The organism is Chelativorans petroleitrophicus, from assembly GCF_025398195.1.
GTDB lineage: Bacteria > Pseudomonadota > Alphaproteobacteria > Rhizobiales > Rhizobiaceae > Chelativorans > Chelativorans petroleitrophicus.
This window is the reverse complement of sequence record NZ_JAODNV010000007.1, coordinates 169376-225865: the sequence shown is the minus strand read 5'-3', so window position 1 is coordinate 225865 and position 56490 is coordinate 169376. Positions and strand designations below refer to the sequence as shown.

Below are 56490 nucleotides of genomic sequence, written 5' to 3'. Positions count from 1 at the left end.
CGGCTTCCTCCTGCGTGCGGTCGAAGCGCTGCAGCCGGGCTGCGACCATCAGCATGACATAGCAAATGATGAAGCTCGACTGGGCAAGCACGATCAGGAAGATGCCGCCGCCAACGCCGATCTGCCGCCAAAGCACGAGCGTAGCGATGCCGACAACCACGCCTGGCGTGAGCAGCGGCGAGACCATGACGGCGTACATGACACTGCGAGCGCGCGCATGAAGGCTGGTGAGCACCAGGGCGGCCGCCGTGCCAATCGGCAAGGAGACGAGGACCACGAAGAAGGCGACGACGATCGAGGTCCAGAGCGATTCCCACATGCCCCGGTCGGCCCAGAGCGCGTTGAACCACTGAAGCGTAGTGCCCTGCCAGGGCGTGATCGTGGGAAAGCGGCTGGCATTGAAGGTAGCCCCCGCCATAATGACGAGCGGCGCGAAGAGATAGATGAAGAAGGCGGCGAAGTAGAAGCCGAACAGCGCCCTCAGAATACGGTCAGCTGCGCTCATTTGGCCACATCCGTGAGGTTTACCCGCGCAAGCTTGAGCGTGACCAGCACGACCGCAAGGCAAAGCACAAGCAGCACGAGCGCATAGGCCGCGCCGCGGTTCCAGTCGCCGCCCTCGAAGAACCAGTTGTAGATGATCTCGGTGAACCAGCGGCTGCCGGGCGAGCCGAGCAGGGCCGGGGCCACATAGCTTCCCGCCGCCAGCATGAAGGTGAAGACGCATCCGGTGGCTATGCCCGCCTTCGAATGCGGGATGACGATGCGCCAGTGGGTGCGCCAGACGGAGGCGCCGAGGTCCCGCGCCGCCTCAAGCTGCGATCTGTCGAGCGATTCGATGGCGTTATAGATCGGGAAGAGCATGAACAGGATGTAGGCATAGGTCATGCCGGCGAGCACGCCGATATCGCCATACCAGCGCACCGGTTCGTCGATAATTCCGATCACCAGAAGAAGCGCGTTGAGCGGGCCGCGAAAGGCCAGCAGGATGTACCAGGCGAGCGTGCGCAGCACCTCATTGATCCAGAAGGGAATGGTGAGCGCCAGGATGACGACGGCCGCCTGGCCGGGCGTTGCCCTCTGCGCCAGCCAGAAGGCGATGGGATAGCAGACGACGAGCGTGATGAACGTCACGAGAGCGCTCGCCCAAACGGTCTTGAAGAAGATCGCGCGGTGCACGCTCTCGTTTGCGAGATAGAGGATGTTGTCGAGCGAATAAACGTCGCGCTGTCCGCCGATCTCCGCCGGCGGCAGGTTGGGCCTGAGCGCATAGTCGATCATGGTCAGATTGGGCGCCAGCACCATGCCTGCGAGCCACACCGCCACGAGGGCAAGGAAAAGGGTGCCAAGCCCCCCACCGAACCGCCGGAAGAGCTCAGCCATCGGGCAACACCACCGCATTGGCCTCGCGGAAGACGAAGGAGACGCGCGCGCCCACCGCGGGCGCCTGGTTTAATTCGGTGCTGGGGATGGAGGCGATCAGTGGCCGGCCGTCCTCCAGGCGGCCGTGGGCCAGGGCAAAAGCACCTTCAAAGTCGATACGCTCGATGGTGGCGGTGAGCTTGTTGGCGCCTTGGCCCTTGTGCTCCAGCGCCTCCGGGCGCACGTAGAGCCGGGCCGGCATGCCGGGAGCGAGATTTGCCACGGCACGCCCGCGCAACGGACCATAGGCGGTGTCGACGCTGGTGATTCCGTTCTCGACCGCCGCAATCCGGCCCTCCACCACATTCGTTTCGCCCACGAATCGAGCGACGAAGGGAGTTACGGGGTTGTCGTAAAGCTCGCGCGGCGCCCCCACCTGCTGAAGCACGCCCTCGCTCATGACCGCCACGCGGTCGGACATGGCGAGCGCCTCCGACTGGTCGTGGGTGATGTAGATGAAAGTCACGCCCGTGCGCTTCTGCAGCGCGCGCAGCTCCGCCCGCATGTGCTGGCGCAGCTTCAGGTCGAGGGCCGAAAGCGGTTCGTCCAGCAGGAGCACCTGCGGCTCCACAGCAAGAGCGCGCGCAATGGCGACGCGTTGGCGCTGGCCACCCGACAGCTCGCCGGGCATCCGGTCGCCATAGCCTTCCAGGGCGACGAGCTTCAGCAACTCCTCCGCCTTCTTGCGCCGCTCCGCTTTGGAGACGCCGCGAGCCTCAAGCCCGAAGGCGATGTTTTCCCAAACGGGCATGAGCGGGAACAGGGCGAGCGACTGGAAGATCATCGCTGTCGGCCGCCTGTCGGGCCCTAGCCCGCGCATGTCGCGCCCGCCGATCAGGATCCTGCCTTCTGTTGGCTCCAGGAAGCCTGCGATCATGCGCAGGATCGTCGTCTTGCCACAGCCGGAGGGGCCGAGAATGGAGAAAAACTCGCCGCCCTCGACCGTGAAGGAGACGTTGCTTACGGCGCGTGTCTGGCCGAAGGCCATGCCGACATTTTGCAGTTCTACCGAGTGTGACATGGCTGCCCGAAGATATGGCAGGGCGGGGTGAAATTTCCCAGAATGCTCACTACCTGCCCCCTCCCTTACGGTTTCTATAAGCTTAGCTGTTGGCTAACATATTGAAACAGCTACCTTCTCTGCAAGCCGGAAGATGGGCCGATCCGCAGTTTCGTGGACAGAACAGAAAACATTCCAAGGGCCTGGACGCATTGCCCAAGCCCTTGGGCGACAGGGCCCCGCGGTAGCGAGGCCACGGTCCCCCTTCCGAAAACGCCTCACGCCGAGAGGAAGCGGTCCTGATACTCGTTGCGCTTGGCGACGAACCAGCTCTCCTGGATCGGCCACCACCACAGCTTGTCCAGCGCATCGCCCGGATAGGCGGCGGCGAAGAAGGCCTTGGCCTCGTCCGAGATCAGGTCGGCTGCGCCCACAGCGGTGGAGTTGATCGAGGTGGCGTTGGTGTACATGGCGCCGGCCTCGGGCGTCAGGAACCAATTGATGAAGGCATAGGCCTGCTCGACGTTTTCCGCGCCGGACGGGATGGCAACGCCTTCCATCCAGGTGAGCGCGCCTTCCTTCGGCGCAATGAAGCCGACCGGCAGGCCCTCCCTGGCGAGCGCCGCGGCGGTCGAGTCCCATGTCTGGCCGATGGCGCAGCCATTGACGCGGAAGGCGCCCTGAGCCTCGTTCTCGTTGTTCCAGAACTGTGCGATGTTGGCCTTGCGGGCGATCGCCTCCTCGATGATGACGTCGTAGATCGCCGTCATGTTCTCTTCGGACTTGAAGGCCTCCACCATGGGCATCGGCAGCTTGCCCTCGGCCTCCAGCCAGAGGCCAAGGCCGACCAGGGCGGAATGCGCGCGCACGGTCGCCTTTCCAGCCATCTCGGGCTTCCAGATGTCGCCATAGGAAGCGGTGCCGTATTCGAGCGGGGCCTGGTCCTTGTCGAAGGCGATCGCCTCGGTGCCCCAGTCGGTGGGGACCTGATAGCGTTTGCCGTCGATCACCGCGCCGAGATTTTCGGAGTTCGACCAGGCGCTCGGCAGGCACTTGTCGACATCAACCTTGGATTCGTCGATCGGCTGGACGAGGCCGAACTCGACGTAGTTCGGTACGCGGTCGACGGTCGGCCAGATGATGTCGAATCCGGCGCCGTTGTTGGCGCGAAGCTGGTTCAGCAGTTCGTCATTCGTGCCATACGGGGTGAAGCTGGCCTTGATCCCCGTTGCCTTCTCGAAGGCGCTCAGCATCTCGTCATTGATGTAGCCGGCCCAGGCGAAGATGTTGACGACGCCCGACGATCCCTGCGCGTAGCTGCGCGAGATGTAAGGTGCCGCCAGCGCGAACCCCGCCGCGGATGCCGCCCCCTGAAGGAATGCACGCCTTGTGACCATTGTCATTTGCAGTTTCTCCCTGTTGCCCCTGCGCGAGTGTGCACAACGGTTAAGGGCGATATGTTACATGGAGATGACCGACGGGCAACGAAAATGCGCGTGCCGGACACGGCTCTAAATGTCGATGCAAAGTCGGTCGTTTCGGCGTCGCGGATGGGTGCTTGACGCGCCTCTCAGCCGCGCCGACCGTCGTCTTCCCGGGCTATCTCGGTCCAGCTGTCATTCTGCGCAAGCATGGCGCGCAGGTAGGCTATGTTGGCCTCGGCCTGCTCGGGAGACAGTTCCTGGCGCGCAATCTGCTCGGCCTCGGCGAACCTTCCCTGAAGCCCGACCACGAGGGCGAGGTTCTGGCGCACGCGACTGTCGGCGCCAGGTGCCGCGGCAGCCTTCGCCATGTAGATTTCCGCCGTCCTGAGATCGCCTTCCAGGAGATAGGACATGCCGAGATTCGACAGCACGGACGGCTCGTCGCGTTGAAGGTCGAGCGCGCGGCGGTAAAGCGCGCGGGCGGCTTCCGCCTGCCCGAGTTGGTCGAGGATGGCGCCCTCGGCAGAAAGCAGTCGCCAGTCGGGATATTCCGGCGTCTGTGCGCGGCGCACCGCATCGAGCGCTGGCTCCAGCTCGCCTGCCGCCGCCAGAGCCTTGCCGTAGGCTGCCAGGACTTCGCGATCCTCAGGATAATCGATCGCAAGCTTGCGCATGACCGCCAAGGACTGGTTCACGTGCCCGCTCATCTGCAGGACGCTCGCATAACGGAGCGCCACCGCCTTGTCCTTCGGATTGCGGATGTAGCGGTTACCCAGACTGCGGGCCGCCGCCGTCAGTTGCGGCATGGACATGGAGGCGATATCGGCGTTCGCGGCAGCGCCGGCGGAGACCGATCCGGTTGTGATGTTTCGGTCCCTGTGCGCGCAACCGGCGGTGGCGAGCGTCAGCGCTAAAGCCGCTGCTGCGAAAAATCTGGCGTACGCCTTGCCCCGCCCGGCTACCCTCTCAGCTTTCACCCGCCCGCTCCAGCTGCTTCACGTCCTTATTCTTCCGTAGAAGTATTCCGTTAACCCTAACGGAGTGTTAATCCGCTCTGGGTTCCGCTCCTCTGCGAAAAGGACGTTCCGATGCCGCTGACGCTTCTTGGCGAAAAAACCAACACTTCATTGCCCGTCTATCTCGTTTCAGGCGGGGCGCTGGAAGAATCAGGCGCGACTTCCGCCGCCTGCGCTTGGGCCAGGGCGAACGGCTTTACCGGTGCGGAAGGGGCGGTGCTGACCATCCCCGGCAATGAAGGGGCACTTTCCGGCGCCTTTTTCGGACTCGGTGGAGGGGAACCGTCGCCGCTCGTCTATGGCAAGCTTGCCCGTAAGCTGCCGGCTGGCGACTGGCATTTTGCCAACCCGCCAAAGGCGCCTCAGCTTTGCGTGCTCGCGTTGCTGCTCGGCGGCTATGCCTTTACGCGCTACGGCGCCAAGGCGACGCCCGACATCCGCTTCGCCGCGCCCGACGGTGCGGATGTGGAGGCAGCCCGGCGACTTGCTGAAGGGACGTTTCTTGCGCGCGATCTCATCAACACGCCGGCCAACGACATGGGGCCCGATGCGCTGGAGGAAGCCGCCCGCGCGCTTGCCGCCCGCCATGCGGCGGAAATCTCGGTCACCACTGGCGAGGCGCTGGTCGAGAACAACTTTCCAATGATTTACGCCGTCGGCCGCGCCGGTCTTGTCGCGCCGCGGCTGATCGACATGCGCTGGGGCGCGGAATCGGCGCCAAAGGTGACGCTGGTGGGTAAGGGCGTGTGCTTCGACACGGGCGGGCTGGACATCAAGCCGGCGAGTTCCATGCTTCTGATGAAGAAGGACATGGGCGGCGCGGCCAATGTGCTGGGCCTTGCATCCATGGTGATGGCGGGAAAACTGCCGGTGCGCCTGCGCGTGCTCATCCCGGCGGTGGAGAATTCCATCTCGGCTGGGGCGTTCCGCCCCGGCGACATTCTGAAAAGCCGCAAGGGGCTTACCATTGAAATCGGAAACACGGATGCGGAAGGACGGCTGGTTCTTGCCGACGCTCTCGCGCTCGCTGACGAGGAAGCGCCCGACCTCCTGATCGACATGGCCACGCTGACGGGCGCAGCCCGCGTGGCGCTGGGTCCGGATGTGCCGCCCTTCTACGCCCGCGACGAAGAACTTGCCGCCGCACTCTCCGCCGCGTCCGTGCAAACGGCGGATCCGTTGTGGCGCCTGCCGCTCTGGCGACCCTATGCGGAGAAATTGCGGTCGAAGGTGGCGGACATCAACAACGTCACCAAGGATGGTTTCGCTGGCTCCGTCACGGCGGCGCTGTTCCTTGAGCGCTTTGTCGAAAAGGCGGCCCGCTGGGCGCATTTCGACATCTTCGGCTGGTCGCCGGATGAGAAGCCCACCTGCCCGCAAGGGGGCGAGGCACAGGGAATACGGGCGATCGAGGCCGTTCTGCGGCAGCGTTATGGGGCATAAGCGTCTTGCATCTGCCACATTCGCGCCTAATGATACGGGACCGAAACGATTGCGGACGAGCGTATGCCGGTTATGCTCAGACCGAGTCAGGCGCTGCGATTGTGGCAGCAGGTGTGCCTTTACGAGGTGCGCGCCGGGATGCCCGATCTGACGGAGCGGCAGCTTGCGATCCTCCTCACCATCTATCTTGATCCACCGCCGCACACGGTGCGCGGCCTGGCCGAGAAGCTGAAGGTAACGAAGCCAGTGATTACACGCGCGCTGGACACGATGAGCGCGCTGAAACTGGTGTCCCGCCGGCGTGACGAGCGCGACCGGCGCAACGTGCTCATCCGGCGGACGGTCGAGGGCGCGCTGTTCGTGGAGCGCTTCGGCGATGTGATCGTCGAGAAAGCGCGGGAGCTTTCGCCTTAATATGCTGGACCGCCGCCTTCACGCTTACCGAAGCGACCTTGCGGACGCGCGCCTGAAAGGACGGGTCGAGGCGCAGCATTATGTGGAAGGCCGGCCGGCAATGGTTGCGGCACCCGTGGCAAACGTGCATTCCGCGCCGAGCGTCACGGTGGGCATGGACACGCAGCTCCTCCACGGCGATACGGTGCTCGTCTTTGAGAGCAAGGATGGCTGGAGCTGGATCCAGGCGGAGCGCGATGGCTATGTCGGTTACGTGGTCGATACGATGCTTGGCAGTCCCGGACCGGCGCCCACGCATGTAGTCTCCGCACCGCGCAGCTTTGTCTATCCGGAACCGGAATTGAAGACGCCGCCGATTGCGGCCTATTCGATGGGCGCGCGGATAACGGTGGTGGGCGAAGCCGAAAAGCGCAGCACGCGCTATTTTCTGCTTTCCTCAGGTGGCGCGATGATCGCAAAGCACCTGAGGCCGATTAACGAACATGCCTCCGACTTCGTTTCGGTGGCGGAACAGTTTGTGCATACGCCCTATTTATGGGGGGGGGCGAGCGGTTTCGGGATCGACTGCTCGGGCCTCGTCCAGCTTTCCCTTTTCATGGCTGGCCAGCGCGTGTCTCGCGATACCGACATGCAGGCGAAAGAAATCGGCCGGGCGATTGATCCGAGGGCGACTCTTCGGCGCGGCGATCTTGTCTTCTGGCGCGGTCATGTCGCCATCATGACGGATGGAGAAAACATCATTCACGCTAGCGGCCACGGCATGATCGTCGAGCGCGAGCCGTTGGCAGCGGCGATTCAGCGCATCGAGCCACTCTACGGTGCGCCCGTTATCTATCGCCGGCCGGACTGATCAGGAGAATTCCTTCACCGCGACCACCGCGTTAGTGCCGCCAAAGGCGAAACTGTTGCTGACGGCGGCGCGCACGGGGCGCTCACGCGCCTTATTGGGCGTCACGTCAAGATCGCATTCAGGATCGCGTTCGCGAAAGCCGATGGTGGGTGGAATGACGCCTTCTCGTACCGCGTTTACGCAGGCGATCAGTTCGATCGCGCCGGAAGCGCCCAAGCAGTGACCGTGCATCGACTTCGTGGATGAAACCGAGAGCTTTTCCGCATGAGGGCCGAAGACCTGCTTGATCGCCTCCGTCTCCAGCCGGTCGTTCGCCTTGGTGCCTGTGCCGTGGGCGTTGATGTAATCCACCGCATCGGGGGAAAGGCCCGCATCCTCAAGGCAGGCCCGCATTGCGCGGACAGGGCCTTCCAGCGTGGGTGCGACGATGTCAGCGGCGTCGGCCGAAAGCCCCACGCCTGCAAGTTCGGCCAGAATGGGCGCGCCCCGCGCCTCGGCATGCTCCAGCCGTTCCAAAACGACTATCCCCGCGCCTTCGCCGAGCACGAGCCCCTGACGGTCGGCGGAGAAGGGGCGGCAGGTGTCAGGCGCCAGAACGCGCAGTGCCTCCCAGCCTTTCAGAATACCGTAGATCAGCGGCGCGTCGGTGCCGCCGGCCAGCATCACGTCAGCACGGCCTAGGCGAAGCTGATCGACCGCCGCCGCGATGGCATGGTTTGCCGAGGCGCATGCGGAAGTGACGCCGAAGACGGGGCCGGTCAGGCCATGCACCATCGATATCTGCCCGGCGGGAGCCCCCGGCATGCAGCGCGGCACGCTGAAGATGCCGATGCGGTTTTTGCCGTCCACCAGGATGGAGCGGTAGCTTTCCTCAATGGCCTCCCAGCCGCAGACGCCCACGCCCACGACGGCGCCCATGCGATGCGCGTTTCCGGCATTGACGGAAAGCCCCGCCTGGGCCAGCGCCTCGCCCGCAGCGATAACGGCGAGCAGGCTGAAGCGGTCCATGGTGACCAACCGCTTGTGCTCGATGCCATGGTCAGGCAGGGCCTTGATCTCGGCGCCCACCCGAATCTTCACCTCGTGCAGTTCGGCATTCTCAATCGGCCCGATGCCGCAACGGCCTTCCCGCATCGCATGCCAGATGGCCTCCGCATTCGTGCCCAATGCGCATATGCCGCCCAGTCCGGTGATGACGATGCGGGATTCGGGATGCCGGCTGCTCATCGGGTCAGGATTTCGCATTCACCAGCGTTCGCACGGCTTCGACGATGTCCCGGACCTTTTCGAGATTCTCCCACGCTTGCGCCGTGTTCATCTCGATTTCAATCCCGAAATCTTCCTCCAGGTCGAAGATGATTTCCGTCAGCTCGAGGGAGTGAATGCCCAAATGCGAAAGCGGCGTGTCAAGATTGACGCTGGACGGCTCTTCGCTGTGTTCCCGTATCCTGGCAAGGATGCTTTCCCCCAAAGCATCAAGTGGCTCATGGCCGTCCACGCCCATCTGTCCTCCAGCGATTTGCTATCTTTCCATCGCCGTCGTCCGGTGCGATGAAAATGGATTCCCCCGTTCTGCAGTCATATGACCGTAATCCGGGCATTCCGGCAAGTATGTTGATGCCGCTGTGCCGAATGTGTGGCGGGCGACCGGTCAATTTGCCGATTTCGCCGCAATGGACTGGCTATTCCTCTCCGGTGCCGTTCACAAATATCGTCACGGTGTCATCCTCGGCAAATTCCACCGCGATCACGTCGCGAAGGAGGATCGAGCGCGAATCGATGGCGTGGTAGAACATGGCGCTGCCTTCGATGGACTCGCGCAAGGTTTCGATTTCCGCCTCCTGCTTGGCCATGGCCCGTTCGATGACGCCGTCTTCGTCGCCCAGGTCCGGCACGTAGACGATCTCCAGCGTGTTGAGGCTGAAGGTTTTGCGGACTTTCTCCGCGCTCTCCCGGGTGTTCTCGATGGCTGCCAGAATGCGTTCGGTCTGCGCTTTCTTGCTCGTCTGGTCGGTTTTCACGTCCGACCCGACGATGGCGTCGATCGCCCCTTCCCTGTCCAGCCCCTGCGCCAGTAGCGGATGGTAGGCGAGCGGCACAAGCAGGAAGGCGAGCACTGCCAGGACAAGCAGAGCCTTGCCGAAGGATTCGGCAAACACGTTTTCACGCGCTTCCATTAAGGGCATCACATCGTTCTCCCAGAGATTTCGCGGGCTTGAAACCGCAACGGTTGCCTCAGGCAGCGGTTCCATCGGGGCAGACGGCACCCCGCCTCGCGTCCGCATGTGGCCCGGATGCGCCGGTCCAGCAGTCGTTCGCGGGCTGCCGTCACTCCCCCAACCAGGCAGGGTAGTCGGAAACGAGCAGGCGGTAGGGCTCTTCGTCCTCCTCGATTTCCGAGAAACGGGACACCGGTTCGGCAAAGACGTTGTCGGTCAGGTCGTCGTTCACCGTCGAGACCTCCCCAATCAGAACGTCGGAGTCCTCGGCCCAGAACGCGTGCCAGACACCGGGCAGCAGCGTCACGCTCTCGCCTGGGGAAAGGCGCAGGATCCCACCCGCCTCGAAGCTGCGCAGAATGCCGTCGCATGGAACCGTGACGGGCGATTCTGGGTCAACGCTGCCGTCGGGCGCGGAGGCGTGAAGCTTGATGCACAGCGTGCCGCCGCCGCGATTGATGATGTCCTCGGCTTTCACCACGTGGCGGTGCATGGGGGAAAGCTGATCGCGGCGGGAGATCATGATCTTTTCCGCATAAAGCATACCGCGGCCCTCCTTGAGCGCTGCGGCATCGCCATTGCGCACGGTGAAGAGGAAAAGCCCCTTCGTGGCGAAATCGCCTCCGCCATAGTCGGTGATGTCCCAGCCGAGGCGGGCCTTGACGATGCCGTCGATCTCGGCGCGACGCGCCTTCATCTCCGCCGGGGTCCAGTCCGCAAACGGTGGCAGGGCATAGCCGAAGGAACGGATGAAGCCTGCTCCTTCGCGCAGAATGTCGTTGACCCTCGATCGTTTCATGACGGGTACCTCCGCGAGCGGTCTCGTCCTATACCAAGCGGGCGGGGCAGCCAACCCTGCCTTGGGCCGGCCAAATCTTTGGCGATCAGAACGCCTTGAAAGTGAGCGTCGTCAGCGAGCGCACAATGCCCGGCACATTGGCGATCTTCTCGTTCACGAATTTTCCGATGTCCACCCCGTCCTCGATATAGACCTTGAGCAGCAGGTCGTAGTCGCCGCTGGTGGAATAAAGCTCAGAGGCGATCTCGCGCTTGTAGAGCTCGTCGGCCACCTCGTAGGTCTTGCCGGGCTCGCAGCGCAACTGGACGAAAACGGGTCTCATGACATCCTTCCGAAACTCGGGTTATGCGAGAGTAGAGTCTCGATTTACTCTGTCAACAGCGTCCTCGTGAGCGGATGGTCCGCCTCTATCAGGCCGTCGACGATGTTGAAATGGTGGCGGTCCGGCTCCACGACTGCAGCCGTGCTTGCGCCGAGGCCCACCCAGATATTGGCGATCAAAGCATTCTGCCGCAGGAACTCCGATCGTTCCGCCGCTCCCACCCAGGCGATGAGCCGTGCTTTCGGCATCGGACGCAGCAGGGCTGGACTCTCCGCCAGCGCTTCCGCATCGTCGAGCCTCAGCCCCTCGTTCATCGCCGTCATCATCAGTGGGCGCAGGTCGTGGAGGCCCGAAATCGAAACCGTTCTTGCAATGCGCTCTTGGATTTCGAGAGCAAGCGGCGACGTGGCCGAGATCATGCGGGTGACGAGATGTCCACCCGCCGAATGCCCGGCGAGGAAGATGGGTCCGGCCACCCGCTCCGCCGCAAAGGCGATGGCGCGGGCCACTTCCGCCGTAATGCCGGAAATGCGGTTTTGTGGGCAAAGCGTATAGGACGGAAGTGCTACTGCGAAGCCGTGTGCCAAGGGGCCCGCGGCAAGATGCGACCAGTAGCTTTTGTCGAATTTGAGCCAATAGCCGCCATGGATGAAGACGACGAGGCCCTTGGGTGACCTTTCGGGCCGGAACAGATCGAGGCGGTTCCGCGGCCCCTCGCCATAAGCGAGATCCAGTTCCGCCCGGGATGCCTGTATCGACTCGCGGAACCGCGCGGCCTGCGCCGCCCACCGTTCAGGCCAGCTGTCGCCGCCCGGAATATAGGCGGCGTTGGTGTAGGCGTCGTCCCAGTCGGTGATCGTCCGTTCAAGCAAGGTTCCCTCCCTAAGGCTTTCTCCGTCCATAACGCCGGCGAAGTGACATGTCATCCCGCTTACGCCTAATGAGGCTTCGCGCTGAAATGGGCGAAAGAAAGTGCAAGAACAGGCTTGCGCGGAGCGCTCAATATGAAACTATTTGCCCAGCTGCGGGAACGCCTCGCAGGCCCGCATGAGAGAAACGCGACGAGACAACAGGGGGAGACATTCATGAAAGGCGTCCTTGCTGCCGGCCTTTCGGCACTCATCTTCGGCTTCGCCGGGCCGGCCATGGCCGAACCCGTCAAGATCGGCATGATCACGACGCTTTCGGGCGGGGGCGCTGGCCTCGGCGTCGACGCGCGCGACGGTTTCATGCTCGCTATCGAAGAGTCCGGAAACAACGAGGTTGAAGTCGTCATCGAGGACGATGCTCAAAAGCCGGAACTAGCGGTGCAGATCGCCGACAAGATGATCCAGAGCGATCAGGTCGATATCCTGACGGGCATCATCTGGTCGAATCTCGCCATGGCCGTCGTGCCGAACGCGGTCAACCAGGGCGTTTTCTACCTGTCGGTCAATGCCGGCCCGTCGCAGCTCGCCGGCTCGATGTGCCATGAGAACTATTTCAACGTCGCCTACCAGAACGACAATTTCCACGAGGCGATGGGCCAGTACGCCAACGACACCTTCGAGAAGACCTTCATCCTGGCGCCGAACTATCCGGCGGGCCAGGATTCGCTGACGGGCTTCAAGCGCTATTACAAGAAGGAGCTTGCAGGCGAGGTCTACACCCAGCTCGGCCAGACGGACTATGCTGCTGAGATCGCGCAGATCCGCGCCTCGGGCGCCGATTCGGTCTTCTTCTTCCTGCCCGGCGGCATGGGGATTGCTTTCACGAAGCAGTATTCCCAGTCCGGGCTCGATATTCCGCTCACCGGCCCTGCCTTCTCCTTCAGCCAGGACGTTCTGCCGGCCGTGGGCGAAGCTGCGCTCGGCGTGAAGAACTCCGCATCATGGTCTAAGGATTTGGACAACGCGGCCAACAAGGCCTTTGTCGAGGCGTTCCAAGCCAAGTACGACCGGCTGCCCTCGGTCTATGCCGCGCAAGCTTATGATACCGCCAGGCTGATCCTCTCCGCGCTTGAAAAGGCGAGCGTGAAGGACAAGGAGGCGTTCAGGGCAGCGCTCAAGGAGGCGGATTTCGACTCGGTCCGCGGCAAGTTCAGCTTCAACTCCAACAATCACCCGGTACAGGACATCTATGTGCGCGAGGTGGTGAAGGAGGGCGACGTGATCACGAACCGGATCATCGGAACGGCGTTCACGGACCACAAGGATGCCTACGCGGCGGAGTGCGGGCTGTAACCTGCTTGCGAACCACGCTGGCTGCGGCGCGCCCATACCTCTCCCTCCTGCAGGAGGGAGAGGTATGGGATTAAGGTAAAGGGCGCGGCCGCCACCCTGCACGTTTCCACCATCGCAAGTCGCCACAGGCCTCTCCTTGTCCGCCGCCCTGTTCATAGAGCAACTCCTGAACGGCCTTCAGCTCGGCTTCATGCTGTTCCTGATGGCGGCCGGGCTGACGCTCATTTTCGGCGTCATGGGCCTCATCAACCTGGCGCACGGTTCGCTCTACATGGTGGGGGCGTTCGCCTGCGCCATTGTTGCGGCGGCCACTGGCTCGTTCTGGCTGGGGCTTGCCGCTAGCCTGGCGGCGGCGGCCGCGGCCGGCGCCATCATCGAAGTTCTCGTCATCCGCCGCCTCTACGCCCGCGATCATCTCGATCAGGTGCTTGCCACCTTCGCGCTGATCCTGATTTTCTCCGAGGGTGCGCGCTGGCTGTTCGGCTCCTTTCCGCTCTATCTGGATATTCCCTCCGCCCTTGGCGGCGCGGTGCGGCTGCCGGGCGGGGCAACCTATTCGGCCTACAGGCTTGCCATCATCGGCATCGGCATCCTGGTCGCCGTCGGGCTTTGGCTTCTGGTTTCGAAGACGCGGCTCGGCATGCGCATCCGCGCTGGCGAGTCCGACCGCGAGATGGTCGCCGCCCTCGGCGTGGATATCGGCCTGCTCTACACGCTCGTCTTTGCTCTTGGCGCGGCCCTGGCCGGTCTTGCGGGCGCCATGGTCGGCGCGCTGCAGTCGGTGCAGGTGGGCATGGGCGAGCCGGTGCTCATTCTTGCCTTCGTCGTCATCGTCATCGGCGGGATCGGGTCCATCAAGGGTGCGCTCGTGGGCGCGCTGCTGGTCGGCGTAACCGATACGCTCGGCCGATTCCTGCTGCCCCGCGGCTTCGAGCTGTTCATGGGAACCTCCGATGCTGCGACCGTCGGCGCGGCCATTGCCTCCATGCTCATCTATCTCGTCATGGCGGTGGTGCTCGCCGTCAGGCCGCAGGGCCTGTTTCCGGCTAATCGGTGAGCGGCATGAGACGCGAGCAGACCGTCAACGCCTGCCTGATCCTTGCGCTTCTTGCCGCTCCCGTCTTGGCGCAGCTTGCGGGTGAGCCCTTTTTCATCACGCTCGCCACGCGCGTTACCATTCTTGCGCTAGCTGCAACGGGGCTCAACATCGCGCTCGGACTTGGCGGGCTCGTCTCCTTTGGTCATGCGGCCTTTTTCGGCATTGGCGGCTATGCGGCGGGCATTCTTGCCACGCACGCCTTTAACGGTATGCCGCTTTTCTTAGGCATTCCCGGCACGAACCAGATGCCGGTAATCTGGATCGTGGCGATGGCCGCGGCGGGCCTGCTTGCGCTGCCCATCGGGGTCATCTCGCTGCGCACCTCCGGCGTCTATTTCATCATGATCACGCTCGCATTCGCGCAGATGATCTTTTACTTCGCCATCTCCTGGCCGGCCTATGGAGGCGAAGACGGGTTGTCGATCTATGTGCGGAACGCCTTTCCCGGCATCAACACGCTGAAGCCCATGCCCTTCTTCCTCATCTGCTTCAGCCTGCTTGCGGTGGCGCTGCTCGTGTTCTCGCGCTTGCGCGATTCGCGCTTCGGCGCGGCCCTTGAAGCGGCGCGGCAAAATCCGGAGCGCCTTGCCGCCGTGGGTATTGCGCCTAATCGCATCCGGCTTGCCGCTTTTGTCATCTCGGCAATGGTGACGGCGCTCGCCGGCGCGCTCTTTTCGGATCTCAACCGCTTCGTCAGCCCCTCCATGCTCTCCTGGCAGATGTCGGGCGAGCTGATCGTCCTCATCATTCTGGGCGGGGTCGGGCGTTTGGCCGGTCCGCTCGCGGGCGCGACACTCTATGTCCTCTTCGAGTATGCCTTGGGAGGTATTACGGAGCACTGGCAGCTTTTCCTCGGGCTGATCCTGCTGGCTGTCGTGCTTTTCGCGCGCGGCGGCGTCATCGGCATGCTTGCCGGGAGAGCGAAGCATGGCTGAGCCGGTGCTGGAAATCCGTAATCTCAGCAAGAGCTTCGGTGCGCTGAAGGCGGCCGTTGGCGTCAATTTCGACCTGATGCCGGGCGAGATTCATGCGCTGATCGGGCCGAACGGAGCAGGCAAGACGACCCTGATCCATCAGATTGCCGGCACGCTCACGCCTGACGAGGGGGAGATACGCTTTCTCGGAAAGGATGTGCGCTCCTTGAGCGTTGCGGAGCGGGCACGCATGGGGCTGGGGCGCACCTTTCAGGTCTCATCGCTCGCGCAGGAATTTTCCGCGCTCCGCAATGTGATGCTGGCGGTGCAGGCAAGACAGGGCACGAGCTTCCGGTTCTTCCGCCCGGTGATGAGCGATCCCAGCCTAACCGAGCCCGCCATGGCGGCGCTTCAGCGCGTCGGGCTTCAGGACCGGGCGGATGTACCCGCCGCCGAGCTTTCCCACGGCGAGCGTCGCCGCCTTGAAATCGCCATCGCGCTTGCGCTCGAGGCCAGGGTCTTCCTGCTTGATGAGCCCATGGCCGGCATGGGGCCGGACGGCTCGCGGGAGCTGACGGCGTTCCTGGATGAACTGCGGCACCAGGCGCCGATTCTGCTCGTGGAGCATGATATGGACGCGGTTTTCGCTCTCGCGGATCGCGTTTCGGTGCTTGTTTATGGCCGCGTCATCGCAAGCGGCCCGGCGGCCGAAATCCGCCGTCATCCGGCCGTGCGAGAAGCCTATCTTGGCGAGGGGGCATAATGCTGCTCGAGCTTGACCGCGTGCAAGCATTTTACGGCCGCTCGCAGGCGCTGTTCGATGTTACGTTCCAGATGGCCAAGGGCGAGGTCGTGGCGTTGATGGGCCGCAACGGCATGGGAAAGACCACGACCATCCGCACCATCTGCAATCTGCTGCCGGCACAGGGCGGGACGATCCGCTTCGCCGGACAGGACGTGAGAAGGCTGCCGCCCTATCGCGTCGCGCGGCTCGGCGTCGGGCTGGTGCCGGAAGGCCGCCGCTGCTTCGCCAATCTGACGGTGGAAGAAAATCTGCTGGCCACCGCGCGGGCAGGACGCTGGACGCTCGCGGCGGTTCACACTCTCTTTCCCTGCCTTGCCGAGCGGCGATCGCAACTGGCCCGCACGCTCTCGGGCGGAGAGCAGCAGATGCTCGCCATCGGCCGCGCGCTGATGACCAACCCGCGTCTTCTCATATTGGACGAGGCCACGGAGGGCCTCGCGCCCGTCGTGCGGCAGGACATCTGGGCCGCCGTGCGTGCGCTCAAGGAAGAGGGCCAGTCGATCCTCATCGTCGACAAGACGCTGGGGGAGCTTCTTCCGGTTGCCGACCGTTGCGTTGTCCTTGAGAAAGGGCAAACGATGTGGCAGGGCAAACCTGCCGCGCTCGACCCGCAGACGCAGGAGCGTTTCCTGGGCGTTTGAGGATGCGGCTGCGGGGCACCAAGGGGGCGCAGGCTTTGCAAGGTGAGCGGTTCTGAAGCATAGTCCGACCATGGCCGAGAACGTTCGCAGAAAGCACGACTACGAACAGGAATTGAGGCGGGCCGGCGTGCGAATCACCCGCCCCCGGCAGGTCATCCTGCGCATCTTGTCGGAGACGGAGGACCATCCCGACGCGATGGAAATCTTCAATCGCGCTTCCGAGGTGGACGAAAGCATCTCGCTTTCCACGGTTTACCGCACCATGAAGCTTCTGGAGGAGATCGGCGCCATCCACCGTCATGAATTCGAGGGCGGCAGGGCGCGTTTCGAGCAGGCAAGCGGCGGCCACCATGACCATCTGATCGACATCGACACAGGCGATGTGATCGAATTCCATTCGACCAGGATCGAAGCCCTGCAGGACGAGATCGCGCGTTCTCTAGGCTACGATATCGTCCACCACCGGCTGGAGCTCTACGGCAGAAAACGGCGAGGCAAGCGCCAGTAGAACATTCGAGAGAGCGCGAAGGCGCGAGCAAGGTAAGGTCTCATGATAAAAGCTGATATCGGGTTGATCGGCCTTGGCGTTATGGGCGCCAATCTGGCGCTCAACATCGCGGAGAAGGGCTTCCGCGTGGCTGTTTTCAACCGCACGACCGAGCGCACGCGCGCCTTCGTGCAGGAGGCCGGCCCGCTTTCGGAGCGCATTGTTCCGTGCGAAACGCTCGAAGGCCTTACGGCCGCGATTGAGCGGCCCCGCCCCATAATCCTGATGGTGCCTGCCGGCGCCGCGGTGGACGAGCAGATTGCCACCCTCCTTCCGCTGCTCGACCGGGACGACATCATCATCGATGCCGGTAATGCGAACTTCCGTGACACGCGCCGGCGCATGGCGGAGCTCGCTGATTCAGGTCCACGCTTTATCGGCATGGGGGTTTCGGGTGGCGAGGAGGGTGCCCGCCACGGGCCGTCCATCATGGTCGGCGGCCCGGAGGAGTCCTACCGGCGCATCGCGCCCATTCTCGATGCCATTGCGGCCCGGTATGAAGGCGAGGCCTGCCAGGCCTGGCTGGGCCCGGACGGCGCGGGGCACCTAGTGAAAACCATCCACAACGGCATCGAATATGCCGACATGCAGATGATTGCCGAGATCTACGGCATCCTGCGCGACGGGCATGGGCTGCAAGCGCACGAGATCGCGCCGATCTTCACAAAGTGGAACGAAGGCCGGCTCAACTCCTACCTCATCGAGATCACAGCTGCCGTGCTCGCCGCGACGGACGGCGACACGGGCAAGCCCATGGTGGATGTCATTCTCGACCGTGCCGGGCAGAAGGGCACCGGGCGCTGGTCGGCCATCGAGGCCCAGTCCTTGGGAGTTCCGGCAACGGCAATCGAGGCCGCCGTTGCGGCGCGCAGCCTCTCGGCCATGAAGGCGGAACGTGAAGCGGCCGAAAGACGCTTCGGCGTACCGGCGCCGTCTGCCGGACCGGTGACCGAACAGGCGCTCTCCATCCTCGAGGCGGCGCTGTTCGCCGGCAAGATCGTCGCCTATGCACAGGGGTTCGCGGTCATGGCCGCCGCCTCGCGCGAGTTTGGCTGGAATCTTCCGCTTGCCACGGTAGCGCGCATCTGGCGGGCGGGCTGCATCATCCGCTCGCAGTTCCTGGGAGAGATCGCGGCTGCCTTCGAGAAGGACCCGGAGGCGGAGAACCTCTTGACGACGCCTGCCTTTGCATCGCTGATCGAAACGTCTCATCCGCATTTGCGCCGCGTGGTGGCGCGCAGCGCGGAGGCGGGCCTTCCGGTACCCTCCCTTTCCGCCGCGCTCGCCCATTTCGATACCTTCCGCCGTGCGCGGGGCACGGCCAACCTCATCCAGGCGCAGCGTGATTTCTTCGGCGCGCACGGCTTCGAGCGCATCGACCGCGAAGGAACGGGATTTCACGGCAATTGGGCGAAGGGGTGAGCCCAAAAAAAGAAGTGCCGCCGTGGCGGAGGGGAGCCACGGCGGCCTTGCATGAAATGAGCGGCAGCCCGGAGAGGGGGGTGAGGCTGCCGCCAGCTGTCCGGTACAGGCGGGGGACGAGCCTTACCGGACTCGGCGGAATATTGCCGGTAACGGATATGTCGTGCGGTAAAGTGGCTATTCAAGGGCTGTGAGGTTACACATTCGTAATATTTCCGTTACCTGCCGAGAGCGTCATGAACTGACGGCAGACTGCCGCCCGTGCCGCGCTTTGTATGGACATGCCGGAGAGGGCGCGCTACCCGTTCACGCATGAAAAATGGCGATCATCTCTTCCTCGTAGACGGTTCAGGCTACATTTTCCGGGCCTATCACGCTCTGCCCCCGCTCAACCGCAAGTCGGACGGGTTGCCTGTCAGCGCAGTGCTCGGCTTCTGCAACATGGTGTGGAAGCTACTCAAGGATGCGCGCGACACGGCCGTTGGCGTCACGCCCACCCATTTTGCCGTCATCTTCGATTATTCCTCGAAGACCTTCCGCAACGAGATATTCCCCGAATACAAGGCCAATCGTACCGAGCCGCCGGAGGATCTCATCCCGCAGTTCGGGCTCATCCGGGAAGCAACGCGCGCTTTTGACCTGCCCTGCATCGAGATGGAGGGCTATGAGGCCGATGATCTGATTGCCACCTATGCCAGGCTTGCCACCGAGGCCGGAGGCGATGCCACCATCGTCTCGTCCGACAAGGACCTGATGCAGCTCGTCCGCCCTACGGTCTCCATGTATGACCCGATGAAGGACAGGCAGATCGGAATTGCGGAAGTGATCGAGAAGTGGGGCGTGCCGCCGGAAAAGATGATCGATCTCCAGGCGCTGACCGGCGATTCAATCGACAATATTCCAGGCGTGCCGGGCATCGGTCCCAAGACGGCGGCACAGCTGCTGGAAGAGTATGGCGATCTCGACACGCTGCTTTCCCGCGCGCATGAGATCAGGCAGAACAAGCGCCGCGAGAACCTGATCGAATATGCGGAGAAGGCGCGCATCTCGCGCGAACTGGTGCGGCTCAAGGATGACGTGCCGGTGGAGCTTCCGCTCGACGCGCTGGCGCTCAATCCTCCCAACGGACCAAAGCTGATCGCCTTCCTGAAAGCGATGGAGTTTTCCTCGCTCACGCGCCGTGTGGCCGAGGCCACGGGCACGGACGCGGCAGCGATCGAACCTGCCTATGTGGAGGTGCAGAAGGGGGCGGAGGCGCACGGACCGGACCTCACCATTCCGGCTACCGGAACCGGCGAGCTCGGAGCCGAAGGCGAAGTGGCGCCGGAGCGTGCTGAGGAGACCGAGACGCCCGAGAAGCTCGCGCGCAAGCTCGCGGAGGCTGCCGTAGGGAAACAGTTCGACCGCTCGCGCTATGTCTGCATCCGCGACCTCGAAGCGCTGAACCAGTGGGTGGCCGAGGCTCGCGAAACGGGGCTGCTTGCGCTTACCGCGGAAACCACTTCGTCGGACCCGATGCAGGCAGAGCTGTGCGGCATCGCGCTCGCCACGGCGCCGGGCAGGGCAGCCTATGTGCCCCTCGCGCACAAGGATGGATCAGCAGACCTGCTGGGCGGCGGTCTGGTGGACGGCCAGCTTGCCATTGCCGACGTTCTTGGCGTTCTGCAGCCGCTTCTGCACGACTCGGCCGTACTCAAGATCGGCCAGAACCTCAAATATGCCTGGCTGCTTCTTTACCGGCACGGCATCGAGATCGCCCCTTACGACGATACGATGCTGATCTCCTATGTGCTGGAGGCCGGGAGCCAGGCGCATGGGCTCGATGCGCTTTCACAGCGCTGGCTCGGCACCACGCCGCTTTCCTACACGGAGGCGGCCAAAGGTCGTGCGAAGACGACGTTCGACATGATCGAGCTGGAGCGCGCCACCATCTATGCGGCGGAGAATGCCGACATCATCTTCCGCCTGTGGAAGGTACTAAAGCCGCAGCTTGCCGCAAGAGGGCTGGTCTCGGTCTACGAGCGGCTGGAGCGGCCGATGATCTCCGTCATCAGCCGCATGGAGCATCGCGGCATCACGGTGGACCGACAGATCCTCTCTCGCATGTCGGGCGAGTTCGCGCAGACCGCCGCGGCCATGGAGGAGGAGATCTACCGGCTTGCCGGAGAGCGTTTCACCATCGGCTCGCCGAAGCAGCTTGGAGAAATCCTCTTCGGGAAAATGGGCCTGCCGGGCGGCGCCAAGACCAAATCCGGCCAATGGTCCACCTCAGCCCAAGTGCTGGAGGAACTGGCGGCCGAGGGGCACGAGCTGCCACGCAGAATCGTGGATTGGCGGCAGGTCACCAAGCTCAAGTCCACCTACACCGATGCGCTGCCGGGCTACATCAATCCCGATACGGGCCGGGTGCACACCTCCTATGCGCTGGCCTCCACTACGACCGGGCGCCTTTCCTCCTCGGAGCCGAACCTCCAGAACATCCCAATCCGCACCGCCGAAGGCCGGAAGATACGCACGGCCTTTGTGGCAGCGCCCGGGCGGAAGCTCATTTCGGCGGACTACAGCCAGATCGAGCTTCGGGTTCTGGCCCATGTGGCGGACATCCCGCAGCTGAAGCAGGCCTTCGCTGACGGCCTGGACATTCATGCCATGACGGCATCCGAGATGTTCGGCGTACCGATCGAGGGCATGCCAGCGGAGGTGCGCCGCCGCGCCAAGGCCATCAATTTCGGCATCATCTATGGCATTTCGGCCTTCGGCCTTGCCAATCAGCTCGGCATCCCACGCGAGGAAGCAAGCGCCTACATCAAGCGCTACTTCGAGCGCTTCCCCGGCATCCGTGACTATATGGAACACACCAAGGCGTTCTGCCGCGAGCATGGCTATGTGGAGACGGTTTTCGGCAGGCGCGCCTATTATCCGGAAATCCGGTCGTCGAACCCTTCCGTGCGCGCCTTCAACGAACGGGCGGCCATCAACGCGCCCATTCAAGGCTCGGCGGCGGACATCATCCGTCGCGCGATGATCCGCATGGATGCCGCGCTTCAGGATGCGGGCCTCGGCAATGTCCAAATGCTGTTGCAGGTGCATGACGAGCTGGTCTTCGAGGCGCCGGATGAGGCCGTGGAAAGGGCGATCCCCGTTATCCGCACCGTGATGGAGGGCGCCGCCTGGCCCGCCCGCGCTCTTTCGGTGCCGCTGAAGGTGGATGCGCGCGCGGCGGATAATTGGGACGAGGCCCACTGAGCCCCGTCAGGCGCGTGCTTTTTCTTTCATTTGATCGGGCAGCCCATGATAGGGCTGTTCAGTTTGCGCCGGCAGCCGCCTTCCTGATGGCTTCCATATTGGCGCGGTAGGCCGCCTCGCCATTGCCCCTGAACACGGCGGAGCCAGCGACCAGAACATTGGCGCCCGCCTCGACCACCGCAGCAGCCGTTTCCGGTGATATGCCGCCATCCACCTCGATATGCACGGGCCTGTCGCCGATCATCGCCCGGAGGCGACGGATCTTTTCCAGCGTGGCCGGGATGAAGGCCTGGCCGCCGAAGCCGGGGTTGACGGTCATCACCAGGACGAGGTCAACCTCGCCGAGCACATGCTCGACGGCGCTTTCGGGTGTCGCGGGATTAATCGCTACCCCCGCCTTCTTGCCAAGCCGGCGTATGGTCTGCAGCGAGCGGTGCAGGTGCGGGCCCGCCTCCGCGTGAACGGTGATGAGATCGCAGCCGGCCTCCGCGAAGGCTTCGAGATAGGGATCGGCTGGGGAGATCATCAGGTGGCAGTCGAAGAACTTGTCCGTGCAATTGCGGATCGCCTTCACCACGGCAGGACCGAAAGTGATGTTGGGCACGAAGTGCCCGTCCATGATGTCGAGGTGGATCCAGTTCGCCCCGGCAGCGGCAACGGCCGTCACCTCATCGCCGAGCCGCGAAAAATCGGCAGACAGGATGGAGGGGGCAATCAGCGGTGGGCGGTCTGCCATGTCGTTTCCCGAAGTTGCTTGAAACCGCGGTCAGGAACCTTTCACGGTTGGACGTAAAGCTGCCAACCACGAAAGGCTGTTAAAACCTTTCAGCGGCAGTGTCGAGGCGCATCCACCCGTCATCCCGAAGCCGCGGAGCGGCTATCCGGGATCCAGTAGCCTCATCTCCACCGCTTGTCTGGGTCCCGGCTCTCGCTTTGCTCCGCCGGGATGACGGTAGGAAGATGGCCGGGATGGCGCGGTGGGGAGCGACCGCGTCATACTAAACCGCTGCGCTTATGCCACCATGCTCTACAGCTGCGTGACCATGCGGTGCGAAGGGGGATGAACAAGGCGTGCCAGCGTGATCGACTTGTTTCGCAGCCGTGTTATGCGCTCGCCTACGAAGACAGGCGTACCTTCCTGCAGTCCGAGAACGGCGGCTTCCTCCGCGCTGGCGGCCGCAGCGAAGAAGGTGAATTCCGCATCGGTGAACGGCTCGTGCTCCACAAGCCATTCGTTGGGGCTGACGGTCGAGAAATCCACATCCCTGACTGCGGGGACGGTGTCGAGGCTGATCCAGCGGTCCTCGAACTGGTAGGGCGAACGGTCTGCCAGGTGCAGCGAGCGCACGTGCAGAAGCCGCGCCTTCTCATCAAGCCCCAGCCGGGCGCGCACGATGTCTGGGGCCGTTGTCTCGTGGCGGCTGAGCAGCTGATACTGGTAGCTCTTGCCCTGTCGTTCGATCTCCTGCCGCACCAAGGGGATCACGAAGCGCGCTTCGCGCACCGGGTGGCGTGCGACGCGGGTGCCGGCCCGCCGCCGCCGTTCGATGAGCCCGGCGCGCGCCAGCTCCTGCAGGGCGCGGTTCACCGTCGCCCGCGCCGCGCCGAACTCACGGGCCAGAGCTTCCTCGCCCGGAATGAGGGCGCCGGGAAGCCAGCGCCGCTCGGCAATACGCCTGGCCATCTCGTCGCGGATGGTGCGGAAGGAAACTCTTTCGCTCATAGTGCTTTGGCTAACCTGTCTACACACGCCCTGTACCGGCGGGTGATGGCCTCGCGTGCAAGATGCCGTCCGCCGCGCACCATGTGCCGCCCTGCCGACCACAGATCGGTGACCGCTTCGTTGCCGCTTGCGAAGATCCAGCCGTCGAGAATCCCATCCCCCTCGGAAACGCCCGTATAGACATCCGGTTCTATCGCAACAAGATCCGCCCACTTGCCTTTCTCTAGGGATCCGCTGTCGCGCCCGAGCGCCTGCGCGCCGCCGGCCAGCGCTGCCTCATAGAGAGACCGCCCGCAGGACTGCCCTGGCTCGGCCAGCAGGGCGCGGGCATGGTGTTTGAGCCTCTGCGAATATTCGAGCTGGCGCAGCTCCTCGGCCACGGAGATACGGATGTTGGAATCCGTGCCGAAGCCGAACGTGCCGTCTGCCTGGCGGAAGGGCAGGGCGTTGAAGAAACCGTCGCCCAGATTGGCTTCAGTCACCGGGCAAAGGCCTGCCACCGCGCCGGAGCGGGCGAGTGCATCTGTCTCATGGGTGTTCATGTGCGTGCAGTGGATGAGGCACCAGCGCCGGTCCACGTCGATCTCGTCGAGCAGATATTCCACTGGGCGCGTGCCGAAGGCCTGAAGCACCTCGTCCACCTCCGGCACCTGCTCGGCAATGTGCATGTGAAACGGTGCATCCGGCCGCAGGGCCGCCACGGCACGGATCTGCTCGATGGCAGCGGCGCGCAGCGAATGCGCGGAGATCCCGAGCACGGCGTCTTTCGGCAGGCGAGAAAGGTGCTTCTCCGCCTCGTCCACAAGCTTGGCAAAATCATCCAGGTCATTGCCGAAGCGCAACTGCCCGCCCTTGAGCGGCCGCCGGTTAGCGCCGCCGTAGCGATAGAACACGGGTGCCAGCGTTAGGCCGATGCCGGTTTCCTCCGCCGCCTCGATTATGCGGGAGGAAAGCTCCGCGATGTCGGCATAGGCCTCTCCGCCCGACCGGTTGTGCAGGTAATGGAATTCCGCCACTGCACAAAAGCCTGCTTCCTGCATTTCCATGAAGGCGAAGGCCGCAATGGTCGCGACGTCTTCCGGCTCGAGCTGGTCGAGGAAGCGGTACATGACCTCGCGCCACGTCCAGAAGCTGTCATGGCCCTCCAGGCTGCGCCGCTCAGCCAGCCCGGCGAAGGCGCGCTGGAAGGTGTGGCTGTGGAGGTTGGAGACCGCCGGCAGAAGGACCGGCACCTCGATGGCGTCGCCACCAGCCTGTACATCGGGCGTGACGGAGGCAATGCGCCCGTCATCGCCGATCGTCAGACGGACATTGTGCCGCCAGCCGGCGGGTGTGAGGGCGGTGCGCGCGAAAATCTCTTGCATGGGGCGCCGGTCCTGACCTAGAAAGTTTTGTATAGACATATAAGCTAAAGTCTAAACATAAGGCAGGCAAGAGCAGCGATGAAGCGTCTCCTGTTAATTGAAGCCCGGCTGGCAACCATGGTTCCTGGTGGCGAGCCCTATGGCCTCATTGATGACGCGGCTGTCGCTGTAGAGGGCGGGCGAATCGCCTGGGCTGGTTCCCGGGCGGACATCCCGTCGGAATGGGCCGGGGCGGAACGGATGAGGCTGGGAGGCCGGCTCGTTACGCCTGCGCTGATTGACTGCCACACCCATCTCGTCTTCGGCGGAAACCGGGCGCGCGAATTCGAGATGCGCCTCAACGGCGCGACCTACGAGGAAATCGCCCGGGCTGGGGGCGGCATCGTCTCGACCGTTTCAGCCACCCGCGCCATGAGCGAGGACGAGCTTGTAGTGGCGGCGCTGCCGCATCTCGATGCGCTGATTGCCGAAGGCGTCGCTACGGTGGAGATCAAGTCCGGCTACGGGCTTTCCATCGAACATGAGCTCAAGATGCTGCGCGCCGCGCGCAGGCTTGCCGCAATGCGCAACGTGCGGGTGAAGACCTCCTATCTCGCCGCCCATGCCGTTCCCCCCGAATTCAAGGGCAGGGCGGACGCCTATATCAACGAAGTCGTCCTGCCGGGACTGGAAGCCGCCCATGCCGAAGGCCTTGCGGATGCCGTGGACGGTTTCTGCGAAGGCATCGCCTTCTCGCCGGAACAGATGGCGCGGGTGTTCGACAAGGCCCGGGCCCTTGGCCTGCCCGTCAAGCTTCACGCCGAGCAGCTTACCAGCCTCGGTGGGGCAAAGCTCGCCGCCCGTTATGGAGCCCTGTCGGCGGACCATCTGGAATACCTGGACGAGGAGGGCGTTGCGGCCATGGCGGCGGCTGGCACTGTGGCAGTGCTGCTTCCGGGGGCCTTCTACACGCTGCGCGAGACGCGTCTTCCGCCTGTGGAAAGTTTCAGGCGGGCAGGCGTACCGATCGCTGTGGCGACTGACTGCAACCCCGGAACATCGCCGCTCACCTCGCTGCTTCTGTCTCTCAACATGGCCTGCACCCTCTTCCGCCTGACGCCGGAGGAAGCGCTTGCCGGCGCCACCCGGGAGGCCGCCCGCGCCCTGGGCCTCGCCGCCGAACTGGGCACGATCGAGCCCGGCAAGCGCGCCGAGCTCGCCGTCTGGGACACCGAGCATCCCGCGGAGCTTGCCTACCGCATCGGCTTCAATCCGCTTCACCGCCTCATTGCGGGAGACGCGGCATGACGCTGGTCATCATGCCTGGCAACGTCACCATCCGGTTGCTGGAGCGCATCTGGCGCGAAGAGCTTCCGGTGCGTCTGGACCCTTCCTGCCATCCGGCAATTGAGGTTTCCGCGCGGCGCATAGCGGAGATCGCGGGCGGGGAAGCGGCGGTCTACGGCGTCAACACCGGGTTCGGCAAGCTGGCCAGCGTGCGCATCCCCGCCGCGGATGTCGCCACGCTTCAGCGCAATCTCATTCTCTCTCACTGCTGTGGCGTAGGAGAGCCGCTCGATGTCGGGATCGTGCGCCTCATCATGGTGCTGAAGCTGATGTCGCTCGGGCGTGGTGCTTCTGGCGTCCGGCTGGAGATCATTCGGCTTCTGGAGGGGATGCTCTCACGCGGCGTCATCCCCGTCATCCCCGAAAAGGGTTCGGTCGGCGCGTCGGGCGACCTTGCGCCGCTCGCCCATATGACGGCGGTGATGATCGGCGAGGGCGAGGCCTGGCATAAAGGCGAACGGCACTCTGGCCGGAGGGCCCTGGAAAGGGCCGGGCTCGAACCCGTGACGCTTCAGGCCAAGGAAGGACTGGCGCTCATCAATGGCACCCAGGTCTCCACGGCGCTGGCGCTTGCGGGGCTGTTCCGCGCCCACCGGGCGGCGCGCGCGGCGGTGATCACCGGTGCGCTGTCCACGGACGCGGCAATGGGTTCCTCCGCGCCCTTCCATCCTGAAATCCACGCATTGCGCGGCCACAGTGGCCAGATCGACACCGCGGCAGCTCTCTGGAAGCTGCTCGAAGGGTCGGAGATCCGCGAAAGTCACCGCGAGGGCGACGAGCGTGTGCAGGATCCCTACTGCATCCGCTGCCAGCCGCAGGTGGACGGTGCCTGCCTGGACTTGCTGCGCCAGGCCGCACGCACGCTCGAAATCGAGGCCAATGCAGTCACCGACAATCCGCTGGTGTTGTCCGACGGTTCGGTGGTCTCCGGCGGCAATTTCCATGCAGAGCCGGTCGCGCTCGCGGCGGACCAGATCGCGCTTGCGATCTGCGAGATCGGCTCGATCGCCCAGCGGCGCATCGCCCTGCTGGTCGATCCTGCGCTCTCCTTCGGCCTGCCGCCGTTCCTTACGCCCAGGCCGGGGCTCAACTCCGGCCTCATGATCGCGGAGGTGACCTCGGCGGCGCTGATGTCGGAGAATCGGCAGCTGGCCCATCCCGCCTCGGTCGATTCCACGCCGACCTCGGCCAATCAGGAAGATCACGTCTCGATGGCCTGCCATGGGGCGCGGCGGCTCCTTGCTATGACGGAGAACCTTTTCGACATCATCGGCATCGAGGCGCTCACCGCCGCGCAGGGCATCGACCTGCGCGCGCCCCTGAAGACCAGCCCCGAGCTGCAGAAGGCGCACGCGGCCATCCGCGCCGTGGTGCCCGCACTTGGAGAGGACCGGTTCATGGCATCCGATCTCGAGGCGGCCATCGACCTGGTGCGTTCGGGCCGGCTCAACGCCAGCGTCTCGCCAGGGATCCTTCCCGAATTGAGGAGCGAACCATGAAACCCGTGGAAGTGGTCGAGGGCACGTCGCCCATCATCCTGGGCTTTCCGCATACGGGAACCCATGTCCCGGAAGACATATGGGCGCGGCTGAACGACGAGGGGCGGCGCCTGCGCGACACCGACTGGCACATTCACCGGCTCTACAGCGGGCTCCTGGCTGGCGCGACGACCGTGCGGGCAACCTTCCATCGCTATGTGATCGATGCCAACCGCGACCCCACCGGCAAGAGCCTCTACCCCGGACAGAACACCACCGGCCTCGTGCCGCTGACGGACTTCGACAATCAGCCGATCTGGCGGGAAGAGCCGGACGAAGAGGAGATCGCGCGGCGGCTCGCCGCCTTCCACCGGCCCTATCACGAGGCCCTTGAGGCGCAGATCGAGCGCGTGAAGAAGCTGCACGGGATTGCGGTGCTGTACGACTGCCATTCCATCCGCTCGCGCTGCCCCTTCCTGTTCGAGGGCACACTGCCCGACTTCAACATCGGCACGGACGGCGGCCGCACCTGCGCCCCCGCCTTCGAGCGCGCGACGGTGGAAATCTGCGCGGCTGCCGACGGATATACCCATGTTGTCAATGGCCGTTTCCGCGGTGGCTGGACCACCCGCCACTACGGCCGTCCGCAGGAGGGCATGCACGCCATCCAGATGGAGCTTGCCCAACACACCCATCTCGAAAGCGAGAGCGAGCCGTTCGCCTACGATGAGGAGAAAGCCGAGCGCCTGCGCGTCCATCTGAGGGCAGTGCTCGAGCGGCTGGAGGAGATTGCCCTTTCCATGAAAGAGGAAACACGATGACCAATCCGCGCCACAATGTCCGCGAGGTGAGAGCGCCCCGCGGCACCCAACTCAACGCCAAGAGCTGGCTCACCGAAGCGCCGCTGCGCATGCTCATGAACAACCTCGATCCCGACGTGGCGGAGAATCCGAACGAGCTGGTGGTCTATGGCGGCATCGGGCGGGCTGCGCGCACTTGGGATGATTTCGACCGCATCGTCGCGACTCTCAAGACCCTGGAGGAGGACGAAACTCTGCTCGTCCAGTCTGGCAAGCCGGTGGGTGTGTTCCGCACGCACCCCGACGCGCCGCGCGTGCTGATCGCCAACTCGAACCTCGTGCCGCACTGGGCGACGTGGGACCATTTCAACAAGCTCGACCGCAGAGGCCTGATGATGTACGGCCAGATGACCGCGGGCTCGTGGATCTACATCGGCTCGCAGGGCATCGTGCAGGGCACCTACGAGACCTTTGTCGAGGCGGGCCGCCAGCACTACGGGGGCAACCTCCGGAACCGCTGGATCCTTACCGCGGGCCTGGGCGGCATGGGCGGCGCCCAGCCGTTGGCAGCAGTGATGGCCGGGGCGAGCTGCCTTGCCATCGAGTGCGACGAGAGCCGCATCGATTTCCGCCTGCGCACCCGTTATCTCGACGAGAAGACGACGAGCCTGGACGAGGCGCTCGCCATGATCGAGCGCTGGACGAAAGCCGGCGAGGCGAAGTCGGTCGGGCTTCTGGGCAACGCCGCCGAAATCCTGCCGGAGCTGGTTCGCCGCGGCGTGCGGCCCGACATCGTAACCGACCAGACCTCAGCGCATGACCCGATCAACGGCTATCTGCCTAAGGGATGGACGATTGCCGAGTGGAAGGGAAAGCGCGAGAGCGATCCGAAGGCGGTGGAGACAGCCGCCCGAGCCTCCATCCGCGAGCATGTGGAGGCGATGGTCGCCTTCTGGAAGAAGGGCATCCCCACGGTCGACTACGGCAACAACATCCGCCAGATCGCGAAGGAAGAGGGCTTTGAAGAGGCCTTCGCCTTCCCTGGTTTCGTGCCGGCCTACATCCGCCCGCTTTTCTGCCGCGGCGTTGGACCATTCCGCTGGGCTGCCCTTTCCGGCGATCCTGAGGACATCTATCGCACCAACGAGAAGGTGAAGGAACTGCTGCCGGACAACAAGCATCTTCACAACTGGCTCGACATGGCACGTGAGCGCATCGCCTTCCAGGGCCTGCCGGCGCGGATCTGCTGGGTGGGGCTTGGCGACCGGCACCGCCTTGGCCTCGCCTTCAATGAGATGGTGGCAAAGGGTGAGCTGAAGGCGCCAATCGTGATCGGCCGCGATCATCTCGATTCCGGCTCCGTCGCTTCGCCCAACCGCGAGACCGAGGCCATGAAGGATGGCTCGGACGCGGTTTCCGACTGGCCGCTTCTTAACGCGCTCCTCAACTGTGCCTCGGGCGCGACTTGGGTTTCGATCCATCATGGCGGCGGTGTCGGCATGGGCTTCTCGCAGCATGCAGGTATGGTGATCTGCGCCGACGGCACGGAGGCCGCCGCGCGCCGCCTCGAGCGCGTGCTGTGGAACGATCCGGCGACCGGCGTCATGCGCCACGCCGATGCCGGCTACGAGGAGGCTCTCGAATGCGCTCGCCAGCACAGGCTGAACCTCCCGGGCATTTTGACCTGATACCTGAAACCAAGAGAGGGGAGTTACCCACGTGAGCGAGATCGCAACAGCCACCCAGAGCCCCCGCGGCTTTGCGCTGTTTAGGCTGATCGCCTACAGCGCCATCGGCATTTTCATGTTCTTCGTGCCGATCACCATAGGCGGCAAGTCGACCATTCCTCTAGATCATGCCGCCACGGCGGTCACCACCTATGCCTATCCCTTGGCTGTGGTGTTCGTCTGCCTGCTCATCCTCTACGGGGCCATCGCGCCTTTCGTGAAAGGGACATGGAAGTCGAACCTGACCGAAAAAATCTTCTCATTCCTGCGGCTGCTCGGTCTCGTTCTCGCAGGCATGTACCTGGCAAAGGTCGGTCCGGCCGCTCTCTTCGAGCCGGACATTCTGCCCTTCCTTTTCGACAAGCTGGTTCTCTCCGTCGGCCTCATCGTGCCGATCGGCGCGCTCGCTCTAGCCTTCTTGATCGGCTACGGTCTGCTGGAGTTCACGGGCGTGGTCGTTCAGCCCATCATGCGTCCCGTGTGGCGCACGCCAGGCTGGTCGGCCATCGATGCGGTCGCCTCGTTTGTCGGCAGCTATTCGCTTGCCTTGCTCATCACCGATAGGGTTTTCAAGGAAGGCAAGTACACCGTCCGCGAGGCCGCGATCATTGCCACGGGCTTCTCCACAGTGTCGGCCACCTTCATGATCATCGTTGCCCGCACGCTGAACCTGATGGGCTCGTGGAACCTCTATTTCTGGACCACGCTGATAGTGACGTTCATCGTCTCGGCGATCATGGCCCGCCTCTGGCCGATTGCGCAGATGGACCATCCGGTGGATCGCGATGCGCCGCTGCCTGCCGGACGCAACCGCCTCCAGGCAGCGGTTGATGCAGGTCTCGATCAGGCGGCCGCGGCAAAGTCACTGCCAGCGATGCTGCGCGACAGCTTCATCGATGGGCTCAAGATGGCCTCCCTCATCTTGCCGAGCATCATGGCAGTCGGCCTTCTGGGGCTGCTGGCCGCCAAGTACACGCCGATTTTCGATATCCTCGGCTACCTGCTTTACCCGTTCACCTGGGTCGCGCAGCTTTCGCAGCCGATGCAGGCGGCGGGCGCTCTCGCCTCTGGCCTTGCGGAGATGTTCCTGCCTGCGATCCTACTGCAGGAAGCCTCGCTGGACGTGAGGTTTATTGCGGCGGTTGTTTCGGTCAGCCAGGTGCTGTTCCTGTCGGCCTCCATCCCCTGCGTGCTCGCCACCTCCATTCCGCTCACGATGAAGGACCTGCTTATCATCTGGTACCTGCGCACGGCGTTAAGCATTGTCATCACGGCGCCGATTGCCTGGCTTGCAGTTTCGCTCGGCTGGCTCTCCTGACAGGAACGCCAGGTTCTTCCTTCTGAGGAATGGCGGCGGGAAGGTGGCTCCTTCCCGCCGCAGATGCTTTTTGCCTCGGATGCAGGGGCATCGCATGCTCATTCATCCCCGCCGCGCTTTCGCCAGTCCCGGCCGCTTGTTATTGAGGGTTGTAAAGTTGTCACGCAAATCGCTTAATGGCTCCGGCCTGCGAGGATGAATCATGCGTTATGCAATCTACTACACGCCGGAACGGGACGATCCGCTGACAAAGGCGGCGGAGCGCTGGCTGGGCCGCAGCGCTTTCGGAGGGCAGGAGACGGGGCCGAACGCCGTTGGCTCTTTATCCGCCGCCGAAATCGCCTTCCATACGGCCGCGCCACGCCGTTACGGCTTCCATGCCACACTGAAGGCGCCGTTTCGCCTTGCCGAGGGCAGGAGCGAGGCTGAACTGGTCGCCGCGCTCGACCGTTTCGCGGCCGAGCGCGAGCCGTTCTTGGTGAAGCGTATCCGGCTGGCGCGGCTGGACGACTTCTTCGCGCTCGTGCCGGCTGAGCCCTCCCCCGAACTCGACCGGCTGGCTGCGGATGTGGTCACCGCCTTCGAGCCTTTTCGCGCGCCGCTCTCGGCGGAGGAGATTGAGCGCCGCAATCCCGACAGCCTTTCGCCGGCTCAGCTTAAAAATCTCCACAAATGGGGTTATCCTTTTGTCTTTGAGGAGTTCCGTTTCCATATGACACTAACGGGGCGAGTTCCGGCTGACGAGGCCGGGCGCATGGAGGCTGCCATCACATCCTTCTTCGAACCGTTGCTTCAGGAGCCGCTGAAGGTTTCTTCGCTGGCCCTGTTCGTAGAGCCGGAGCCGGGCGCCCCGTTCCATGTAAGGTCCATCCATGCGACGGGCGGCCGACGCGAAAGGAAGACTGCTTAAATATGCCGCACGAAACCGCTCTGAAAAATGCCCGTATCGTGCTGGCCGACGAGGTTGTTCTGGGAAGCCTCTCGATCCGGGACGGCTGCATTGCGGATGTGACGGAGGGCGTCACGCAAGGCGGGGAGGACATGGAGGGCGACTTCCTGCTCCCGGGTCTCGTCGAGCTGCATACGGACAATCTGGAACGGCATTATTCGCCGCGCCCGAGGGTGCGCTGGCATCCGGTCGCCTCCGTGCTCGCGCATGATGCGCAGGTGGCTTCCTCCGGCATCACGACCGTGTTCGACGCGCTGCGGGTGGGCCTTGATGAGGATGCCGATGTGGAGGCGCCAGAGGTACGCAATCTCGCCAATGCCATCGAGGAGAGTATGGCGAACGACCGTCTGCGCGCCGACCACTTCATCCATCTGCGCTGCGAGGTCTCGGCATCGGACTGTCTTGAGGGGTTTGCGCTGTTCGAAGACGACCCGCGCGTGAAACTTGTCTCGCTCATGGATCACTCGCCGGGACAGCGGCAGTTTACCGATCTCGAGACCTATGCCTCCTACTACAAGGTCAAGATGAAGCTGTCGGACGAGGAATTCCGGCGCTTCTGCGAGCGGCGCATGGGCGAGTCGCAGAGAAATGCAGGGCCGAACCGGCGCGCCATCGCGCAGGCTGCGCGTGCGCGCGGCATCATTCTGGCAAGCCATGACGACGCGACGCGGGAGCATGTGGCGGAGGCCGCCGCCGACGGGGTGCGCGTGGCCGAATTCCCGACAACCGCCGCGGCGGCCCGGGCCTCGAAGGAAGCCGGAATGGCCGTGCTGATGGGTGCGCCGAACGTGGTGCGCGGGGGGTCGCACTCCGGCAATGTCTCCGCCCGCACGTTGGCGCGTGCGGGTGATCTCGACATCCTGTCATCGGACTACATTCCCTTCAGCCTTCTGCAGGCCACCTTCTTTCTCGGCGAGGTCGTTGAAGGTATTTCGCTTCCGCAGGCGGTGGCGAAGGTGTCGAAGAATCCGGCGGAGGCCGTGGGCCTTACGGACCGCGGCGTGATCGAGCCGGGCCGGCGCGCCGATCTGGTGCGCGTGCGGCTGGACGGGGACATTCCGGTGGTGCGCACCGTCTGGCGCGAGGGACGGCGGGTTGCCTGATGAGCGCCTATCCGGTCGAACGCGCGGCGGATGAAGCGGGCTACCCCATAAAGCAGGGTGTGTTCGTGGCCGTGGCTGGGCCTTCCGGCAGCGGCAAAGATTCGCTGATCGCCTATGCTCGTGACCGGCTGGGGCACCTTCACAACGATATTGTGTTCGCCCGGCGTGCCATCACCCGCCCCGCTTTGCCGGGAACGGAAGAACACGACACGTTGAGCAAGGCCGATTTCGAGCGCGCGAGAGCCGCAGGCCGCTTCGCCCTTTCCTGGTGCGCCAACGGGCTTTCCTACGGTCTTCCCGCAAGCCTTGATGACGAGATGCGCGCGGGGCGCGTGGTGGTGGCGAATGTCTCGCGCGCCGTCATCCCCCAGCTAGGCGAACGCTATGCGCAGGTCGTGCCAGTGATCGTCACCGCGCCGCGCAACGTGCTTGCTCGGCGGCTGTCGAGCCGCGGCCGGGAGACGATGGAAGAAGTGCTCGCAAGGCTGGAGAGAAGCGAGGCGGGCACGGTTCCCGTGCCCGGCGCGATCGTCATCGACAATTCAGGATCGCTTGAGGAAGCGGGAAACCGCTTCTTGGAAATCCTGCGCAAAGCTGCCGCCTGGAGCGATACTTGTGATAGGGTTTGATGCGGCAGCGATTGGGCCCGTCGCGGAAATCTCATAGTCACGCACCCGGACGTGCCTTATCTGGCCCAATGCAGCCATTATTGCCGCAAGTCGACGGTTCCCATTCATTATCTATTTCTAGATAGCCATTATACTCGACAGTGATTCTCCCCGTATGGGTTCAGATCCAATAGGGTAAAGTGATGTTGCGTGCCTATTTTCTTTCGATTTCCTTCCTGTTTTCCCTCGCTTTGGCGAGTTTTCCTGCCGCTCATGCAGCCAGCTTCGATTGCGCAAATGCAAAGGAGCCGGACGAGATCGCCATCTGCAGCTCGCCGGCACTTTCCAGGCTGGATACAAAAATGGCCGCGCTCTGGTTTTCCTATGAAAAGATTCCGTTTTTGATGGGCGTCAGCGCAGAGCGTGCGGAGGAGGCCGAGGCCTTTCTCGAGCGCCGCCGTGCGTGCGGCGCGGACGAGGATTGTCTGCGCACAGCCTATCAAGAGCGTATTCGCATGCTCGAAAGGGCCATCGAGAGCTGGATGAAAGATCAGGCAAGTGCGGATGGCGCGGCGCGATCCTGGTCGCCCGCCGTGCTGCCCGAAGCCGTCCGGACGGTTGCCGAGGGTTATCGGGACGAGTGCGCGCAACTCGGCGGCACGCTTGAGGAGGGCTTTGACCAGCCGCTGGTCATGACCGGCGATCTGGATGGAGATCGTCTGCAGGACTTCGTGCTCAATCCGCAAAACATGCAGTGCAGCGCTGCCGCGACTGCTTTCTGCGGCAATGGTGGATGCGACATCCGGCTTGCCCTCTCGATCCACGACTATGCTCAGCCGGTTGAAATTCTGGGCGGAGCACCCGCACTCAAGCAGAACGAAGCTGGCACCGTCCTCGATGTCTGGGTCGATGACACGAATTGCGCGGAGATGAAGGAAGAGGGAGACGCCTGCCTTGCCCGCTATTACTGGAAAGACGACAAGCTCGCCATCTCCTACATGAGGCGCGATTACGCGGATTGATCAGGCTGGGCCGGCTGGTGGCTGCTTGCTCTCTGGCCACCACCGACCTTCACAAATCCGCTCGTCCCCGGCTAAAGGCTCTAGGTATCTTCGGGCGGGTGCACCCATGAAAGAAAGGGAAATGCAGCCCTCATGGCTTGAGACGGCGGCCGGGCGCCTGCGCCGCAATCGTGTCCTGCTTGCCGCTGCGGCTGCAAGTCTGCTGGCCGTGGACCTGTTTCTGGGCGGGCGGGGCATAGCCGCCATGCTTGCGGTTGCCTTTGTTCTTGCCGTAGCCGTCCTCCTGCCCGAACGGGAGGGCGAGGGCAAGCCGAACGCAACTGGCCGTAACGGCACGGAGCAGGCGGGCGCGCTTTCGGCTGTTGACCTCGCCGCTGTCGTGCAGGACCCGCTCTATATTTTCGACCGGACCGGCGCGGTGCTTCATGCCAACGAGGCGGCCACGCTCGCTTTCGGCCCCATCGCGCCAGGCGGGTCCCTGCAGCTCAAGTTCCGCGCGCCGGAAATACACGCTTTCATCGGCCACGTGCTCGAGGGCAAGGAGGCGCCGCCCGCCATCGACTATATCGAGCGCGTGCCGTTCGAGCGCGCCTATCGCGTCGCGGCCATGCCTATTGGCGGGGAAGGCGGCCTCTATGTCCTCCTCTTCAGGGACCAGAGCGAGGCGCGGCGGATAGACCGGATGCGCACGGATTTCATCGCCAATGCCAGCCACGAGCTGCGCACGCCGCTTGCGTCCATTGCCGGCTTCATCGAGACATTGCGCGGCCCTGCGCGCAATGACGCGAAGGCGCGCGACAATTTCCTGCAGATCATGCAAAAACAGACCGCGCGCATGGCGAGACTGATCGACGACCTGCTGTCACTGTCCCGGCTGGAGGCAAAGCCTTATGTGAGGCCGACGGAGCGGGTCGATTTGGGCCGTCTGCTGCGGGAAGTGAGCGACTCGCTTTCGCACCTCGCCACCGAGACCGGCGTCGCTATTAAACTCGATCTGCCCGAAGCGCCGCTCGAGGTGACGGGCAATCGTGACGAGTTGGTTCAGGTGTTCGCAAACCTGCTCGAGAACGCTTGCAAATATGGCAGCTCAGGCGGACGGGTAACACTCCAGGCCCGGCGCGAAAAGCCTGGCGCGGAAACGGCCGTTACCGTCACCGATTTCGGACCCGGTATCCCCCAGGAACATATTCCGCGCATCACCGAACGCTTCTACCGGGTCGATGTGGAGACCAGCCGGGCGCAAAAGGGCACCGGCCTCGGGCTTGCGATCGTCAAGCACATCCTCACTCGGCACGGCGCGCGTCTGTCCATACGTTCGAAAGTGGGCGAAGGCTCCTCTTTCACGGTGTATTTCCCGCCCGGATGAAGGAGGACGGAAGCTTTCGGCTCATTGTTGGCCCCGGGACCCGCCGGCCTATTTCTTTTTCCTGCCATGCCGGTAGCCTAATGACGTGATTGATTTGCTCGCGGGGACGTGAACCGATGCCAGGCCAGAATATCAGGCGCTCGTTCGATCAGGAGCTGCGCTCGCTCGCGAACCAGATCGGCGCGATGGGCGGCCATGCCGAGCGCATGGTGGAGCAGGCCGTGGGGGCACTGGTGAGCGGCGATACGGAACTGGCCAGGATCGTCATCGAAAACGACGCCTTCCTCGACCTCAAGGAGCGGGAGATCGGCGAAAACGCCGTCGCTATCATCGCCAAACGCCAGCCCATGGCGGGCGATCTGCGCGAGATCGTCGGCGCCATCCGCATTTCCAGCGATCTGGAGCGTGTGGGGGATCTGGCCAAGAACATCGCAAAGCGCGTGGCGGCCATTGCCGAGGTTCGCCAGCCCACGCAGCTCTTTCGCGGCATCAGCGCGCTCTCGGACCTGGCGCTCGCCCAGCTCAAGGAAGTGCTTGACGCCTATGCCTCGCGTTTGCCGGACAAGATCAGCTTCGTGCGGGACCGCGACGAGGACATCGACGCCATGTACACTTCGCTGTTCCGGGAACTTCTCACCTATATGATGGAAGACCCGCGTAACATCACCGCCTGCACGCATCTCGTCTTCTGCGCCAAGAACATCGAACGCGTCGGCGACCACGCCACCAACATCGCCGAGACGGTCTATCACATCATCACCGGCGCGACTTTGCCCGCCGAACGCCCCAAGGAAGACATGAGCCATCGGGTGACGGCGCCGGGATCGGTGCAGAAAGGCGGCTAGGCCTATTGTCCACGCCTTTGCAAATGTCTGACGAGGCGATAAACCGCGTGAGCAGCCTGCCATCCAGGCCCCGCAATCGGAGTTCCTCATGAGCGAATTCGACGTCCTGTGCATCGGCAACGCCATTGTCGACATCATTGCCCGGTGCGACGAGGCGTTCCTGCTCGACAACGGAATCATCAAGGGCGCGATGAACCTGATCGACGTGGAACGCTCTGCTCTTTTGTACGAACGCATGGGGCCGGCGGTCGAGACCTCCGGCGGCAGCGCCGGCAACACGGCGGCGGGTGTGGCGGGGCTCGGCGGCAAGGCAGCCTTTTTCGGGAAGGTGTCGGACGACGAGCTTGGCAAGGTCTACAGGCACGACATTCGCGCACAGGGCGTGACTTTCGATACGCTCCCGCTGGGCGGCAATCCGCCCACTGCCCGCTCCATGATCTTCGTTACGCCGGACGGGGAGCGCTCCATGAACACCTATCTGGGCGCCTGTCTGGAGCTTGGCCCGGAAGATGTCGAGGTGGACAAGGCAAAGGCTTCGAAGATCACCTATTTCGAGGGCTATCTGTGGGATCCGCCGCGCGCCAAGGAGGCCATCCGTCTGACGGCCCAGATCGCGCATGCGGCGGGTCGGGAGGTCTCCATGACGCTTTCCGATCCCTTCTGCGTCGACCGCTACCGCGACGAGTTCCTCGAACTGATCCGCTCGGGCACCGTGGATATCGTATTCGCGAATGAGCATGAGCTGATGTCGCTCTACCAGACCGCCTCATTCGAGGCCGCTCTGGAGGCGATCCGGCAAGATTGCAGGCTGGGCGTGGTGACGCGCTCGGAGCGGGGCTCCATAGCGATGACACGCGATGAAACGGTGCAGATTGACGCGGTGCCCGTGGAGCAGGTGGTGGACACCACCGGTGCGGGCGATCTTTACGCAGCCGGTTTTCTGTTCGGCTATACGCGGGGCCGCAGCTTGGCCGAATGCGGCCGGCTCGGCTCCCTGGCGGCGGCCCTTGTGATCCAGCAGATCGGGCCGCGCCTGCAGACGAGCCTGAAGACTGCCGCCGAACAGGCGGGGCTTCTTTAGCGCAATCCAGGAAAGGTAGATCGCCTGCGCTGAGAAGCCGGCCCACATCGTCATAGCCTGCATCAAGCTCGCTGGCTTCCTGTTCGTGGTTCCGCCGCGCCCCTCATGCGCCGGGCGGGGTAGGCACTCCCAATGTTGCACGGTTCGGGCCGCTATGGCAGAAGCGGCACGGCCTGGATCATCCCGGCGTTCCTTAGAACGCCAATGATCCAAGCTTTTGATTTCGCGCAATTCCGAACGAAAACGTTCAGCCGCAGTTCCCGGATTTGCGCCAAGCTGTGGAGATCTGGTGAGATCCTTGCTCGAAAAGAAGCGCCATCAGAGGCAGCGCAATGACGGCCCAGAGGGCACTCGGACGGCGGCGCGTCCGACGATGCGCCTGTCCGGCGCGCTGCCCGAGGAACGCGTGCCGGTCGTGCTCGAAGTACATCCGGATGAGGACTACGCACTTCTCGATTCGGGCGATGGACGCAAGCTTGAACAGTATGGGCCGTACCGCATCATCCGCCCCGAGGGTCAGGCGATCTGGCGGCCGGCCTGGGACGGGGCCGAATGGGCGAAGGCCGACGCGGTCTTCACCGGTGATCTGGACGAGGAAGGAATGGGGCGCTGGCGCTTCCCGCGCACGTCTTTAGGCGAGACCTGGCCCATGCGTTTCGACGGAATGAACTATCTCGGCCGCTTCACCTCGTTCCGCCATGTCGGCGTCTTTCCCGAGCAGGCTTCCCACTGGAAGCACATGGAAACGCTGATTGAGGCCGCGCGGCGCCCCGTAAAGGTGCTCAACCTTTTCGCCTATACGGGGCTCGCCTCGCTGGTGGCTGCGCGAGCGGGCGCGCAGGTTACCCACGTCGATGCCTCGAAAAAGGCGGTGACCTGGGCGCGCGAGAACCAGGAAGTCGCCGGCCTTTCTGACAGGCCGATCCGCTGGATCGTCGAGGACGCGCAGAAATTCGCCGAACGCGAGGCGCGCCGGGGAAACGGCTATGACATCATCCTGCTCGATCCGCCCGCCTACGGCCGCGGCCCCAAGGGAGAGGTGTGGCAGCTCTTCGAGCATTTGCCGAATCTGATCGAGGTCTGCCGCTCCATCCTGTCGCCGAAGCCCCTGGCGGTGGTGCTGACCGCCTATTCCATTCGCGCCTCCTCCTTTGCCATGCACACGCTGATGCGCGACGCCTTTGCGGGCATGGGCGGATGTGTGGAATCGGGGGAGCTGGTGATCCGCGAAAAATCCGCCGGCCGGCGGCTGTCCACGTCTCTTTTTTCGCGCTGGGTGACCCAATGAGCACGAAGGAAAGGCGTGCGCCCGGCAGGGTGAAGGAAGTCACCAGCCTGGCCAATCCGCTCGTAAAGGACATCAGGGCGCTGGCGCTCAAGAAGTATCGCGATCGCGAGCGCGCCTTCATCGCCGAAGGGCTGAAGCTTGTGCTCGATGCGCTGGACTCAGGCTGGACCATCCGCACCCTCATCTACGGCAAGGTAGGGCGCGGCAACAAACTGGTGGAGAAGGCGGCCGCACGCACGGTAGCCCTTGGTGGCCTCGTTCTGGAGGTGAGCGAGAAGGTGCTTTCGGCCATCACGCGGCGCGACAATCCGCAGATGGTCGTCGGCGTTTTCGAACAGCGCTATCGGCCGCTCACGGAAATTCAGCCTGCCACGGGCGATGTCTGGGTTGCGCTGGACCGGGTTCGCGATCCCGGCAATCTCGGTACGATCATACGCACGGTCGATGCGGTCGGCGCCAAAGGCGTCGTGCTTGTGGGGGAATGCACCGATCCGTTTTCGCTGGAGACCGTGCGCGCCACCATGGGCTCGATCTTCTCCGTGCCTCTTTCGCGCTGCGACGAAGCGGGTTTCCTGGCCTGGCGGCAGGCTTTTCCCGGTCTCGTCGTCGGGACCCATCTCAACGGGTCGGTGGATTATCGCACCATCGACTATGACCCCGGGCCGGTCTTGCTCGTCATGGGCAATGAACAGCAGGGCCTGACAGATCGGCTTGCCGTAAGCTGCGACCGGCTGGCGCGCATCCCTCAGGCCGGCCGCGCCGATTCGCTTAATCTCGGCGTGGCAACAGGCGTGATGCTGTACGAAATCCTCAGGAATCGCCTGCCCGTGGTGGAGGAGCCCGCGCCTTGAAACAGGAAAGACTGGGGCTTTACGGCGGCATTCTCCTTTTGGCCCTTGTCGCCGACCAGGCGATCAAGTACCTCGTTGAAAGGCACCTGCCGCTTCATTCCGCGGTCGAGCTGCTACCGTTCCTTTCCCTTTTCCACTCGCGCAATACCGGCGTGGCCTTTTCCCTGTTTTCCGGCGTGGATGGGCTGTGGCTCGGCTTTCTGGTGCTCGCCATCACCATTTTCATCGTGGTGGTTGCAGTACGCACCAGCCCGGCTCAGGTCCTCGCACGGCTGGGCTTCGCGCTCATCATCGGCGGCGCGCTTGGCAATCTGATTGACCGGGCGGTTCGGGGCTACGTGGTCGATTACATTTACTTCCATACGCCCATTTGGTCCTTTGCCGTCTTTAATCTGGCCGACGCGCTGATCACGATCGGCGCTGCGCTGGTTATCCTGGAGGAGGTCCTGGGCTGGCGCCGTGCTGATGGCGGAGATGAAAAGTGGCCTTGAGAGGATGGACCGAGACTGACGCCGGCTGAAGCGCTCCGGATATCCGGAAAGTCAGCAACGCGCGCGCGAAGCGTCGGCCGACTCTGATCGCGGCAGCCATTCGTTGATCTTCGCTTCCAGACGGGCGGGCGATACAGGCTTCGTGAGATAATCGTCCATGCCTGCCGCGAGGCAGCGCTCCCGGTCGCCTTCGAGCGCGTGAGCAGTCAAACCGATGATCGGTGTCCGCTCAAGTTTTTGCTCCGTCTCCTCCTTGCGGATGGCCTGCGTAGCCTCAAGCCCGTTCATTTCCGGCATGGAAATGTCCATAAGAATGAGGGCCGGGCGATTGCGCCTCCAGAGAACCAGAGCCTCATTGCCGTTGGTGGCAATTGCGAAGCTGTAGCCAGAGTGTTCAAGTATCTGTCGGAAGACGAGCTGGTTTACGTCATTGTCCTCCGCCACCAGAATTTGCAGCGGTTCTGGCGGCACTTCCTTGCTCGGCATCGGAAGAACGGGAGCGTTCTCCCTGGGCGCGGTGTCCGCCTCCGGCTGTTGCGCCGCCGCCCCGTCTATCTGCTGGGCAGGCACATGCTTGCTCCGCTGCCCAAGGACGTCGGCAATTGTCTTGCGCAAAAGCGCCGAGCGGACCGGTTTGATCAGCACGGCCCGCGCGCCGGAGGTCTTCAATTCGTGCAGCGCCGTTGCGTCATCAACCGAGGTGAGCAGGATGGCCGCAGTCTCGCTTCCGTGACCGGAAAGCTGCATACGGGGCAAAAGATCCGCACCCGTTATTCCAAGCATCTGATAGTCGAGCAGGACGAGGTCTACGGGTGCTCCGAGCCGCCGCGCCTCGTCAAGAACGGCAAGCGCCAGTGTGCCGTTCTCCACCGCGCAGCAATCGAGGCCCCAATGCTTCATCTGCTCCGTGAGAATGCGCCTGTTGACGTCGTTGTCATCAACGATCAATACGCGCGCACCCTCCACCGGCTGGACGGGCTGCGGCTCCCTGCGCGGAGCTTCGTGGGCGGGAAGCGGCAAGCGGCAGCGGAACACCGATCCTTCGCCGAGGCGGCTCTCCGCTTCGATCGTGCCTCCCATGAGTTCCGCCAGCTTTGACGCTATCGCCAGGCCGAGCCCTGTCCCCTCATGCCGCCTTGTGGAGGAGGCATCCACCTGGCTGAACTTCTCGAACACCGTTCCAATCTTGTCCTCCGGGATGCCGATACCCGTGTCGGTGACCTGGAAAACAATGCCTTTGGAATCGCTCAGGGCTTCGATCAGCACATAACCCTGATCGGTGAACTTGACCGCATTGCTGACGAGGTTGGACAGTATCTGGCGCACGCGCCCTTCGTCGCCCACAAACCATTCCGGCAGCTTGGGATCGATCCGCACGATCAGTTCGAGGTCCTTTTCCGATGCGCGCGAGGAGAAGAGGGCTGCGACATCCTCCACGGCCTCCGTCAGGCGAAAGGGCGCGGGGTCTAGATGGGCCTGGCCGGCGTCGATCTTGGAGTAGTCCAGTATGTCGTTGATAATGGCCAGGAGCGCGTTGCCGGAACTGACGATGATGTCGTTATAGGTGCGCTGGCGCGGGTCGAGATCGGTGTTTGCCATGAGCTCCGCCATGCCGAGAACGCCGTTCATCGGCGTGCGGATCTCGTGACTCATATTGGCGAGAAATTCTGATTTCGCGCGGTCGGCCGCCTTGGCGCCCTCCAGCGCCGTCTTCAGGCGAGCCAGCGCCTGGCGGATCGAACGGTCCATAGGCAGGAAGATGAACAGGAAGATCGCTGCCGCGAAGACCGCAAGCGCCACCGCCAGCACGAAGATGGCCACCCGGGCCTGTTCCGCAAGCTCGCGGTTGAACCGGCGCAGCGCTTTGGCAAGCTGTCCGAGCGCCGGCTGCACGATATAGCCGATGGTGACTTCCAGATGCACGCCTTCGGCGACGCGCCGGTCCCGGCTGCTGCCGATGGCGTTTTCCAGTTCGGCATGGAAGTCTTTGAGAAGTTCGAGCGGCTCTACCTTCCCTTCGGGCGTTCGCGCCATAAGCCGCGCCTTGAGACCGTCATCGAGGCTCTGCCACAGGGTCTCCATGCGCTCGATGACGGTCGCCAGGCGTTGAGACTGGATTTTCAGCGCGTCCCTCGTCCAATCGGTTTCCTCGATGGGCTGGCGCGACATCTCGATGGCGGCACGCCCTGCCCGTTCGATTGTCTCCGATGCCTGGGCCACCAGGACGGCCATGGAGGTGGCGGAAGAAAAGCGATGATTAGCAATCTGCGAGCCGACGACGAATGCCGTCGCCGGAATGATGAGGGCAGCCATCACCACCAGATAGCGCTGGCGTACGCCGCGCACCGCACGGGCTATGGTTTGGGAGGGGTCGCCGCTTTCCTCGTGCCGCTGCCTGCGTTTGCGGGCGCGCACGGCCCAGAATACCGCGCACAGGATGCTCGCAAGGGCAAGTGCCACAACCGGCACAACCGCTCCAAGAGCGAACAATGCCCCCCTTTGCGGCTCAAGGCCGAAAAAATCGAGCATCGCCGACGTTCTCCCCACCGCCGTCAAAAGCACCGGCTGATGAGCAGGGCCATAGCCGGCGCGCGCCGTCACCAAAAACATGAGGTGGCAACGTGAAGGTTCGGTTAAGCGGGGGACGCGGAGGACTGCATGTCAACGACGTCCACGGGCAGGGACGCTCCGATCCTGCCCGTGAGGACGATGGAAGGTCAAAGGCGCGTCAATGCAGGCTCACCGGCTGCAGATCGTTCTGGAATGCGCCTGCGAGAGCGGCGTCGCGTCCGTCGGCCAGAAGGATGGGGCGGCCGTTGGCGGCGAAGAGCGCCCACAATTTCGTGCCGGGGGCCATGTCCGGCATGCCCGGGAACTTGCCCTTCAGTTCCGCGGCATCCATCTCGCGCATGTAGGCGATGGCCCCTTCGCCAATATGGGCAAGCTGCTGCGGAGTCACCGTTATCTTGCGTTCGTTGTCGGTCATGTCAGCCTCCTTTTCCGCGGGCCGCTCATGGAGCCAACCCACTCAAGAGCCTCGGGTTCCGGTAAAGGTTCATCGCTTCACTCCTTCACCGAAATGTCTATCCGGCGCACCAGCCGTTCGGGCTCGGGCCGATCAAGGTCTATGGCCAAAAGGCCGTTCCTCAATTCCGCGCCCAGCACCCGCATGCCGTCTGCGAGCACGAATACACGCTGGAACTGCCGCGAGGCGATACCGCGGTGCAGATATTCACGTTCCGTGTCGTCATTCTGCCGGCCCCGGACGATCAATTGGTTCTCCTCGATGAGGACCTCCAGATCCTGTTCGGCGAAGCCCGCCACGGCCAACGTGATTCGCAACCGCTCGCCGCGCCCTTCCTTGTTGCGGATGCGCTCGATGTTGTACGGCGGGTAGCTATCGCCCGACTTTGCTATCCGCTCGAGCGTTTTCTCCATGCTGTCGAACCCTAAAAGCAGCGGGTTCGAGAAGGGCGTCATGCGCGTCATGTCTTCCTGTCCTCAAAGAGCGACGTGGACAGCAAAAACCCGAATGGCGTTCTTGCCGGCACCGCTGATATGGTCTGTTCGCGCAACGAGTTCAAGAAGGATGCGAATTCATGGCGGGCCTGAGAAAAATCATTATCGACACCGATCCGGGCCAGGACGATGCGGTCGCGCTTCTTCTGGCGCTGGCAAGCCCCGAGCTGGACATCCTTGGCATCACAGCGGTTGCCGGTAATGTGCCGCTGGCGCTCACGGAAAAGAACGCGCGCAAGGTCTGCGAACTTGCCGGCAGGCCGGATATGAAGGTTTACCCCGGAGCAAGCCGGCCCATGGTGCGGGATCTGGTGACGGCCGAGCACGTCCATGGCCAGACGGGACTCGATGGACCTGACCTGCCTGAGCCCGCCATGCCGCCCATGCAGATCCATGCGGTCGATTTCATCGTCGAAACGCTGATGAATCATGCGCCGGGCGAGGTTACGCTGTGCACGCTGGGACCGCTTACCAACGTGGCGCTGGCTCTCGTGCGCGAGCCCAGGATCGCGGAGCGCGTGCGCGAGATCGTGATGATGGGCGGCGGCTTCTTCGAAGGCGGCAACATCACGCCTGCCGCCGAGTTCAACATCTATGTCGATCCGCATGCGGCGGATGTCGTCTTCCGCTCGAAGATCCCGATCGTCATGATGCCGCTCGACGTCACCCACAAGGCGCTGACTTCGCCGGAGCGCATCGCCACATTCCGCGAACTTGGTACGCGGGTGGGAGACGCGACGGCCATACTGCTGGAATATCAAGAGCGCTTCGATACGGAAAAATATGGCTCCCAGGGCGGCCCGCTGCACGATCCCTGCGTCATTGCCTATCCGCTTGAACCGAAGATCTTTGGCGGCCGCAGATGCAATGTGACGGTTGAGACGGCTTCGGAACTCACCATGGGCATGACGGTGATCGACTGGTGGCGCGTCACCGACCGTCCAGCAAATGCGCTCGTGATGCGTGACATCGATGATGAGCGCTTTTTCGCGCTTCTGGTGGAACGCATCGGGCGGTTGCGGGATCCGATTTCACCCCCTCGTTTCGCAATAGAGAATGCCCGGCGAGGGACAGCCAAGGCTGGAGTAGGCGACGTTGGCCGGGGGTCGAGCTCCGGCCATTAAAATTCGCGCGGCCGAAACTTGCCTTGACATTTAATCAAACGATTGAATAAATGCCTGCCATGACAAGGGATGACTTTCTTCACGAAACAGGTTCTGCAGGCGGTTCACGGCGGATTGGCGCCGCGGAGCGGACGCGCGAGGCGCTGATCCGCGCCGCTATACGGCTTTTCGGAAAACGCGGATTCGATGCCACATCGACACGGGCCATCGCCGCGGAGGCTCGCGCCAATATCGGTTCCATCGCCTATCACTTCGGCGGCAAGGAAGGCCTGCGCACGGCCTGCGCGCAATACATCGCTGCCATGATCTCGCAAGTGGCCGGGCGTGCGCTTGGTGATCTCACTGCCGATCCGTCGCGCCTTCAGCTTGCGCCTGAGGAGGCCGCCGCCCGGCTCGTGCGCGCTATAGAAACTCTGGTAGGCTTCATGGTAGCCCGGCCCGAGGCGGGGGAGATCGTGCAGTTCATTCTGCGCGAGCTGGGTCAGCCCACGGACGCCATCGATGTCATCTACAACGGCGTGTTCGAGCCGGTGCACAGGCATTTGTGCGGCCTGTGGGAAGCGGCCACCGGCGACCCCGCCGAGAGCGAATACACCAGGATCGCCATTTTCACGATGGTCGGCCAGATCGTCTATTTCCGCATCGGGCGAGAGCCGGTGAAGCGTCGCATGGGCTGGGGCGAGATCGGCCCGCGCGAGGCATCCGCGGTCGCGGCGGTCGCACGCGACAATCTGAAGGCCATCCTTGAGGCGCGGAGGAAAAGATCATGAGCATTCTTTGCGCCATTCCCCTGGCCGGCCTCATCTTCGCCGCCTGCGCCGTGCCGCAGCCGCTCGCCGTCGGCTATGTGGAAGGCGAATATGTGCTGCTCGCGCCGGTGGAAGTCGGGCAGGTGCGATCCGTCCAGGTCGGGCGTGGTAACCGGGTGGAGGCGGGTGAGGCGGTGGCGCTGATAGAGGAGACCGGCGCCCGGATTGCCGTTACCCAGGCGGAGGCCGCGCTTGCGGAGGCTGAAGCCGCGCTAGCCAATCTGCAGGAAGGCCAGCGGCGAGAGGAGATCGCAGTGCTGGAGGCCACTCTCCGCTCGGCCGAGGCACAGGTGGCGGAGGCCGACCGCGTTCTTGCCCGCACGAGCGACCTTTTCCGCAGAGGCATTGCCACTCAAGCAGAGCTGGACAAGGCGCAGACCGAGGCGACGTTGGCGGAGGCGCGCGTTGGGGAAGCGAGAGCGAAGCTGGCCGTGGCCCGTCTGCCAGCCCGAGCTCAGGAGATCGAGGCAGCCGAAAGGCGGGTCGAGCAGGCAAAGGCGGTCCTGGAGCAGGCCAAGTGGCAGCTTTCCGAGCGCACGATCCGGGCGCCGGCGACAGGCCGCGTGAACGATGTGATCCGCAATGCGGGCGATGTCGCGGGGCCTTCGGCGCCGGTCGTTTCCATGCTGCCGGATGGCGCCGTAAAGCTGAAGCTCTATGTGCCGGAACCGGACATTTCCGCCATCGAGGTCGGTTCCGTGCTGGCGGTGCGCTGCGACGGCTGCCCCGAAGGGCTTGAGGCGCGTGTCTCCTACGTCTCACCGGAGCCCGAGTTCACACCGCCGGTCATCTACTCGCTCGAGACGCGGCAGAAGCTCGTCTTCCTGGTGGAGGCGAAGCCGGAAGGCGAGGCGGCGGACCGGTTGCAACCGGGGCAGATCGTCGATGTGATCCTGGGCGCGCAGCCAAATAGTGGTTAGCGAACAGGGAGTAGCGAATAGCGAGTAGGGAAGGATTGCTCTGAACAGTTCAGCACTCCCATTCGCCAATCCCTATTCGCTACCCGCTATTCCCTATTCGCCCCTTTCGGAGAAATACATGCATGCCATCGACGTCCATGGGCTGGTCAAACGCTTCGGCGAGAAAACCGTTGTCGACCATGTGTCCATGATGGTGGAGCAGGGCGAGATCGTCGGCTTCTTGGGGCCGAACGGATCCGGCAAGACAACCACCATCCGCATAATGTGTGGGCTTCTGACACCCGACGAGGGAGGCGGCCGGGTGCTCGGCTACGACCTCGTCACCGAAGCGCTGAAGATCAAGCGCGAGGTCGGCTATATGACACAGCGCTTTTCCTTCTACGAAGACCTGACAATCGCGGAAAACTTGGAATTCGTCGCTCGCCTCTACGAGCTGAGGCCGGTACGGGAGCATGTCGACCGCACGCTGGAGGATTTGGGGCTGACAAGCCGCCGCAACCAGCTTGCGGGCACGCTTTCGGGCGGCTGGAAACAGCGGCTGGCGCTGGCAGCCTGCATCATGCACAAGCCAAAGCTGCTGCTGCTCGACGAGCCCACCGCGGGCGTGGACCCAAAGGCGCGCCGCGATTTCTGGGACGAGATCCACCGGCTGGCGGCGGAAGGACTCACCGTGCTAGTCTCAACCCACTATATGGACGAGGCCGAGCGCTGCCACCGCATTTCCTACATTTCCTATGGCAAGCTGCTGGCTACGGGCACCGTGAGCGGGGTAGTGCGCGAGGCGGGTCTCGTCACCTTCGTGGTCGAAGGGCCGGGGCTCGAGCGCATGGTGTCTGAGATCGCGCGCCTGCCGGGCGTCGAGCAGGTGGCTCCGTTCGGGGCAACGTTGCACGTGGTGGGCTCCGACGAAAAGTTGCTTTCCGACTCTCTTGCCGTCATCGCGAGCAGGCCAGGCGTGACCGTGACACGCGGCGACACGAGCCTTGAGGATGTCTTCATCCAGTTCATGAGCAAGGCGCAGGACAATATGGCATGAGCCACAGCCGCTTCCTCTCGCTTTCCCGGTTCCGCGCGCTGCTCATCAAGGAATTCATCCAGATGCGGCGCGACAGGATCACCTTCGCAATGATGCTCGCCGTGCCGCTGATGCAGCTTGTGCTGTTCGGCTATGCGATCAACAGCGATCCGAAATATCTGCCCGCGGCACTCGTGACCACCAGCCAGGACCACTACACCCGCGCCATGGTCTCCGCCCTGGAGATGACGGATTATTACCGCTTCGAGCATGTGGTCGGCAGCGTGAGGGAAGCGGAGGCCCTGATGGCGCGAGGCGACGTGGTGTTCGTGGTCACCATCCCCTCCGATTTCGCGCGCAAGGTGGACCGGGGCGAGCGCGCGCAGATCCTGATCGAGGCGGACGCGACCGATCCGTCCGTCGCAAGCGGGGCAATCTCGACACTGAGCACTGTGGCAAGCCGAGCACTACTGCGCGAGCGCGGCATCACTCCCACCGAAGCCGAGGCGAACCGGCAGCTCGAAGTGGTGGTGCATCGCCGCTACAATCCCGAGGGCATCTCACACTACAATATCGTGCCGGGCCTGCTCGGCGTCATCCTGACGATGACCATGGTGATGATGACCTCCATCGCGCTGACGCGTGAGCGCGAGCGCGGTACAATGGAGAATCTGCTCGCCATGCCGGCAAGCCCGCTCGAAATCATGCTTGGCAAGATCCTGCCCTATTTTGTTGTCGGTGCCGTGCAGGTGGCCGTAGTGCTCATCGCCTCGAGCCTGCTCTTCGACATACCTTTTGTGGGCAGAATGTGGCTGCTTCTGCTTGCCGTGCTGATCTTCGTCATGGCGCTCGTGCTGCTCGGCTACACGATCTCCACCGTTGCAAACACACAGATGCAGGCCCTGCAGCTCACCTTCTTCTTCTTTCTGCCTTCCATCCTGCTTTCGGGCTTCATGTTCCCGTTCCGGGGTATGCCCTTCTGGGCGCAGTGGGTCGGCGAAATCTTTCCACTCACCCACTTCCTGCGCGTCGTGCGGGCGGTGATGCTGAAGGGCGCTGACATGCCCGCCGTCGCGTTCGAAATCGCGGTGCTTGCGGGCTTCATCCTCGCCTATGCTGCAATAGCGCTTACACGGTTCCGGCGGACGCTGGATTGAGGAGCGTCAAGCCTCCGACCTTTCGGCACGCTACGACATTTCCGACAGCACCATGATCACCAGAAAGCCCGCTCCCACCGCGATCGCGGCTGACTGAAGATATTGGTGCTCCTCCGCTTCGGGGGCCAGGCTGGTGACGGTAAGATAGAACATGCCGCCCGCGCCAAGGGCGAGCAAGAAGTACCCTTGCTTTCCTTATCCGGCTTCTTACTTTAGAATGGTTCTAAACTAATTGGATCTCCGTTCTCATGTTTAACCGGCTTTTCGGCTTCAACCGGCGCGCATTCTCCTCGCTTTCCGAGCAGGAGATACTGGCTCTGGCCATCTCTTCCGAGGAGGATGACGCGCGCATCTATCGCGCCTATGCAGACGCTCTGAGGGATGAGTATCCGCATTCGGCGGCCATGTTCGAGGAGATGGCCGCGGAGGAAGACCGCCATCGCGCATCACTGATCGAATTGCACCGCCGGCGTTTCGGCGAACGCATCCCGCTTATCCGGCGGGAGCATGTACGCGGCTATTATCAGCGCCGGCCGGACTGGCTGGTGCGCCCGCTCGGGCTCGACCATGTGCGTGCCCAGGCCGCGCTGATGGAGGAGGAGGCGCAGCGCTTTTATGCGGAGGCGGCCAAGCGCACCGAGGATGCCGCCACGCGCAAGCTTCTGGGCGATCTGGCCGCGGCTGAGCAGAAGCACGAGACGCTGGCCGAAAGGCTCTCGGAAAAGCATCTCGGCCGCGAGCAGCGCGATGAGGAGGACAGGACGGCACGCCGGCAGTTCATCCTCACCTATGTCCAGCCGGGGCTGGCGGGGCTGATGGACGGCTCGGTCTCCACCCTGGCGCCGATCTTCGCCGCCGCTTTCGCGACAGGCGACACATGGCAGACATTTCTGGTGGGGCTTGCCGCCTCGCTCGGTGCCGGCATTTCCATGGGTTTCACGGAAGTCGCCTCGGATGACGGGGTGATCTCCGGGCGCGGCTCCCCCGTCAGAAGGGGGCTTGCGACCGGGGTCATGACGGCTGTGGGCGGACTCGGCCATGCGCTTCCCTACCTCATCCCACATTTCTGGACAGCCACGACGCTCGCCATCATCATCGTCTTCATAGAACTGTGGGCCATCGCCTTCATCCAGAACCGCTACATGGAAACGCCGTGGAGCCGTGCGACCTTCCAGGTGGTGCTGGGGGGCGCGCTCGTCTTCGCGACAGGGATGCTGATCGGGAACGCTTGAGACCGCAGCCACGGCTCGGCGTTCATCGAAATATCGGGCCGTCCGGCTATGGAAGAATGGCGAGCGGCTATCGCCAGAACGGCGTGGAACACTCGCGCTCCACATCCGCCTGGGTGAGGCCGATGTCGGCAAGCAGGTGGTCGTCCAGTTCGGAAAGATGGAGGCGCTGACGTCGGCGGTCCTCAAGCCGGAGGACCAAAGCCAACGCAGCGGCAGCCAGGTGGCGGAAGGCGCCGGGGCGAACAAGCGTGCGGTCTTTTCTGCTAGCGGGGGTGTTCTGCATAGCCTCGCTCCTTCAGGAGGAGGAATAGCAGTTGCCGTGCAAGAATAGTTCGATTAATATCAAACTATGAAAGCAGGAACGGATATCGCGCAGATCGGAAGCCTTGTGGGCGATCCGGCGCGCGCCAACATGCTCGCCGCGCTGATGGGCGGGACGGCGCTCACGGCAAGCGAGTTAGCGCTGGAGGCAGGCGTTACGTCTCCGACCGCGAGCACACATCTTGCTAAGCTGGTCGACGGTGGCCTCGTTCGCGTGAAGCGTCAGGGCCGCCATCGCTACTATGCGCTCGCGGATGAGAGCGTCGCGGGAATGCTAGAGACGATCATGGGCGTGGCGGCGACCCTGGGGCCGAAGCGCGTGCTGCCCGGCCCGGGCGACAAGGCCCTGCGCGAGGCCCGCCTGTGCTACGATCACCTGGCGGGAGAGGCCGGGGTCGCGATGCTGGAAAGCTTTGTAGATCGCGGCTTCGTTCGGCTCGATCGGGAGACCGCCGCGCTAAGCCCGGCCGGTAGCAGGTTTTTCGCCGATTTCGGCATTGATATCGAAGCCATGAGCCACAAGAGACGGCCCGTCTGCCGCATCTGCCTAGACTGGAGTGTGCGCCGGTGGCATTTGGCAGGCGGTCTCGGCGCTGCCATCCTTGAGCACATGATGCGGGCTGGCTGGGTAAGGCGCGAGAAGGACAGCCGCATTCTACGCTTCACGCCCGCCGGGAGGCGGGAGTTCGACCTTTTCCTTCACCAATAAAAACTCTCCGCCCCGCAGGAGATGCAGGGGCGGAGAGGCAGGACAAGTCGCTTGTCTATTCTGAGGCGAGCATGTTGATACGGCTTTCCGCCAGTTCGCTGAGCTTCTCGTCCGTGGCTTTCTCGTCAGCCAGGTTCTGCTTCATGATCTCGGCACAATCGTCATACCCGAGCTGCTCGGCCCAGGTGATCAGCGTGCCATAGCGCGTGATCTCGTAGTGCTCTACGGCCTGTGCGGCAGCAATCAGCGCCGCGTCGAGCACATTCTTGTCGTCCACCTCTCCGGCAACTTCATTGGCTTCCTCGATGATGCCGTCGATCGCGGGGCAATCGACGCCGCTCGGCTGCATATCCATCAGACGGAACACCTCGTCCAAATTGCGGATATGCCCCTCCGTCTCTCTAAGGTGTTGTTCGAAACCCTGCTTGAGCTGCTGATCGGTCGCCTTGTCGATCATCTTGGGCAGTGCCTTCGTGATCTGATTTTCGGCATAGTAGATGTCGCGCAGTGTATGGACGAACAGATCGTCCATCGTCTTGATATCCTTGGAGAACATACCCATCGTCTTTTCCTCTTCTCATAAGTCCGGCCGAACGGTACCTGGCCCGCCGCCCGGCTGCTGACCTAACAGCCGGCAGGCCGGTCTGTTCCATGAGCATTCGACCTATTGAGAGAACATCCCCCGGATTGGGGTATGACGGGGTATGGAAGATCGTGGTAATTTTGTCACAGCGGATACAGGATCCCGTGCGGCCACCACGACGCCGCAATGAATCCCATTTTCCGCCATGGAAGGCGGCTTTCTAAATTGCGGATTCACCGTGCATTCATTTGCTGATGCTAGGGTGAACGGGAAGGGATGCCCGAAGAGTCGAGGGTACGGGACGATGGGGTTGGTTAAGCTCTTGGTCGGTTGCGTGAAGGCTATTCGCGAATTTTTCGGCCCGCGGTATCATCCCGAGCGGCATTACATGCGCGGCCCGGGACCGGCTTGCGCCCGGCGCGGCAACGATCGCTCGGCGCACGCCTGAAGGTTCAAGGACAGGGTTTCAGCATGACCGGAGCACTGGCCTCCGCGCCAAGCTGCCTGCACTTGCCTCCCGTGCAGAGGCGCCAGGCGCTTACGGTAGCGCCTGATGCGGCGAGCCGCAGCTCTGGCACAATTCCGAGCTGCGGCGTATAGACCCACCAGCCATTCTCGAGACGCGCATCGGGCGGCGGATCCATGCCGGCGCCGGACCCCTTAATACGCGCCTCGACGATCTCAAGTCCGGCGGGCAGCACCCGCCACGTCTCCTGCCATTCGATCTTTTCCACGGAGTGGGTCCAGGAGAGCGTGAACAGGCCGGCGGCGAGCGTCAGCGCCTTGCCGCCAACCAGAAGGCAGGCGGGCACCCGCTACTCCTCGACCAGCTTCTGGCGAGCCTCAGGACTCCTGCCGCGCGCCCGATACCAGTGCTGACCGATGACAAGTGCAGAAAGCAGGAAACCGAACTCGTCCGTCCACGGCAGCGCCAGCACGAGGAGCAACCCCGCAACGAAGGCGGCCGCTCTCTCCCAGGGCGCCATGCCGCGCAGGAAGAAGCCGACGAACGCCATGCCCCACAGCCCCACGCCTAGGCAGGCCTTAAAGACCACGTAGACCAGCTCTACCGGATAGCCCCAGGCTGCGGCGATCGCGCCACCCTCCTGCAGCATCAGCGATGGCGTATAGACGGCCATGAATGGTACCACGAAACCGGCGACAGCAAGCTTCGTCGCCTGGACCGCTATTTTGAGGCCGGAGGTCTTGGCCATAGGAGCGGCCGCGAAGGCCGCGAGCGCCACCGGCGGCGTGAGGTCAGCCATGATGCCGAAGTAGAACACGAACATGTGGCTGACAACGAGCGGCACTCCAAGCTGAAGAAGCGCGGGCCCCGCCAGAGACGAGGTGATGATGTAGTTCGGAATGGTGGGGATACCCATGCCGAGGACCAGGCATGTGATCATCGTCAGGACCAGCGACAGGAACAGGTTGTTCTTGCCGATGGCGATGATGGCGCCGATGAAGGTGGAGGCAATGCCAGTCAGGGTCAGCGTGCCAATGACAACGCCGACAATGGCACAGGCGATGCCGACAGGCAGCGCGTTCTTGGCCCCCTCAGCCAGAGAATCGCGACAGATCAGCAGCGTCTCGCGCCCGCCCTTGAAGGTCGCACAGGCAACGATCAGCCCGACCAGGACGATCGCCAACAGGTCGACGCCGTAGCGGATGAAGGAGGCGGCCGCGAGGCCGAGCGCGATCCAGAACACCACACGGAAGGCAAACGGGCCGATCAGCGCGGCAAGCGGCGTACCGAGGATGAGCACGATCGTGAGCGCCAGGCCCATCGTGCCGGCGAAGATCGGCGTGTAGCCGGCAAAGAGAAGGTAGACAAGGACGGCGAGCGGCAGCACCAGCGGCCAGTGCTGGCGCACGGCGGCCCACGGATCGGGCAGTTCGGCCTTGTTCATCCCCTTGAGGCCCGCCTTGCCGGCCTCCAGATACACGGTCCAGAAGCAGACGCCGAAATAGAGGAAGGCGGGGATGATCGCCGCCTTGACGACTTCGGCATAGGGGATGTTCAGCGTCTCGGCCATGATGAAGGCGACCGCGCCCATCACCGGCGGCATGATCTGGCCGCCCATCGAGGAGGTCGCCTCGACGCCGCCAGCGAATTCGGAGCGGAAGCCGAAGCGCTTCATCAGCGGGATGGTGAATTGACCGCTGGCGACCACGTTTGCCACGCCGGAGCCGGAAATGGTGCCCATCAGCGCTGACGACAGCACGCAGACCTGCGCCGGCCCGCCGCGCGCACCGCCAACGAGACCGAGGGCGAAATCGTTGAAGAGCGCGATCATGCCGGCGCGCTCGAGGAAGGCTGCAAAGACGACGAAGATGAAGATGTAGGCCGCTGAGACATAGATCGGCGTACCGTAAATGCCTTCGGTTCCGAAGCCGATATGCTCGATGATCTGCTCGAAATCGTAGCCGCGATGCACGAACGGCCCGGGCATGTACTGGCCGAAGAAGCAGTAAGCGAGAAAGACGCCGGCTATGATGGTGAGCGGCAGGCCCATCAGCCTGCGCGCGCCCTCGAACACCAAAGCGATCATCACGGTGCCGACGATAAGGTCGGGAACCGTGTGAAAGCCGCCCGCACGCAGCAGAAGTTCCTTGTAGAAGATCCAGTTGTAGACGCCGGTCAGGAAGCCGAGAATGCCGAGCGCCCACAGGATGGAGCGCATGAGGGTGGAGTGGGATTTGAGATTGCCGAGGAGAGCAAATCCTAGCAGCAGCAGAAAGCCCACATGCATCGCACGGACGACCTGGCTCGGCAGCGTGCCGTAGGCGGCCGTCCAGAGCTGGAACAGCGAGAAGGCAATGGCAATGGAGAACGCAGCTGTGCCCCAGAGGCCGGTGCCCCATCCCGCCGGAAGACCCTCGGTCGGAACCTCTTCCGTGGGCGTGAGAATGGTGGAAGTTTTTTCAGCGGTCATGTGCATGTCCCGGAGCGCCGGCTTCCCTTATCTTGCGGGGATCGATCGCGCAGCGACGCAGGTAAGGCGTCGCAGCGATGTCTGAGACAAGCCTGCCCCATCCGATAGTCGCGCCAGCACCCTTCCCATCCGAAGACAGGGCAATCGCATATGGTACGCCCTTTTACCCTTTCACTGTCCCGGCTTCGCCTCACCTCCTCTCCTCCACGCGGAGGAGAGAAAGGGTAGCAGGCATCGGCGGCCGTTGGCCTTGCAAATCGCAGACGCGGGCGACTGGCAGCGAGGTTGATGCCGGCGATTCCTCTCCCCCGCCTGGCGGAGGAGAAGTGGCTCGGGCAAAGCCCGAGACGGTGAGAGGGAATCGCCATATGCAATCGCTCTGCCGCCGGGGCAGATCGCGCTACAAGAGGCCCTGTTCCTTATAGTAGCGCTCGGCGCCCGGATGCAGCGGGACCGGCATGCCATCGAGCGCGGTTTCGAGCTTGATGGCCTTCGCCGCCGCATGAGCGGCCGTCAGCCGGTCGAGATTCTCGAAAAGCTGCTTGGTCATCTGGTAGGCCGTTTCTTCCGAAACGTCGGCATGGGTAACCAGCATGTTGCCGACGGCAGCCGTCTGCACGTCTTCGTCCTGGCCTTCATAGGTGCCTGCGGGAATGGTGGCGGAAATGTAGGGGGCACCGATCTTCTCCACGACCTCCGGCGGCACCGCGACAACGGTGATGGCCACCGAGCTTGCCAGGTCACGGATCGAGGCCACGCCGAGGCCCGCCGACTGAAGCGTCGCATCGAGCTGGCGGTTCTTGATAAGCTCCACGGACTCGGCAAAGGGCAGATATTCGATCTTGCCGAGGTCGTCATAGCTCATGCCCGCAGCCTCGAAGATGGCGCGGGTATTGAGCTCGGTGCCTGAAGCCGGTGCGCCGACCGACAGGCTCTTGCCTTTCAGATCCTCGAGCGTCTTGATGCCCGATTCCTCACTGGCCACGATCTGGATGTAGTTCGGATAGATAGCGGCGATGC

General features: G+C 63.5%; 55 protein-coding genes and 1 pseudogene (2 of these 56 only partly in view). 33 read left to right on the top strand and 23 right to left on the bottom strand.

The features are described 5' to 3' along the window. The 5 genes from NYR54_RS07215 to NYR54_RS07195 all read right to left on the bottom strand — a co-directional run. Positions 1–505 carry the 5' portion of an ABC transporter permease gene (locus NYR54_RS07215; protein ID WP_261514927.1) on the bottom strand. The gene continues 302 nt to the left of window position 1, outside the view, so the window shows 505 of its 807 coding nt (coding positions 1–505); its start codon is at positions 503–505; its stop codon lies off the left edge, out of view. After that, positions 502–1383, bottom strand: coding sequence for an ABC transporter permease (locus NYR54_RS07210; protein ID WP_261514926.1), 882 nt, complete (start codon positions 1381–1383; stop codon positions 502–504). The genes NYR54_RS07215 and NYR54_RS07210 overlap by 4 nt, the downstream gene beginning before the upstream one ends. Further along, positions 1376–2443 carry an ABC transporter ATP-binding protein gene (locus NYR54_RS07205; RefSeq protein WP_261514925.1) on the bottom strand — a complete coding sequence of 356 codons (1068 nt, stop codon included), beginning with the start codon at positions 2441–2443 and terminating at the stop codon, positions 1376–1378. Before NYR54_RS07205 ends, NYR54_RS07210 begins: the two co-directional genes overlap by 8 nt. A gap of 257 nt (positions 2444–2700) precedes the next feature. Then, entirely contained in the window at positions 2701–3825 is a 1125-nt protein-coding gene (locus NYR54_RS07200; protein ID WP_261514924.1) for an extracellular solute-binding protein, read from the bottom strand. A gap of 167 nt (positions 3826–3992) precedes the next feature. Further along, positions 3993–4823: a tetratricopeptide repeat protein gene (locus tag NYR54_RS07195; RefSeq protein ID WP_423738580.1), complete on the bottom strand. Its 831-nt coding sequence runs from the start codon at positions 4821–4823 to the stop codon at positions 3993–3995. A 111-nt stretch (positions 4824–4934) separates the two neighbouring features. Here NYR54_RS07195 and NYR54_RS07190 point away from each other — a divergent pair, with 111 nt between their 5' ends. From NYR54_RS07190 to NYR54_RS07180, 3 genes are all read left to right on the top strand, one after another. Continuing rightward, positions 4935–6305, top strand: a complete 1371-nt coding sequence (locus tag NYR54_RS07190; protein WP_261514923.1) for a leucyl aminopeptidase family protein — start codon at positions 4935–4937, stop codon at positions 6303–6305. Between the two features lie 63 nt (positions 6306–6368). Then, on the top strand, positions 6369–6719 hold the full coding sequence (locus NYR54_RS07185; RefSeq protein WP_261514922.1) for a MarR family winged helix-turn-helix transcriptional regulator: 351 nt from the start codon (positions 6369–6371) through the stop codon (positions 6717–6719). A 1-nt stretch (position 6720) separates the two neighbouring features. Further along, positions 6721–7569 carry a C40 family peptidase gene (locus NYR54_RS07180; protein ID WP_261514921.1) on the top strand — a complete coding sequence of 283 codons (849 nt, stop codon included), beginning with the start codon at positions 6721–6723 and terminating at the stop codon, positions 7567–7569. Here the strand turns inward: NYR54_RS07180 and NYR54_RS07175 are convergent, their stop codons facing one another. From NYR54_RS07175 to NYR54_RS07150, 6 genes are all read right to left on the bottom strand, one after another. After that, positions 7570–8796, bottom strand: coding sequence for a beta-ketoacyl-[acyl-carrier-protein] synthase family protein (locus NYR54_RS07175; protein WP_261514920.1), 1227 nt, complete (start codon positions 8794–8796; stop codon positions 7570–7572). Positions 8797–8800: 4 nt separating this feature from the next. Then, positions 8801–9073 carry an acyl carrier protein gene (locus NYR54_RS07170; protein ID WP_261514919.1) on the bottom strand — a complete coding sequence of 91 codons (273 nt, stop codon included), beginning with the start codon at positions 9071–9073 and terminating at the stop codon, positions 8801–8803. Between the two features lie 178 nt (positions 9074–9251). Then, positions 9252–9755, bottom strand: a complete 504-nt coding sequence (locus tag NYR54_RS07165; protein ID WP_261514918.1) for a hypothetical protein — start codon at positions 9753–9755, stop codon at positions 9252–9254. A 142-nt stretch (positions 9756–9897) separates the two neighbouring features. Beyond that, the gene (locus tag NYR54_RS07160) at positions 9898–10587 is read right to left on the bottom strand and encodes a D-lyxose/D-mannose family sugar isomerase (RefSeq protein ID WP_261514917.1); all 690 of its coding nucleotides are present in this window, start codon (positions 10585–10587) and stop codon (positions 9898–9900) included. An 85-nt stretch (positions 10588–10672) separates the two neighbouring features. After that, positions 10673–10909: an Lrp/AsnC ligand binding domain-containing protein gene (locus NYR54_RS07155; RefSeq protein ID WP_261514916.1), complete on the bottom strand. Its 237-nt coding sequence runs from the start codon at positions 10907–10909 to the stop codon at positions 10673–10675. A 44-nt stretch (positions 10910–10953) separates the two neighbouring features. Beyond that, on the bottom strand, positions 10954–11781 hold the full coding sequence (locus NYR54_RS07150; protein WP_261514915.1) for an alpha/beta hydrolase: 828 nt from the start codon (positions 11779–11781) through the stop codon (positions 10954–10956). Between the two features lie 213 nt (positions 11782–11994). Between NYR54_RS07150 and NYR54_RS07145 the strand changes: the two genes are divergently transcribed. From NYR54_RS07145 to polA, 8 genes are all read left to right on the top strand, one after another. After that, positions 11995–13131, top strand: coding sequence for an ABC transporter substrate-binding protein (locus NYR54_RS07145; protein WP_261514914.1), 1137 nt, complete (start codon positions 11995–11997; stop codon positions 13129–13131). Positions 13132–13267: 136 nt separating this feature from the next. Beyond that, on the top strand, positions 13268–14188 hold the full coding sequence (locus tag NYR54_RS07140) for a branched-chain amino acid ABC transporter permease (protein ID WP_261514913.1): 921 nt from the start codon (positions 13268–13270) through the stop codon (positions 14186–14188). 5 nt (positions 14189–14193) lie between these two features. Further along, positions 14194–15165, top strand: coding sequence for a branched-chain amino acid ABC transporter permease (locus tag NYR54_RS07135; RefSeq protein WP_261514912.1), 972 nt, complete (start codon positions 14194–14196; stop codon positions 15163–15165). Then, positions 15158–15907 (top strand): ABC transporter ATP-binding protein, encoded by a 750-nt coding sequence (locus NYR54_RS07130; RefSeq protein WP_261514911.1) that lies wholly within the window; start codon positions 15158–15160, stop codon positions 15905–15907. The genes NYR54_RS07135 and NYR54_RS07130 overlap by 8 nt, the downstream gene beginning before the upstream one ends. Further along, complete coding sequence (locus NYR54_RS07125) at positions 15904–16590, top strand: ABC transporter ATP-binding protein (protein ID WP_261514976.1); 687 nt, start codon at positions 15904–15906, stop codon at positions 16588–16590. Before NYR54_RS07130 ends, NYR54_RS07125 begins: the two co-directional genes overlap by 4 nt. 70 nt (positions 16591–16660) lie before the next feature. Continuing rightward, positions 16661–17098: a Fur family transcriptional regulator gene (locus tag NYR54_RS07120; protein ID WP_261514910.1), complete on the top strand. Its 438-nt coding sequence runs from the start codon at positions 16661–16663 to the stop codon at positions 17096–17098. Positions 17099–17140: 42 nt separating this feature from the next. After that, complete coding sequence (gene gndA, locus NYR54_RS07115; RefSeq protein ID WP_261514909.1) at positions 17141–18559, top strand: NADP-dependent phosphogluconate dehydrogenase; 1419 nt, start codon at positions 17141–17143, stop codon at positions 18557–18559. A gap of 312 nt (positions 18560–18871) precedes the next feature. Next, positions 18872–21805 (top strand): DNA polymerase I, encoded by a 2934-nt coding sequence (polA, locus tag NYR54_RS07110; protein WP_261514908.1) that lies wholly within the window; start codon positions 18872–18874, stop codon positions 21803–21805. Between the two features lie 58 nt (positions 21806–21863). Here polA and rpe read toward each other — a convergent pair whose 3' ends face one another. The 3 genes from rpe to NYR54_RS07095 form a co-directional block, all read right to left on the bottom strand. Next, positions 21864–22541 carry a ribulose-phosphate 3-epimerase gene (rpe, locus tag NYR54_RS07105; RefSeq protein ID WP_261514907.1) on the bottom strand — a complete coding sequence of 226 codons (678 nt, stop codon included), beginning with the start codon at positions 22539–22541 and terminating at the stop codon, positions 21864–21866. Positions 22542–22832: 291 nt separating this feature from the next. Further along, positions 22833–23528, bottom strand: a complete 696-nt coding sequence (locus NYR54_RS07100) for a GntR family transcriptional regulator (RefSeq protein ID WP_261514906.1) — start codon at positions 23526–23528, stop codon at positions 22833–22835. Then, the gene (locus NYR54_RS07095; RefSeq protein ID WP_261514905.1) at positions 23525–24892 is read right to left on the bottom strand and encodes a formimidoylglutamate deiminase; all 1368 of its coding nucleotides are present in this window, start codon (positions 24890–24892) and stop codon (positions 23525–23527) included. The genes NYR54_RS07100 and NYR54_RS07095 overlap by 4 nt, the downstream gene beginning before the upstream one ends. A gap of 78 nt (positions 24893–24970) precedes the next feature. Between NYR54_RS07095 and hutI the strand changes: the two genes are divergently transcribed. The 15 genes from hutI (at position 24971) to lspA (ending at position 41145) form a co-directional block, all read left to right on the top strand. Next, positions 24971–26179: an imidazolonepropionase gene (gene hutI, locus NYR54_RS07090; protein ID WP_261514904.1), complete on the top strand. Its 1209-nt coding sequence runs from the start codon at positions 24971–24973 to the stop codon at positions 26177–26179. Further along, positions 26176–27717, top strand: coding sequence for a histidine ammonia-lyase (gene hutH, locus NYR54_RS07085; protein WP_261514903.1), 1542 nt, complete (start codon positions 26176–26178; stop codon positions 27715–27717). The genes hutI and hutH overlap by 4 nt, the downstream gene beginning before the upstream one ends. Beyond that, positions 27714–28517: an N-formylglutamate deformylase gene (hutG, locus tag NYR54_RS07080; protein WP_261514902.1), complete on the top strand. Its 804-nt coding sequence runs from the start codon at positions 27714–27716 to the stop codon at positions 28515–28517. The genes hutH and hutG overlap by 4 nt, the downstream gene beginning before the upstream one ends. Then, positions 28514–30184 carry a urocanate hydratase gene (hutU, locus tag NYR54_RS07075; protein ID WP_261514901.1) on the top strand — a complete coding sequence of 557 codons (1671 nt, stop codon included), beginning with the start codon at positions 28514–28516 and terminating at the stop codon, positions 30182–30184. Before hutG ends, hutU begins: the two co-directional genes overlap by 4 nt. Before the next feature lie 31 nt (positions 30185–30215). Continuing rightward, the gene (locus NYR54_RS07070; protein WP_261514900.1) at positions 30216–31541 is read left to right on the top strand and encodes a YjiH family protein; all 1326 of its coding nucleotides are present in this window, start codon (positions 30216–30218) and stop codon (positions 31539–31541) included. 202 nt (positions 31542–31743) lie between these two features. Beyond that, complete coding sequence (locus tag NYR54_RS07065; protein ID WP_261514899.1) at positions 31744–32451, top strand: DUF1045 domain-containing protein; 708 nt, start codon at positions 31744–31746, stop codon at positions 32449–32451. 2 nt (positions 32452–32453) lie between these two features. Further along, positions 32454–33593 carry an alpha-D-ribose 1-methylphosphonate 5-triphosphate diphosphatase gene (locus NYR54_RS07060; protein WP_261514898.1) on the top strand — a complete coding sequence of 380 codons (1140 nt, stop codon included), beginning with the start codon at positions 32454–32456 and terminating at the stop codon, positions 33591–33593. After that, the gene (gene phnN, locus NYR54_RS07055) at positions 33590–34222 is read left to right on the top strand and encodes a phosphonate metabolism protein/1,5-bisphosphokinase (PRPP-forming) PhnN (RefSeq protein ID WP_423738585.1); all 633 of its coding nucleotides are present in this window, start codon (positions 33590–33592) and stop codon (positions 34220–34222) included. The genes NYR54_RS07060 and phnN overlap by 4 nt, the downstream gene beginning before the upstream one ends. A gap of 182 nt (positions 34223–34404) precedes the next feature. Continuing rightward, positions 34405–35223: a lysozyme inhibitor LprI family protein gene (locus NYR54_RS07050; protein ID WP_261514896.1), complete on the top strand. Its 819-nt coding sequence runs from the start codon at positions 34405–34407 to the stop codon at positions 35221–35223. 106 nt (positions 35224–35329) lie between these two features. After that, complete coding sequence (locus NYR54_RS07045) at positions 35330–36589, top strand: ATP-binding protein (RefSeq protein WP_261514895.1); 1260 nt, start codon at positions 35330–35332, stop codon at positions 36587–36589. Between the two features lie 116 nt (positions 36590–36705). Beyond that, positions 36706–37434, top strand: a complete 729-nt coding sequence (gene phoU, locus NYR54_RS07040) for a phosphate signaling complex protein PhoU (protein WP_261514894.1) — start codon at positions 36706–36708, stop codon at positions 37432–37434. A gap of 88 nt (positions 37435–37522) precedes the next feature. Then, a complete protein-coding gene (locus NYR54_RS07035; RefSeq protein WP_261514893.1) occupies positions 37523–38515 on the top strand; it encodes an adenosine kinase in 993 nt (330 codons plus the stop codon). 289 nt (positions 38516–38804) lie between these two features. Continuing rightward, positions 38805–39803, top strand: a complete 999-nt coding sequence (locus NYR54_RS07030; RefSeq protein ID WP_423738579.1) for an RsmD family RNA methyltransferase — start codon at positions 38805–38807, stop codon at positions 39801–39803. Next, entirely contained in the window at positions 39800–40654 is an 855-nt protein-coding gene (locus tag NYR54_RS07025) for a TrmH family RNA methyltransferase (protein ID WP_261514892.1), read from the top strand. The genes NYR54_RS07030 and NYR54_RS07025 overlap by 4 nt, the downstream gene beginning before the upstream one ends. Beyond that, positions 40651–41145: a signal peptidase II gene (gene lspA / locus NYR54_RS07020; RefSeq protein WP_261514891.1), complete on the top strand. Its 495-nt coding sequence runs from the start codon at positions 40651–40653 to the stop codon at positions 41143–41145. Before NYR54_RS07025 ends, lspA begins: the two co-directional genes overlap by 4 nt. Positions 41146–41196: 51 nt before the next feature. On the opposite strand, the gene NYR54_RS07015 is transcribed toward lspA, so the two are convergent. The 3 genes from NYR54_RS07015 to NYR54_RS07005 all read right to left on the bottom strand — a co-directional run bounded on the left by NYR54_RS07015 (position 41197) and on the right by NYR54_RS07005 (position 44634). Beyond that, a complete protein-coding gene (locus tag NYR54_RS07015; RefSeq protein ID WP_261514890.1) occupies positions 41197–43674 on the bottom strand; it encodes a hybrid sensor histidine kinase/response regulator in 2478 nt (825 codons plus the stop codon). Positions 43675–43873: 199 nt separating this feature from the next. Beyond that, complete coding sequence (locus tag NYR54_RS07010) at positions 43874–44131, bottom strand: BQ00720 family protein (RefSeq protein WP_261514889.1); 258 nt, start codon at positions 44129–44131, stop codon at positions 43874–43876. Between the two features lie 77 nt (positions 44132–44208). Beyond that, the gene (locus tag NYR54_RS07005; RefSeq protein ID WP_261514888.1) at positions 44209–44634 is read right to left on the bottom strand and encodes an Hsp20 family protein; all 426 of its coding nucleotides are present in this window, start codon (positions 44632–44634) and stop codon (positions 44209–44211) included. Positions 44635–44744: 110 nt separating this feature from the next. Here NYR54_RS07005 and NYR54_RS07000 point away from each other — a divergent pair, with 110 nt between their 5' ends. The 5 genes from NYR54_RS07000 (at position 44745) to NYR54_RS06980 (ending at position 49689) form a co-directional block, all read left to right on the top strand. Next, the gene (locus tag NYR54_RS07000; RefSeq protein ID WP_261514887.1) at positions 44745–45788 is read left to right on the top strand and encodes a nucleoside hydrolase; all 1044 of its coding nucleotides are present in this window, start codon (positions 44745–44747) and stop codon (positions 45786–45788) included. Positions 45789–45847: 59 nt separating this feature from the next. Continuing rightward, positions 45848–46558 carry a CerR family C-terminal domain-containing protein gene (locus NYR54_RS06995; protein ID WP_423738584.1) on the top strand — a complete coding sequence of 237 codons (711 nt, stop codon included), beginning with the start codon at positions 45848–45850 and terminating at the stop codon, positions 46556–46558. Further along, a complete protein-coding gene (locus NYR54_RS06990; protein ID WP_261514885.1) occupies positions 46555–47517 on the top strand; it encodes an HlyD family secretion protein in 963 nt (320 codons plus the stop codon). Before NYR54_RS06995 ends, NYR54_RS06990 begins: the two co-directional genes overlap by 4 nt. Positions 47518–47635: 118 nt before the next feature. Continuing rightward, positions 47636–48553: an ABC transporter ATP-binding protein gene (locus NYR54_RS06985; protein ID WP_261514884.1), complete on the top strand. Its 918-nt coding sequence runs from the start codon at positions 47636–47638 to the stop codon at positions 48551–48553. Then, positions 48550–49689 carry an ABC transporter permease gene (locus tag NYR54_RS06980; protein ID WP_261514883.1) on the top strand — a complete coding sequence of 380 codons (1140 nt, stop codon included), beginning with the start codon at positions 48550–48552 and terminating at the stop codon, positions 49687–49689. The genes NYR54_RS06985 and NYR54_RS06980 overlap by 4 nt, the downstream gene beginning before the upstream one ends. A 30-nt stretch (positions 49690–49719) precedes the next feature. Here the strand turns inward: NYR54_RS06980 and NYR54_RS06975 are convergent. After that, positions 49720–49869 (bottom strand): annotated as a pseudogene (locus tag NYR54_RS06975) (ZIP family metal transporter); the annotation flags it as partial. A 68-nt stretch (positions 49870–49937) separates the two neighbouring features. On the opposite strand from NYR54_RS06975, the gene mbfA reads away from it, so the two are divergent. After that, entirely contained in the window at positions 49938–50921 is a 984-nt protein-coding gene (gene mbfA / locus NYR54_RS06970; RefSeq protein WP_261514882.1) for an iron exporter MbfA, read from the top strand. 67 nt (positions 50922–50988) lie between these two features. Here the strand turns inward: mbfA and NYR54_RS06965 are convergent, their stop codons facing one another. Then, positions 50989–51204 carry a DUF1127 domain-containing protein gene (locus NYR54_RS06965; RefSeq protein WP_261514881.1) on the bottom strand — a complete coding sequence of 72 codons (216 nt, stop codon included), beginning with the start codon at positions 51202–51204 and terminating at the stop codon, positions 50989–50991. Between the two features lie 66 nt (positions 51205–51270). On the opposite strand from NYR54_RS06965, the gene NYR54_RS06960 reads away from it, so the two are divergent. Then, complete coding sequence (locus NYR54_RS06960; RefSeq protein ID WP_261514880.1) at positions 51271–51951, top strand: ArsR/SmtB family transcription factor; 681 nt, start codon at positions 51271–51273, stop codon at positions 51949–51951. A 55-nt stretch (positions 51952–52006) separates the two neighbouring features. On the opposite strand, the gene NYR54_RS06955 is transcribed toward NYR54_RS06960, so the two are convergent. The 4 genes from NYR54_RS06955 to NYR54_RS06940 form a co-directional block, all read right to left on the bottom strand. Continuing rightward, positions 52007–52513, bottom strand: coding sequence for a YciE/YciF ferroxidase family protein (locus NYR54_RS06955; protein ID WP_261514879.1), 507 nt, complete (start codon positions 52511–52513; stop codon positions 52007–52009). Between the two features lie 473 nt (positions 52514–52986). Beyond that, complete coding sequence (locus tag NYR54_RS06950) at positions 52987–53346, bottom strand: DUF1850 domain-containing protein (protein WP_261514878.1); 360 nt, start codon at positions 53344–53346, stop codon at positions 52987–52989. Positions 53347–53349: 3 nt separating this feature from the next. Next, positions 53350–55470 (bottom strand): TRAP transporter permease, encoded by a 2121-nt coding sequence (locus tag NYR54_RS06945; protein WP_261514877.1) that lies wholly within the window; start codon positions 55468–55470, stop codon positions 53350–53352. Positions 55471–55870: 400 nt separating this feature from the next. Continuing rightward, positions 55871–56490, bottom strand: the 3' portion of a protein-coding gene (locus tag NYR54_RS06940) for a TAXI family TRAP transporter solute-binding subunit (protein WP_261514876.1). It continues 334 nt past the right edge of the window; 620 of the gene's 954 nt are visible here — the last part of the coding sequence; its start codon lies beyond the right edge, outside the window — the gene reads right to left on this strand; its stop codon occupies positions 55871–55873.

Coding starts and splice junctions, on each gene's coding strand:
- NYR54_RS07210 (WP_261514926.1), bottom strand. CDS start 1,383: ATGGCTGAGCTCTTCCGGCGGTTCGGTGGGGGGCTTGGCACCCTTTTC.
- NYR54_RS07205 (WP_261514925.1), bottom strand. CDS start 2,443: ATGTCACACTCGGTAGAACTGCAAAATGTCGGCATGGCCTTCGGCCAG.
- NYR54_RS07200 (WP_261514924.1), bottom strand. CDS start 3,825: ATGACAATGGTCACAAGGCGTGCATTCCTTCAGGGGGCGGCATCCGCG.
- NYR54_RS07190 (WP_261514923.1), top strand. CDS start 4,935: ATGCCGCTGACGCTTCTTGGCGAAAAAACCAACACTTCATTGCCCGTC.
- NYR54_RS07185 (WP_261514922.1), top strand. CDS start 6,369: ATGCCGGTTATGCTCAGACCGAGTCAGGCGCTGCGATTGTGGCAGCAG.
- NYR54_RS07180 (WP_261514921.1), top strand. CDS start 6,721: ATGCTGGACCGCCGCCTTCACGCTTACCGAAGCGACCTTGCGGACGCG.
- NYR54_RS07175 (WP_261514920.1), bottom strand. CDS start 8,796: ATGAGCAGCCGGCATCCCGAATCCCGCATCGTCATCACCGGACTGGGC.
- NYR54_RS07170 (WP_261514919.1), bottom strand. CDS start 9,073: ATGGGCGTGGACGGCCATGAGCCACTTGATGCTTTGGGGGAAAGCATC.
- NYR54_RS07165 (WP_261514918.1), bottom strand. CDS start 9,755: ATGCCCTTAATGGAAGCGCGTGAAAACGTGTTTGCCGAATCCTTCGGC.
- NYR54_RS07160 (WP_261514917.1), bottom strand. CDS start 10,587: ATGAAACGATCGAGGGTCAACGACATTCTGCGCGAAGGAGCAGGCTTC.
- NYR54_RS07155 (WP_261514916.1), bottom strand. CDS start 10,909: ATGAGACCCGTTTTCGTCCAGTTGCGCTGCGAGCCCGGCAAGACCTAC.
- NYR54_RS07145 (WP_261514914.1), top strand. CDS start 11,995: ATGAAAGGCGTCCTTGCTGCCGGCCTTTCGGCACTCATCTTCGGCTTC.
- NYR54_RS07135 (WP_261514912.1), top strand. CDS start 14,194: ATGAGACGCGAGCAGACCGTCAACGCCTGCCTGATCCTTGCGCTTCTT.
- NYR54_RS07130 (WP_261514911.1), top strand. CDS start 15,158: ATGGCTGAGCCGGTGCTGGAAATCCGTAATCTCAGCAAGAGCTTCGGT.
- NYR54_RS07120 (WP_261514910.1), top strand. CDS start 16,661: ATGGCCGAGAACGTTCGCAGAAAGCACGACTACGAACAGGAATTGAGG.
- gndA (WP_261514909.1), top strand. CDS start 17,141: ATGATAAAAGCTGATATCGGGTTGATCGGCCTTGGCGTTATGGGCGCC.
- polA (WP_261514908.1), top strand. CDS start 18,872: ATGAAAAATGGCGATCATCTCTTCCTCGTAGACGGTTCAGGCTACATT.
- rpe (WP_261514907.1), bottom strand. CDS start 22,541: ATGGCAGACCGCCCACCGCTGATTGCCCCCTCCATCCTGTCTGCCGAT.
- NYR54_RS07100 (WP_261514906.1), bottom strand. CDS start 23,528: ATGAGCGAAAGAGTTTCCTTCCGCACCATCCGCGACGAGATGGCCAGG.
- NYR54_RS07095 (WP_261514905.1), bottom strand. CDS start 24,892: ATGCAAGAGATTTTCGCGCGCACCGCCCTCACACCCGCCGGCTGGCGG.
- hutI (WP_261514904.1), top strand. CDS start 24,971: ATGAAGCGTCTCCTGTTAATTGAAGCCCGGCTGGCAACCATGGTTCCT.
- hutH (WP_261514903.1), top strand. CDS start 26,176: ATGACGCTGGTCATCATGCCTGGCAACGTCACCATCCGGTTGCTGGAG.
- hutG (WP_261514902.1), top strand. CDS start 27,714: ATGAAACCCGTGGAAGTGGTCGAGGGCACGTCGCCCATCATCCTGGGC.
- hutU (WP_261514901.1), top strand. CDS start 28,514: ATGACCAATCCGCGCCACAATGTCCGCGAGGTGAGAGCGCCCCGCGGC.
- NYR54_RS07065 (WP_261514899.1), top strand. CDS start 31,744: ATGCGTTATGCAATCTACTACACGCCGGAACGGGACGATCCGCTGACA.
- NYR54_RS07060 (WP_261514898.1), top strand. CDS start 32,454: ATGCCGCACGAAACCGCTCTGAAAAATGCCCGTATCGTGCTGGCCGAC.
- NYR54_RS07050 (WP_261514896.1), top strand. CDS start 34,405: ATGTTGCGTGCCTATTTTCTTTCGATTTCCTTCCTGTTTTCCCTCGCT.
- NYR54_RS07045 (WP_261514895.1), top strand. CDS start 35,330: ATGAAAGAAAGGGAAATGCAGCCCTCATGGCTTGAGACGGCGGCCGGG.
- phoU (WP_261514894.1), top strand. CDS start 36,706: ATGCCAGGCCAGAATATCAGGCGCTCGTTCGATCAGGAGCTGCGCTCG.
- NYR54_RS07035 (WP_261514893.1), top strand. CDS start 37,523: ATGAGCGAATTCGACGTCCTGTGCATCGGCAACGCCATTGTCGACATC.
- NYR54_RS07025 (WP_261514892.1), top strand. CDS start 39,800: ATGAGCACGAAGGAAAGGCGTGCGCCCGGCAGGGTGAAGGAAGTCACC.
- NYR54_RS07015 (WP_261514890.1), bottom strand. CDS start 43,674: ATGCTCGATTTTTTCGGCCTTGAGCCGCAAAGGGGGGCATTGTTCGCT.
- NYR54_RS07010 (WP_261514889.1), bottom strand. CDS start 44,131: ATGACCGACAACGAACGCAAGATAACGGTGACTCCGCAGCAGCTTGCC.
- NYR54_RS07005 (WP_261514888.1), bottom strand. CDS start 44,634: ATGACGCGCATGACGCCCTTCTCGAACCCGCTGCTTTTAGGGTTCGAC.
- NYR54_RS07000 (WP_261514887.1), top strand. CDS start 44,745: ATGGCGGGCCTGAGAAAAATCATTATCGACACCGATCCGGGCCAGGAC.
- NYR54_RS06995 (WP_423738584.1), top strand. CDS start 45,848: ATGACAAGGGATGACTTTCTTCACGAAACAGGTTCTGCAGGCGGTTCA.
- NYR54_RS06990 (WP_261514885.1), top strand. CDS start 46,555: ATGAGCATTCTTTGCGCCATTCCCCTGGCCGGCCTCATCTTCGCCGCC.
- NYR54_RS06985 (WP_261514884.1), top strand. CDS start 47,636: ATGCATGCCATCGACGTCCATGGGCTGGTCAAACGCTTCGGCGAGAAA.
- NYR54_RS06980 (WP_261514883.1), top strand. CDS start 48,550: ATGAGCCACAGCCGCTTCCTCTCGCTTTCCCGGTTCCGCGCGCTGCTC.
- mbfA (WP_261514882.1), top strand. CDS start 49,938: ATGTTTAACCGGCTTTTCGGCTTCAACCGGCGCGCATTCTCCTCGCTT.
- NYR54_RS06965 (WP_261514881.1), bottom strand. CDS start 51,204: ATGCAGAACACCCCCGCTAGCAGAAAAGACCGCACGCTTGTTCGCCCC.
- NYR54_RS06960 (WP_261514880.1), top strand. CDS start 51,271: ATGAAAGCAGGAACGGATATCGCGCAGATCGGAAGCCTTGTGGGCGAT.
- NYR54_RS06955 (WP_261514879.1), bottom strand. CDS start 52,513: ATGGGTATGTTCTCCAAGGATATCAAGACGATGGACGATCTGTTCGTC.
- NYR54_RS06945 (WP_261514877.1), bottom strand. CDS start 55,470: ATGACCGCTGAAAAAACTTCCACCATTCTCACGCCCACGGAAGAGGTT.